Raw genomic sequence first — 57,032 nt, 5'->3', positions numbered from 1 at the left:
AAGAGGGCGAAGACCATCACCGCCAATATGTCATTGTCGGCCATCGCCGCGATCACATTGTCGGGGACGATCGCGATCAGCGCCTGCATGCCGGTCGGCGTGTCGGCGCCGCGGTCGAGGATCGCCTTGGCCCCCTGGCCTGCATCGGCCAGCAGTGCGCGCGCCTGCGCCGGATCGACACCGCTGCCCGGTTGCAGCAGGTTGACCAGCGCCAGGCTGATGACGACGGCGATACCGGACACGATCAGCGTATAGAGGAGGGTGCGCAGGCCTACTCGGCGCAGCGAGCGCATCTCGCCCATTTCGGCGATGCCGACGATCAGCGCGGAAACCAGCAGCGGGATCACCAGCATGAACAGCAGGCGCAGGAAGACCTGGCCGATCGGGCCGGTGAGATAGCGGGTGACCGCATCGATCCAGGGTGCGCCGGGGGTTACGGCATAGGCGATCAGCCCGGCGGTGAGGCCGATCAGGAAGCCGGCCAGCATCTGCCACTGCAGCGAGAAGGCCGCGCGCCGGCTCGCCTGTTCCTCTGTGCCCGGATCACTCATGGCCTCTCCTCTTCCTCCCGACCAACGAGCCATGCGGAAGCGGGTTGCGCGGCCGGCAATATTTCGTTTCGTTAGGGCATCGACGGAGCATAGGCGCATGCTCGGGCGTTGGGCCGGTTCACCAGAAGGAGTCTTGCATGATCGTTGATGCCGTCCCCAGCATGCGCCGGATCGCATCGGAAGTGTGGAAACCGCTGACCGCGCTGTTCGTGTGGGACTGTGCGGTCACGGCCGCTTATTATCTGTTGCCGTTCAAGGCGCCTTCGCTGCCGCTCACCATCTTCGGTTCGGCCCTCGCCCTGTTCCTGGGCTTCCGGTCGAACAGCAGTTACCAGCGCTGGTGGGAAGGGCGCACATTGTGGGGGGCGATGATCAACGCCTCGCGTAGCCTAGCGCGTTCGGCGCGCAATTTCCTGCCCGATCCGGAGGCCCGCGACCTCAAGCGCGAGATCGTCAAGCGCCAGATCGCCTATGTGAATGCGCTGCGCTGCCAGTTGCGGCGCCAGACGATCGGCGAGGATGTGACCAAATTCCTGCGCGAGGAGGACAAGGGCAAGGCGCTGGCGCGCGCCAATCCGGCCAATGGCCTGCTCGACAGCACGGGCCGGCGGATCGACATGGCGCGACGGGAAGGCTGGATCGACACGATCCAGCAGACCCAGATGGAGAAGGTGCTGGTCGACATCGCCAATGCCCAGGGCGGGATGGAGCGGCTGAAGAACACGCCGCTGCCCTTCCAATATCGACTGCTGCCGGTCGTGTTCACCCATCTCTTCTGCATCCTGCTGCCGATCGGGCTGGTCGAGACGCTGGGTTTCGCCACGCCGCTCGGTTCGACGGTGGCGGGCCTGATGTTCATGGCGGTGCTGCGGATCGGCGATGATCTGACCGATCCCTTTGCCGACAGCGTGCATGACGTACCGTTGACCGCCATGTGCCGGACGATCGAGATCGATCTGCTCCAGTCGATCGGCGATCCGGCGCCAGACCCCGTCACGCCGGTGCGCGGCGTCCTGTGGTAAGAAAAAGCCCCGCCAGCATCATGCCGGCGGGGCATTTTCTTTGGGTAAGGCTGAGGACGCTTAGCCCTTGCGGTCTTCGTCGACCATGTCGGAGGCCAGTTCCAGCCCGGCCCGGCCATGGGACGGGGTATGGGCCGGCGCCTTGGGATGGGGCACGTCGACCGGCTCCTCCACTTCCAGCATGCCTTCCCACTTGGTGATGACCGAGGTGGCGATGGCATTGCCCAGCACGTTGGTCGCGGTGCGGCCCATGTCCATGAAATGGTCGACCGCCAGGATGAAGGCGACGCCCTCGACCGGCAGGTCGAACTGGCCGAGCGTGGCGGCGACCACGACCAGCGAGGCGCGCGGTACGGCGGCGATGCCCTTGCTGGTGACCATCAGGACGAGCAGGATCGTGATCTGGGTCGCAATCGGCAGGTCGATGCCATAAGCCTGGGCGATGAAGATGGTCGCGAAGGTCGCATACATCATCGAGCCGTCGAGGTTGAAGCTGTAGCCCAGCGGCAGCACGAAGCTGTAGATGCGGCGCGGCACGCCGAACCGGTCGAGCTGTTCCAGCATCTTGGGATAGGCGGCTTCCGACGAGGCGGTCGAGAAGGCGATCAGGATCGGTTCGCGGACATAGCGGATCAGCTTGAACATCCGCTTGCCCAGGAAAATCGCACCCGCGCCGAACAGCAGCACCCACAGGCAGATGAGGGCGATGTAGAATTCGCCGACCAGCGCGCCGTAGGTTTTGAGCACGCCCAGGCCCTGCACCGTCACCGACGAGGCGAGGGCGCCGAACACGGCGAGCGGCGCGACCCGCATGACATAGCCGGTGACCTGCAGCATCAGCTCCACCAGCGCCTCGATCACGGTGATGATCGGCTTGCCCTTTTCGCCGATGGCGGTCAGCGCCACGCCGACGAACAGCGAGAAGACGACGATCTGCAGGATCTGGTTGTCCGCCATCGCGCCGATCATCGACGTCGGGAAGACGTGCAGGATGAAGTCGCGGAAATTGAGCGCTTCGGTGTTGACGCCCGCATCCGCGCCCGACCGGACGAGGTTGAGGCCGGCACCCGGCTCGAAGAAATTGACGAAGATCAGGCCCAAGGTCAGCGAAATGAGGCTGGCAATGATGAACCAGGCGAGCGCGCGCCCGCCGATCCGCCCCAGTGCCGCGCTGTCGCCCATATGGGCGATGCCCGCGACCAGCGTGGAAAAGACCAGCGGCGCGATGATCATCTTGATCAGATGAAGGAAGATGTCGGCCAGAAGGTGAAAATAGCCCGCCACATCCTTGGCCAGCGCTTCATCCCCGCCGACCCAGAGATTGGCCACGAAGCCCACGATCACGCCCAGGACCATGCCTGTCAGGATGTAGGCCGTCAGTCGATTTCGCATTATATTCCTCTAGCCAGCGAGCGGTCCGCCCGCGCATTCATTCTGTTCTGCTGGGTGGTGACACCTAACAGGCGCCCGGCCAGCCCGCAATCGGGCAGGCTTGGACTGTGCGGGGATAGACGAATGAGCCACCATATTCCGCGCCCTGTTTTACGGCAGGACAATGGCATGGTGCTCGCTCAGGGGTAGAGAAGCCCCTCGTTCCAGGCATTTTCCTGGCGGGAGAAGACGCGCCGTTCATGCAGGCGATGCTCGCGATCCTGCCAGAACTCGATCCGTTCCGGGGTCAGGCGGAAGCCCGACCAGTGGGGTGGGCGCGGCACCGGGCCACCTTCGAACCGGGCGCGCACCTCTTCATAGCGATCCATGAAGACGGCGCGCGAGGGCAGCGGGCGGGACTGGTCGGAGGCCCAGGCGCCCAGCTGGCTGTCGCGGCTGCGGGTGGCGAAATAGGCGTCGGCGGTGGCGTCGTCGACCGGGCCGACGCTGCCCTCGATCCGGATCTGGCGGCGCACCGACTTCCAGTGGAACAGCAGGGCGGCATGCGGATTGGCGAGGAGGTCGCCCGCCTTGCGCCCTTCGAAATTGGTGTAGAAGATGAAGCCGTCGGGGCCATGGCCCTTGAGCAGCACCATGCGGACCGAAGGGCGGCCCTGTGCATCGGCCGTGGCGAGCGCCATCGCGTTGCTGTCATTGAGTTCGGTCTCGCGCGCCTGCGCATACCACTCGTCGAAAAGGGCGAAGGGATCGGTCATGCCCCTGCCTTAGATTCCCGGCACCGCACTGTCGATACGGATGCGCCGCAGCTTGAACGATGCCCGGCCTTCGGCCACATAGGGGCGATATGGCCGTGATGCGGCAAATACCGGTTTCAGCATAACAGGATGATAGATGGCGGATCCCTATTCCACTCTGGGTGTGGCGCGCAGCGCGAGCGAAGCGGAGATCAAGTCCGCCTATCGCAAGCTGGCCAAGCAATATCACCCCGACAAGAATCAGGACAATCCGAAGGCGGCGGAGAAATTCTCGGCCGTGACCAACGCCTATGACCTGTTGTCGGACAAGGACAAGCGGGCCCGCTTCGACCGGGGCGAGATCGATGCCGATGGCAATCCGACAGCCCCCTTCGGCTTTGGCGGCGGTGGCGGCGGGCGTGGCCGTCCCGGCGGGTTCGAGTTCAACGAGGGCGGTGCCGATTTCGGCGATATTTTCGAAGGCCTGTTCGGCGGTGCGGGCCGTCGCGCCGGGGGAGGCGGCGGCTTTGGCGGCTTTGGTCGCGGCGCGCCGCCCGCCAAGGGGGCCAATGTCGCCTATCGGCTGGCGGTGCAGTTCGTTGACGCCGCGACGCTGGCGCCGCAGCGCATCACCCTGCAGGATGGCAAGACGATCGACCTGAAGCTGCCCGCCGGGGTCGAAACCGGCACGCAGATGCGCCTGACCGGCAAGGGGCAGGCGGGCGCGGGCGGTGCGGGCGACGCGATCGTCACCATCGAGGTGAAGTCGCACCCCTTCTTCAAGCGCGACGGCGACAATGTGCTGCTCGACCTGCCGATCACCATCAACGAGGCCGTGAAGGGCGGCAAGGTGAAGGTGCCGACCGTCGATGGCCCGGTGATGCTGGGCGTGCCGGCCGGCACCACATCGGGCAAGACGCTGCGCCTGCGCGGCAAGGGCTTTACCGGCAAGGATGGCCAGCGCGGCGACCAGCTTGTGACCCTGCTGATCGACGTGCCTGCCGATGATCCGGTGATCCTCCAGCTGGTCGAGGATTGGCAGGATGGTCGCGCGGTGCGGACCCATCTGGGCGTCTAGGACGTTCGGCAAGGGTGCCGCTGCCTTCCCCCTATAGTCCGGAGTCGCGCCGCCATATGGCGGCGCAGGCGCAGGAAAAATTCCATCGTCAGATCGATCGGGTCCGACCGGGATCGCGCAGCTTCGAGATCGTCAAGCGGGTAATGGTGGGCGTCTATAGCGACGGGTTCATCCATGCGGGGAACCTGGCCTATCTCTCGCTGATGACGCTCTTTCCCTTCTTCATCGTTGCCGCCGCCGTCGCCAGCGTCTTCGGCCGCACGTCGGACGGGCTGTCGGCGGTGAATGCCTTTCTCACCACCGTGCCGCGCGGCGTCGCCGATGTCGTGCGCCAGCCGATCAGCGATGTGTTGCAGGCGCGTTCCGGCAATCTGCTCTGGTTCGGTGGTCTGGTGGGGCTCTGGACCGTGGGCAGCCTGATCGAGACGATCCGCGACATATTGCGCCGCGCCTATGGAACGAAGAGCACCAAGCCCTTCTGGCGTTATCGGCTGGCGTCGGTCGGGATCACGCTGGTCAGCGTGCTGGCGGTGATGTTCGCCTTTTCGATGCAGGTGATGATAACGGCGGTGGACCAGTTGCTCCACCGGCTGCTGCCCTTCGCGGATGAGGCGATCGCCTGGGTTTCCTCGGCCAAGCTGGTGCCGATGGCGATATTATGCGTGGCGCTCCACTCGCTCTATGTCTCGCTGACCCCGTCGCTCTACCGCGACAAGCGCTTTCCCAAATGGCCTGGCGCCGTCGCCACCGCGCTCTGGTGGTATGCCGTCACTCTGCTATTGCCGGTCACATTGTCGATGCTGGGCGGCTATGACCGGACCTATGGCAGTCTGGCCGGTGTCATGATCACCCTCATTTTTTTCTTTCTCGTGGGGCTCGGCGTGGTAATTGGCGCCGAATTGAATGCGGCACTGGCGGAATTTCCGGAAGACGAAGCAGCCGGCACCGTGCAGGACAAAGGGAACGGAACGACGATATGACAGGCTTGATGGCGGGAAAGCGCGGGCTCATCATGGGGCTGGCGAACGACAAGTCGCTGGCTTGGGGTATTTCGCAGCAACTGCATGCGCAGGGCGCGGAACTGGCCTTCTCCTACCAGGGCGAGGCGCTGGCCAAGCGCGTGAAGCCGCTGGCGGAACAGCTGGGCTCGGACTTCCTGATCGACTGCGACGTGTCCGACATGGCGAAGCTGGACGAGGCCTTTGCCGAGATCGAGGCGCGCTGGGGCAAGCTGGACTTCGTGGTCCATGCGATCGGCTTTTCCGACAAGAATGAGCTGCGCGGCCTCTATGCTGACACCAGCCTCGACAATTTCCTGATGACCATGAACATCTCGGTCTACAGCTTCGTCGCCGTCGCGGCCCGCGCGCGCAAGCTGATGAAGGAAGGCGGCAGCCTGCTGACGCTGAGCTATTATGGCGCGGAAAAGGTCATCCCCCATTATAACGTCATGGGCGTGGCCAAGGCGGCGCTGGAAACCAGCGTCAAATATCTGGCGATGGACCTTGGCCCGGAAAATATCCGCGTCAACGCGATCTCGGCCGGACCGATCAAGACGCTGGCCGCCAGCGGCATCGGTGATTTCCGCTACATCATGAAGTGGAACGAGCTGAACTCGCCGCTGCGTCGCAACGTGACGATCGACGATGTCGGTGGTGCCGGCCTTTACCTGCTGTCGGACCTCGCTTCGGGCGTGACGGGTGAGATCCACCATGTCGACGCGGGCTATAATGTCATAGGCATGAAGGCCGAAGACGCGCCCGACATCGCGCTGGACAAGTAAGAACGACGCGACCGGATTGGAACGGATATGAGCTGCAACACATTCGGTCGCGTCTTCCGCTTCTCGACCTGGGGCGAGAGCCATGGCCCGGCGATCGGCGCGATGGTCGATGGCTGCCCTCCGGGCCTGGCATTGAGCGAGGCCGACATCCAGCCTTGGCTCGACCTGCGCAAGCCGGGCACGTCGAAGTTCACGACCCAGCGGCGCGAACCCGATGAGGTGCGCATCCTGTCGGGCGTGTTCGAGGGCAAGACCACCGGCACGCCGATCAGCCTGATGATCGAGAATACCGACCAGCGATCGAAGGATTATTCGGAAGTCGCCAAGGCCTATCGCCCTGGCCATGCCGACTATGCCTATGACGCCAAATATGGCTTTCGCGACTATCGTGGCGGTGGGCGCTCCTCGGCGCGCGAAACCGCCAGCCGGGTTGCGGCCGGTGCGGTGGCGCGGCTGGTCATCCCGGAAGTCGATATCTTCGCTTATGTAAGCGAGATCGGCGGCGACGCGATCGACTATGGCAATTTCGACGCGGCGCAGATCGGCCAGAATCCCTTCTTCTGCCCTGACGCCGAAGCCGCGGTGCGCTGGGAAGCGCTGGTCGATGGCGCGCGCAAGGATGGCTCGTCGCTCGGCGCGGTGGTCGAATGCGTGGCCAGTGGCGTGCCGGCCGGCTGGGGCGCGCCGCTCTATGCCAAGCTCGACAGCGAACTGGCGAGCGCGATGATGAGCATCAATGCGGTCAAGGGCGTGGAGATTGGCGATGGCTTTGCGGCCACCCGGCTGCGCGGCGAGCAGAATGCCGATCCGATGCGCCCCGGCGCCGATGGCCCGGTCTTCCTGGCCAATCATGCCGGCGGCATTGCGGGCGGCATTTCGACCGGCCAGCCGGTCAAGGTGCGGATCGCCTTCAAGCCGACCAGTTCGATCCTGATTCCGGTCGAGACGGTGACGCGCGAAGGCGATGCGTCGGACATCATCACCAAGGGCCGTCATGACCCGTGCGTCGGCATTCGCGGCGTGCCGGTGGTCGAAGCGATGATGGCGCTGGTGCTGGCCGACCAGAAGCTGCTGCACCGCGCCCAGTGCGGGGCCGATTGACGCGCCGAACCGCGCCAATCGCGCGCCGAATGTGCAAAAGATGCGAGACGACTCACCCATGTTACGCTAGGATGACATGGTCACCCGCGGGAGGGTGAGCGGCAGAGCGTAAGCCTGGGGAGCGTCAGCACGCTATGCGTGGATTGACGGTCAAAACGTCCCCTGACGCCGCGACACGGGCCAGCCATGCAACCATGGCTGGCCCATTTCGTTTCACCTCCGTTAGAGACGCGATCGAACGGGGGCAAGACGAGATGCATTTCATCACCGCGCTATTGGGCATTTACCGCGCGGAAATCGGTCTGGTCATTCTCGCCTGCATGTTCGTCGCCTTCGTGCGCGAACGCTATTCCCCGACCGTCGTTTCCGTGCTGGGTGCCTGTGCCTTCGCGCTGCTCGGCCTGCTCGACGAGAAATCGCTCTTCTCCGTCTTTTCGAACAGCGCGCCGCTGACCGTGGGCGCGATGTTCGTGCTGTCGGGGGCGCTCATTCGCACCGGCACGATCAACCGCATCGCCGATCTGGTCATGGTCCGGGCGCAGAAGCATCCGCGGCTGGCGCTGATCGAGGTTGCGGTGGGCACGGTGCTGCTGTCGGCCTTCCTCAACAACACGCCGGTCGTCGTGCTGCTGATCCCGATCATGTTCCGGCTGGCGCAGGCGACCGCCTATCCGGTCAAGAAGCTGCTGATCCCGATGAATGCGGTGGCGGTGATGGGCGGCTGCGTTACCCTGATCGGCACATCGACCAACCTGATCGTCGCGGGCATCGCCGCCGAACAGGGCATGCAGCCCTTCGGCATTTTCGATATCACCCCCTATGGCCTGGCCGGCACCATTGCCGGCGTCATCGGCCTGGCCTGCCTCAGTTTCCTGCTGCCCAGCGACCCGCCCTCGATCGCGGGCGAGAATGGCGGCAATGTGCAGGAATATCTGACCGAACTGGTCGTGACGCCGGACAGCGAGGTGGTCGGGCGGGAGATTGGCGAATTGTCCGTCCTTGGCCGCTCGGTCACCCTGATCGGGCTCAAGCGGGCCGGCGAGATACGGCGCCACGACCTGGAGCAGGAGGAACTGCATGTCGGCGACCGGCTGATCGTCCGCGCCGATGGCACGGCGATCATGACGCTGCGCGAATCGGGCGATTTCGAACTGGGCATTGCCGCCGATTCCGAAACCTCCGCGCGCGAGGGCACGGTGATCGAGGCCATGGTTGCGCCCAGCCACCCCTCGATCGGCGAGCGGTTGATCGACATTCCCTTCCTCCATGCCCTGCGCGTCCGCCTGATCGGCATCCATCGCGCCCGCCATCTGCCCGGCCCGGACCTGGCCGATACGCGGGTGCGCGGCGCCGACCGGCTGTTGGTGGCGGGCAGCGACGACGCGATGCGGTCGCTGAAAGACAATCCCAACCTGATCGGCGTCGACATCAGCCGGACGCGCGCCTTCCGCCCGCGCAAGGCATGGATCGCGATCCTGGCGATGGCGGCAGTGGTGATCCTGTCGGCGCTCGACGTGATCGGCATCGGCCTGGCCGCCTTCATCGCCGTCGGCGTGATCCTGGTCACCCGCTGCATCGATGCGGAGGAGGCGTGGGCGGCGATCGACGGCGATGTGCTGATCCTGATCTTTGCCATGCTGGCGGTCGGCCTGGCGCTGGAACAGGCGGGCAGCGTCGCGCTGATGGTCGGCTGGATCACGCCGCTGATGCAGGTCGCGCCGCAATGGAGCCTGGTCTTCATCGTCTATTTCGCGGCGCTGATCCTGTCCGAACTACTCAGCAACAATGCGGTCGCGGCGCTGCTGACCCCGCTGACCATCGCGCTGGCGCATCAGCTGGGAACCGATCCGCGCCCGCTGGTGATCGCGCTGATGATCGGCGCATCGGCCTGTTTCGCGACGCCGATCGGCTATCAGACCAATGCGCTGGTCTATGCCGCCGGCGATTATCGCTTCGCCGATTTCGTGCGCATCGGCGTGCCGCTCAACCTGATCGTCGGCACTGCGGTGTGCGCGGCGCTCGTGATTCTGGGCTAGGGACCAATTGCCCGCATCCGGCCCTGTCGGCACGGATGCGGGGCCGGCATGAAGGCGGCGATCCATCAGGAGTATCGCCATGACCCGTCTTCGCTTCACCCAGGTCGACGCCTTTGCCGACGCGCCCTTCACCGGCAATCCGGCGGCGGTGATGCCGCTCGATGCCTGGCTCGATGATGCGGTGCTGCAGGCGATCGCGGCGGAAAACAACCTGTCGGAAACCGCCTTCACCGTGCCGACGCCGGACGATGCGGAGGCCGATTATGCGCTGCGCTGGTTCACCCCGGCGGTCGAGGTGAAGCTGTGCGGTCATGCCACGCTGGCGAGCGGCCATGTGCTGATGCAGGGCGATGCCATACGCTTCCGCACCCGTCATGCCGGGGTGCTGACCGTGACCCGCGCGGGCGAGGGCTATGAACTGTCGCTGCCGGCCTGGACCAGCGCGCCGAAGGCGCTGCCGGAACTGGCGGCGGGGATGGGCGGGGACATCGTCGAGACACGCTGGCGCGATGGTGGCTATGCGATCTTCGTCTATCGCGATGCCGATGCGATCCGCGCGCTGGAGCCTGACTTCGCGACCTTGCGCAAGCTGGGCGACAATCTGCTGATGGCGACCGCGCCGGGCGACGACAGCGACATCATCAGCCGCGTCTTCGTGCCGGGCGGCGGTATCGACGAAGATCCGGTGACCGGATCGGCCCATGGCCTGCTGACGCCCTATTGGGCCGAGCGTCTGGGTAAGAGCGCAATCAGTGCCTATCAGGCGTCGGCGCGGGGCGGGCGGCTCGGCTGCCGGCTGGAGGGCGACCGGGTGGTGATGACCGGCGCTTGCCGCACGGTCATCGAGGGCACCTTCACCCTTTAACCGGGGAAGAGGCCGATCAGCCGGGCCAGTTGCGCCTTCACGGCGGCGCGCTGCTCCTTCTTGGGCGACATGCCGATCCGCACGATCGTCAGCCGCTGGCCGGGCGCGACCAATATATATTGGCCATTATGGCCGACGCAGCCGAACAGGCTGGCCGAGGCGAGGCCGGGCATCAGCGCACTCTCGCTGCTGTCCCGGTTGAGCCAGAGATGGGCGCCATAGGCCGCGTTCCGGGGCGAGGGCGCGCGCATATAGTCGACCCATTTTTCCGGCACGATCTGATGGCCGTTGGGGGAGCGGCCATGGTTGCGCAGCAATTCGCCGAAGCGGCCATAGTCGCGCGCGGTCATGTGCATGATCGACCCGCCGATCAGCGTGCCATTGGCGTCATATTCCGGGGTCAGGCTGGACAGCTTGCCCGGCGCCTTCAGCCGGCCGTCGATGAACATCTGCATCGCCCGGCGACGCACGTCGGGATGGGGGCTGTTGGTCAGCATCCGCGTCATCAGGTCCGACAGGATCATCGTGCTGCCGGTGGAGTAGGAGAAGACCTCGCCTGGATTGTGGGCCAGCGGCTTGGATTCGGCATAGGCCGCCATGTCCTGCGCGCCGTCCATGAACAGCATGCGCACGGTGTCGCCGTCAGTGATCGGTTCGCCATCCTCGGCATGGTCGAGGCCCGAGGTCATCGACAGCAACTGGCGCAGGGTGATGCGGCCGCGCGGATCGCCCGGCTGGCTCCAGGCCGCGACCGGCACCGGCGAATCGAGCGCCAGCCGCCCGTCCGACACCATCAGGCCGACCAGCACTGCGGTCACGCTCTTGGCCATCGACCAGGACAGCAATTTCGTCTCGGGGGTGATGCCGGGGGCATAGCGTTCGGCAATCACCTTGCCGTCGCGCATGACCAGTAGGGCGCGGGTTTCGCCCATGTCCTTGTCGTCGAACAGCGGATCGATCGCGCCGCGCAGCGCGCTCGCGCTGACCACCGCGTCGGTGGACACGCTATAGACGGGCTCGGGCGCATGGGCCGCGCGCCCCACCAGCGTGCCGGCGAGGACGAGCGCCACCAGCCCGGCACCCATGGCAAGGCGCTTTACGATTCGCTTCTCGATCTGCATAAGCCGGCGCCCTTAGCATGGAGGCGGGAAGAAGGACCATGGCGGTTCGTGGTAAATGGTGGATCGTCGCTGCGGTGATTGTCGTCGTGCTGCTGGCGGCGCTGGCGTGGAACTGGTCGACCTTGCGGGCCCGCGCGCAGCTCGGCTCGGCCTATGGCGCGCGGCTGACCTGTTCCTGCCGCTATGTCGAGGGCCGCGCCATGGGCAGCTGCCAGGGGGACAAGGAGCCGGGCATGGCGATGGTACGGCTGACCGACAAGCCGGAGGAGCGGGCGGTCGAGGCGCATGTCCCGCTGCTGGCGTCGCGCACCGCGCGGTTCAAGCCGGGCTGGGGCTGTCTGCTCGATCCGGCAGGGTAAGCGCATGTTTGAGAAATCGCGAAAGAGCGATTTCTGATACGGCACCAGCCCGCTCCCCCACCCGGCCACCCAACGGCAGTATTCTATGGGTGGCCGGGTGGGGGAGCGGGCTGGTGCCGGAATGCGCCATCTGGCGCATCTCAAACAGACACTCCGCGCTACTGGCACCTGTGGCCCTGACTCGCTAAGGCCAGTCCATGCCCCGCGACATTCCCACGCTGCTCCACGATATTTTCGGCTTCACGACGTTCCGCGGGGTGCAGGAACAGGTGGTCGGGCGGGTCATGGCGGGGCAGCCGACCCTGGCGATCATGCCGACCGGCGCGGGCAAGTCGCTCTGCTACCAGTTGCCGGCCGTGGCACTCGATGGCTGCTGCGTCGTGGTCTCGCCGCTGATCGCGCTGATGCATGACCAGCTGCGCGCCGCGACCGCGGTGGGCATCCGCGCCGCCAGTCTGACCAGCGTCGATGCCGACTGGCGCGAGACGCAGGATCGGCTGCGCAATGGCGAGCTGGACCTGCTCTATGTCGCGCCGGAACGGGCGAGCGGCGAGGGGTTCCGCAATCTGCTGCGCTCGACCAAGGTCGCATTGTTCGCGATCGACGAAGCGCATTGCGTGTCCGAATGGGGGCATGATTTCCGCCCCGACTATCGATTGCTGCGGCCGCTGCTCGATGAATTTCCCGATGTTCCGCGGCTGGCGCTGACGGCGACGGCGGACGCGCATACCCGCAAGGACATCCTCGTCCAGCTCGGCATTCCCGAGGATGGCCTCATCATCTCGGGCTTCGACCGGCCCAATATCCGCTATGCCGTCCATCCGCGCGATGGACTGACCCGGCAACTGGCCGATCTGCTCGCCGCCAATCCGGGGCCGGGCGTGGTCTATGCGCCGACCCGCGCCGCGACCGAGAAGCTGGCCGAGACGCTGGGGCGCGGTGGCCGGGCGGTGCGCGCCTATCATGCCGGCATGGACCCGGCCCAGCGCGCCGCCAACCAGGCCGCCTTCATCGCCAGCGAGGATATGGTGATGGTCGCCACCGTCGCCTTCGGCATGGGGATCGACAAGCCTGACGTGCGCTTCGTCGCCCATGCCGGCCTGCCCAAGTCGATCGAGGGCTATTATCAGGAATCGGGCCGCGCCGGCCGCGACGGCGAACCGGCGGTCGCACATCTCTTCTGGGGGGCGGAGGATTTCGCCCGTGCCCGCCAGCGCATCATGGAGCTGGAGCCGGCGCGCCAGCAGGGCGAGCGGGCGCGGATCGCGGCGCTGGGGGCGCTGGTGGAAACGGCGACCTGCCGCCGGGCGATCCTGCTGCGGCATTTCGGCGAGAATCCGCCCGCGACCTGCGGCAATTGCGACAATTGCCTGACCCCGCCGGCCAGTGTCGACGCGACCGAGACCGCGCGCAAATATCTCTCCGCCGTCTATCGCACCGGCCAGAGCTTTGGCGCGGGCCATATCGAGGCGGTGCTGAGTGGCGCCGTCACCGACAAGATTCGCGAGCGCGGGCATGACAAGATTTCCGTCTATGCGATCGTCGATGGCGATGAGACGACGCTGCTGCGGCCGGTGTCGCGGGCGCTGCTGGTGCGGGACGCGCTGGAGACGACCGAGCATGGCGGGCTGATGCTCGGCCCCAATGCCCGGCCGATCCTGCGCGGCGAGGAGGAAGTGCGCATCCTGGTGCCGCCGCGGCGCGAGCGGAAGAAGCGCAACGCCCGCAATGGCAGCGACGCCAATCCGGTTGGCGATCCGCTGTTCGACGCGCTGCGCACCTGTCGCCGCGAACTGGCGCAGGATGCCGGGGTCCCGCCCTATGTCATCTTCCATGATTCGACGCTGCGCGAAATGGCGGAGCAACGGCCGGCGACCATCCATGAACTGGGCATGGTGAGCGGCGTCGGGCAGAAGAAGCTGGACGCCTATGGCGATGCCTTCCTGGCGGCGATCCGGCCCTATCTGTAGCGGATGAGCGTGTGGCCCCGTTTCTCGACAGGCTCGAAACGAACGGATGAAGGGGCATCGATGCCGGTTGGGCGTGCAGACGCTTGAATCCTGTGGCGGGCGGGCGCATGGCGGGGGCGAAGGAGATTTGCCCATGTTCCGCCAGCTGACCGACCGCCTCTATGTCTCGCCCCAGATCAGTGTCGATCAGGTGGAGACCGCCAAGGCGCTGGGCGTGACCATGATCATCAACAACCGCCCCGATGACGAGGAGCCGGGCCAGACCAACGGTGCTGCGGTCGAGGCAGCGGCGATCGACGCCGGTGTCGCCTATGCCGCCGTGCCGGTCGCTCATGGCGGCTTTGCCCCCTGGCAGCTCGACGGCATGGCCGCCGCGATGGAGCAGGCGGGCGAGGGCAAGATCCTGGCCTATTGCCGGTCGGGCACGCGCAGCACCCTGCTGTGGGCGCTGACCCGCGCGCGGGCCGGCGACGATGCCGATGCGCTGTCGGCGCAGGCGACGGCTGCGGGCTATGATCTTGGCCCGGTGCGCCAGATCATGGATGCGTTGAAGCCCGCCTGAAAATAGGATTTCGTCCGCTTAACTTCGCATATTTCCCGCACATTTCGACATTTCCTTACGCAAGTAGGAAATCATGTTGCGAGGGGATGGGGACGCCGGACGATGGGAAAGAGCCGGGCGCAGCCTAACATGGGCCCGGCTCTGTAGGACAGGGCGGGGGAGCGGGCCGGAACCGGCTTTCTCAAGCGGACGTTCAGCCGCACTCCACGGTGACATGCTCCATGCGCGGCAGGCTGCGCACCCGTTCACGGACACGGGCGCCGTCGGCGCCGGGGGCGAGGCTGATGATCGCGGCATGGGCGTGCGGGCCGATGCGCCAGACATGGAGGTCGCGGATGGTGGCGCCTTCGGCTTCGACCAGGCCGCGCACCCTGGCCATCAGGGCAGGTTCGGCGGTGTCGAGCAGGATGGCGGCGGTGTCCTTCATCAGGCCCCAGGCCCAGCGGGCGATGACTACGGCGCCGAGCAGGCCGACCGCCGGATCGAGCCACCACCAGCCCAGATAACGGCCGGCCAGCAGTGCGGCGATCGCCAGCACCGACGTCAGCGCATCGGTCAGCACATGGACATAGGCGGCGCGCAGGTTGTTGTCGGCATGGCCGCTCTTGTGGTCGTGATCATGGTCATGATCGTCATGCGCGTGGCCGTGCCCATGATCATGGCTATGGTCGTGGCCGAGCAGCAGGGCGCTGACCAGATTGATGACTAGGCCGACGATCGCAACCAGGGTCGCCTCGCCAAAGGCGACCTTCACTGGCTCGAACAGGCGCATGCCGGATTCGATCGCGATGAACAGCGCGGTCAGCAGCAGCAGCAGCGCCGAGGCAAAGCCGGACAGGTCGCCGACCTTGCCGGTGCCGAAGGTGTAGCGCGGGTTGCGGGCATGGCGTTTGGCATAGCTGTAGGCGGCGGCCGCCACGGCCAGCGCGCCGGCATGGGTGGCCATGTGGAAACCGTCGGCCAGCAGCGCCATCGACCCGGTGATCCAGCCAAAGGCGATTTCCACCACCATCGTCGCGGCGGTCAGCCAGACGACCCACAGAGTGCGCCTGGCATTCTTGTCATGCCCGGCGCTCAGATAGATATGGTCGAAATAATGGCGTTCCTCGCCATCCTTGTCGGTCGGTGGCGGGGCGGCCGGGGCGGGATGATGCGCATGGTCATGGTTGCAGCCGGCGCCATGATGATGGTGCCCATGGGCGTGATCGTCGTGCATCGTCATTTCCCGTAGCGGCGGATCAGCGCCAGCATTTCTTCGGTGGCGGCCGTGCGCGCTTCGTCGGTCAGGCCGGGGCGGGCGACATGTTCGCGCATATGCTGTTCGATCAGCTCCTCCATCAGGCTGCCGACCGCGCCGCGCACCGAGGCGACCAGCTGCAATGTTTCCGAGCAGCCGGCATCGCCCGCCAGCTGGCGCTCGACGGCGTTGACCTGCCCGGCGATGCGGCGCACCCGCGCCAGCAATTTGTCCCGATCCGCGATGATGTGCATAGGGTACCCCCCTATACTATGTGGATAAGTTGAGCAAGGCTGGGGGATGGAGCGGGGGCGCCAGTTGGAGCCGAGAATCGACGCGACAGTCGAAGTTCACAGTGTCGTGCGGGTAAATTCGGGCCAATGCGCCGGCCAAGCGCCTGCCGCGCGCCGGTGAAGCGACAGGCGCGCGACAACCGGGTCAGGATGACGCGCCTTCGACGCGACAGGGAGAGGACAACGAGGCGACAGGAAAGCGACACTGGCGCGCCGGTCGGGCGACACCGGTCTGGCGGCGAGGGCTGGAAAGAGGAGCGGGTGTCCATCGTCCACGGTAGATCAGAGAAAGGCCGAGTAGGAAAGCGGGATGCCGGGTCAAGCCCGGCATGACGGACGGGGGGATGGCAACTGATGACCATAAGCCACCCTCACCATCATCGTCACCCTGAACTTGTTTCAGGGTCCATTCCTCCCATAAGACCAATAGTTTGTGGGGCCTGATGGATGCTGAAACAAGTTCAGCATGACGTCGGTGGGATGGCCGCAACCTACCCAAATCAGTCATCCCAGCGTAGACTGGGATTTCTATTTTCTTTGAGAATGGGGGGCAAGAAATAGTGGGATGTCGTTGAGAGACACGTGCCTCGCAACAACCTTCGCTGGCATGACGGGATAGGGGACCGCCTGTTCTCCCCCCATCCCTGCCTGCCCGTCCCGCTTTGCCTTTGGCGTCGGCGCCGCTAACAGGAGTGGGTGGCTGATCTGGAATGCGATCTTGCGATTATGGGTGGGGGCCTTGCCGGGGGGCTGATCGCGCTTGCCTTTGCCGAGCGGCGGCCGGGTACGCGCATCCTGTTGATCGAGCAGGCCGATCATGTCGGCGGCAATCATATCTGGTCCTTCTTCGACGGTGATGTGGATGCGCGCGACCGCTGGCTGGTCGATCCGCTGGTCAGCAGCCGCTGGTCGCAAGGGCATGAAGTGCGCTTTCCCGGCTATCGGGGGCAGTTCGACACCCCCTATAACAGCATCACCTCCCCCCGTTTCGACGCGCATGTGCGGGCGGCGATGGGCGATCACCTGCTGACCGGGGCGCAGGTGGCGACGATCGGCCGGCAATTTCTGGTGCTGGAGGACGGACGCCGGATCAGCGCCCCTGCGATGATCGATGCGCGGGGCGCGGGCGACCTGTCGGCGCTGCGCTGTGGCTGGCAGAAATTCGTCGGGCAGACGCTGCGGCTGGCGCAGCCGCATGGAATTGCCCGGCCGGTGATCATGGACGCGACGGTGGCGCAGATCGACGGCTATCGCTTCGTCTATCTGCTGCCGCGCGACGCCCGGACGATCTTTGTCGAGGATACTTATTATAGCGACGGATCGGCGCTGGACGCGGCAGGGATCGCGGAGCGGATCGCCGCCTATGCGCAGGCGCAGGGGTGGCAGGTGGAGGAAGTTATCCACAGCGAGAGCGGCGTTCTGCCGGTGGTGCATGGCGGCGATTTCGACCGCTACTGGCCAGCCGATGACCCGGTCGCGCGGGCCGGGGTGAAGGCCGGCCTGTTCCAGCCGATGACCGGCTATTCGCTGCCCGATGCGGTGCGATTCGCGACCTGGCTGGTGGAGCAGCCGCTGAAGGGCCTGCCGGCGGCAACGCGGACCTATGCTGCGGCGCACTGGAAGAAGGGACTTTATTATCGGCTGCTTGGCCGGATGCTCTTCGGCGCTGCGGTGCCGGACCAGCGCTGGCGCATCTTTGCCCGCTTCTATCGGCTGCGGCCGGGACTGATCCAGCGCTTCTATGCCGGGCGATCGACCATCGCCGATCGCATCCGCATCTTGTGCGGGCGTCCCCCGGTGCGCATAAGGGATGCCATGCACGCATTGCTGAACCCACCCGCCTGATGGAGCGGAAAGCGATTGTCATTGGCGCGGGCTTTGGCGGCCTGGCGCTGGCCATCCGTCTGCAGTCGGCCGGGGTGGCCACCACCCTGATCGAGGCGCGCGACCGCCCCGGTGGCCGCGCCTATATGTGGGAGAAGGACGGCTTCACCTTCGACGCGGGGCCGACGGTCATCACCGATCCGGCCTGCCTGGCCGAATTGTGGCGCCTGTCGGGGAACGACATGGCGCAGGATGTCAGCCTGGTGCCGGTGTCGCCCTTCTACCGGCTCAACTGGCGCGACGGCACCAATTTCGACTATTCCAACGACGAAGTGGCGCTGCGCGCGCAGATCGCCAAGCTCAATCCGGAAGATGTCGCGGGCTATGAGCGGTTCCTGGATTATGCCGACGGCGTCTATGAGGAGGGCTATCGCAAGCTCGGCTCGGTCGCCTTCCTCGACTTCGCCTCGATGGTGCGGGCGGGGCCCAGCCTTGCCAAATATCAGGCCTGGCGATCGGTCTATTCGATCGTGTCGAGCCATGTGAAGGACGAGAAGCTGCGCCAGGCGCTTTCCTTCCACAGCCTGCTGGTCGGCGGCAATCCGATGACCACCAGCGGCATCTATGCCCTGATCCACAAGCTGGAGAAGGATGGCGGCGTGTGGTTCGCCAAGGGCGGGACCAACCGGCTGGTGCAGGGCATGGCGACCCATTTCGAGCGGCTGGGCGGCGTGATGCGGCTGGGCGACGCGGTGGTCGAGATCGAGACCCATGGCGACCGGGCGGTGGCGGTGCGCACTGCGTCGGGTTGGCGCGGGGAGGCGGACGCGATCGCCAGCAATGGCGACCTGATGCACAGCTATCGCGATCTGCTGGGCCATCATCCGCGCGGTCAGAAGCAGGCGGAAAAGCTGCAGCACAAGAAATGGTCGCCCAGCCTGTTCGTGCTGCATTTCGGCATCAAGGGCAGCTGGCCGGGCATTCCCCACCATATGATCCTGTTCGGCCCGCGCTATGAGGGGCTGCTGACCGATATCTACAGCCATGGCGTGCTGCCGGCGGATTTCTCGCTCTATCTGCATCACCCGACCGTCACCGATCCGTCGATGGCGCCGGAAGGCTATTCGACCTTCTATGCGCTCGCCCCGGTGCCGCACATGGGCAAGCTGCCGATCGACTGGGATCGATTCGGTCCGGCCTATGCCGAGCGCATCCTGGACGAGATTCAGCATCGGCTGATCCCCGACATCCGGTCGCGCATCGTGACACAATTCCATTATGCGCCGAGCGACTTCGGCCGCGACCTCAATGCCCATCTGGGCAGCGGTTTCAGCCTGGAGCCGCTGTTGACCCAGAGCGCCTGGTTCCGCGCCCATAATCGCGACGATGTCATTCCCAACCTTTATCTGGTAGGGGCCGGCACCCATCCCGGCGCGGGCATCCCCGGCGTGGTGGGCAGCGCCAAGGCGACCGCGGCGCTGATGCTGCAGGACATGGCTTGAGGAGCGCGCGGCGCTTCGGGACTGGAAGATGATGAAAAGACTGGCTGTTTATTGTGGTTCGGCGACGCCGGCCGACCTCACCTATATCGACGCGGCGCGCCATGTCGGCCGCACTTTGGCACAGCGCGGCATCGGCGTCGTCTATGGCGGCGGGCGGCTGGGCCTGATGGGCGCGGTGGCGGATGCCGCGCTGGAGGCGGGCGGCGAGGTGATCGGCGTGATCCCCGAGGCGCTGGTCGGCGCCGAAGTCGCGCATCGCGGCTGCACCGAATTGCACGTGGTGGAGACCATGCACCAGCGCAAGCAGCTCTTCACCGACCTGTCGGACGGCTTCGTCACGATTCCGGGTGGCGTCGGCACGATGGACGAGCTGTGGGAAGCGATCAGCTGGGCGCAGCTGGGCTATCATAACAAGCCGGTCGGCCTGCTCAATGTCGCGGGCTTCTATGACCAGTTGATCGGCTTCAACCGCCAGATGGTGGAAGCCGGCTTCATCCGGCCGCAGCATGCCGGCATCATGATCCATGATGACAGCATCGAGGGGCTGCTGGAGCAGATGGCCGCCTATCAGCCGCATGAGACGATCTTTGCGATGAAGGCCGCGCGGCTCTGAAATAATATTCCCCTCCCGCTTGCGGGAGGGGTTAGGGGAGGGCATGTCCGCTTCATGGACTTAACAGGCCCTCCCCCGGCCCCTCCCGCAGGCGGGACGGGAGAATGGAATCGCCCCGCCCTGGTCGCCCATGCCCGCGACAGCATTGCGCGGGGCTCCAGGAGCTTTGCCATGGCGTCGAAGCTGTTCGACCGGGTGACGCGCGAGCGGGCCTGGCTGCTCTACGCCTGGTGCCGCAAATGCGACGATATCGCCGATGGGCAGGACCATGGCGGGACGATGCGCGGCGTCGCCGACGGGCAGGCGCGGCTGTCGACCCTGCGGGTGCTGACCGATGCGGCGCTGCGCGGCGAGCCGACCGGCGACCCGGCCTTTGACGGCTTTGGCGTCGTCATGCGCGAATGCGCGATCCCGCACCGCTATGCCCATGATCTGCTGGAGGGGTTTGCGCTCGATGCGCGCGACTGGCGGCCGCGCAGCGAGGCCGACATGTTGCGCTATTGCTATCATGTCGCCGGCGCCGTGGGCTGCATGATGGCGGTGCTGATGGGCGTCGACCCGGAGGATGAGGCGACGCTGGACCGGGCCTGCGACCTGGGCATTGCCTTCCAGCTTGCCAATATCGCCCGCGACATCAGCGAGGATGAACTGGCCGACCGCTGCTACCTGCCGGTCGAGTGGCTGGTGGAAATGGACATGCCGCCCGGCGAGCATATGAAGCCCTGGCTGCGGCCGCAGCTGGCGATATTGGGGCAGCGGCTGGCCGATATGGCGGCGGCCTATGAGGATAGTGCGCGGCATGGCACCGGCGCGCTGCCGGCGCGGGCGGCCTGGGCAGTGCTGGCGGCGGCGGGCATCTATGGCGACATTGCGCGCGAAGTCGCGCGGCGGGGCGAGCATGCCTGGGACCATCGCGTGGTGACGCCGGGGCGCGAGAAGCTGGGCTGGGTGATCCGCGCGGGACGGCAGGTGCCGGGACGGGCGCGGCGCTGGCCGGCAGGGGCAGCGCGGGCTGTGGGGTTGTGGACACGACCGACTGTCTGACTTTGGGTGGGTTCCGCTATTCCCCTCCCGCACGCGGGAGGGGTAGCGAGACTTGCGCGCGCAGCGCGTTAGTCGCAGCGGGGTGGGCTTTCGCGATGCCCAGCCCACCCCCTAACCCCCTCCCGCCTGCGGGAGGGGGAACATGTCCGCTTCTGGTCGCTGCCAGCCCCCCCCAATTCCGACTGCCTGCCCTGTGGATAAAAATAGGGCCGGTACTTTCGTACCGACCCCAAGGCATGTTCGCAGGAGGAACAAGGTGAGGCGGGCGGGCCGTATCCCGGTCGGGCGGCCCGCCCTGCCAATCTCAGTAGTTGTAGGCGCGTTCGCCATGCTCGCCGAGGTCGAGGCCTTCATATTCGACCTCCTGGCTGACCCGCAGGCCGGTGATGGCCTTGGCGATGAAGATGGCGATGGCGGTGCCGATCGAGGCCCAGATGATGGTCACGACGACCGCTTCGATCTGGACGAGCAGCTTGGCGCCGATTTCATAGTCCGCCGCGCCGGGGCCGCCGAGGGCCGGCGAGTAGACGATCGCGGTACCGATGGCGCCGATCATGCCGCCGATGCCGTGGATGCCGAAGGCGTCCAGGCTGTCGTCATAGCCAAGCTTGGGCTTGAGCACGGTGACGGCATAGAAGCAGACGATCGAGGCAACAGCGCCCAGCACGATCGCACCGAACGGACCCGAGTTGCCGGCGGCCGGGGTGACCGCGACGAGGCCGGCGATGACGCCCGAGCAGAAGCCCAGGGCCGACGCCTTGTGGCCATTGACGCGTTCGATCAGCATCCAGAACAGGCCGCCCGATGCGGTGGCGACGAAGGTGTTGATCATGGCGAGCGCGGCCGAACCATTGGCTTCCAGCGCCGAACCGGCGTTGAAGCCGAACCAGCCGGCCCACAGCAGGCCGGTGCCGACCGCAGTCAGCGTCAGGCTGTGTGGCGCCATCGGTTCCTTGGGATAGCCAATACGCTTGCCCAGGATGATCGCGGCGACCAGCGCCGAGACGCCGGCGTTGATGTGGACCACGGTGCCGCCCGCGAAATCGAGCGCGCCGGCCTTGAAGAAATAGCCCGAAGCCGCCCAGACCATGTGCGCGATCGGGAAATAGACGATCGTCAGCCAGACGGCGGCAAACACCATCACGGCCGAGAATTTGATGCGTTCGACCACCGAACCCAGCACCAGCGCTACGGTGATCGCGGCGAAGGTCATCTGGAAGCAGACGAAGACATATTCCGGAATCTCGACGCCGGCGGTGAAGGTCGCGGCCTGCGAAGCGGGCGTGATGCCCTTCAGGAAGGCCTTGTCGAAGGTCGAGACGACGTTGGAGAGGCCGCTGGTATAATCGGGGCCAAAGGCCATCGAATAGCCGTACATGACCCAGATCAGCATGGCGAGGCAGGCGGCGGCGCCGATCTGCGTCATCACCGACAGCATGTTCTTGCTGCGGGCAAGGCCGCCATAGAACAGGGCGAGGCCCGGCAGGATCATCAGGAAGACGAGGATGGTGGAGGTCATCATCCAGGCAACGTCGCCCTTGTCCACGGTCGCGGCCGGCGCGGCCGCGTCCTGTGCCCAGGCGGGTAGCGCGGCGAACAGCGAAAGGCCGGTGGCCCCCAGCGCGCCGCAAATCTTCTTCGAAAAGGTCATCATTCCCCCCTTCTTACAGCGCGGTTTCGCCGGTCTCGCCGGTGCGGATGCGCACGGCCTGGCCGACATCGAGGACGAAGATCTTGCCATCGCCGATCGCGCCCGAATTGGCGGCGGCCTGCGTCGCTTCCACCACGCGCGGCGCGAGGTCGTCGTCGCAGACCACCTCGATCTTGATCTTGGGAACCATGTTGGTGGAATATTCGGCGCCGCGATAGATTTCGGTCTGGCCCTTCTGGCGACCAAAGCCTTTCACTTCGCTGACCGTCATACCGGCGATGCCAAGCGAGGAAAGAGCCTCGCGGACATCGTCAAGCTTGAACGGCTTGATGATAGCCATGACAAGTTTCATGTCGCCCCCTTATTTGGTGTGCGGCGACATACCAGCAAGAGGCGTGCCAATTTGCTAATGACGCATTAACGCGGGATTTCCACTAGGGGAGATTGTTGCGCCGCCGAAAAAATGTGCAGATGCACAGCCATGCCTAAAAAATAGGCATGTTCCCGCCTACCATTGCGATCCTTCGGCGACCGCTGCCGCTTCGGCGGGCAGGGTGGTGCGACCAAGGGCAGCGTTGCGATGGGGGAAACGGCCGAAGCGCGCGATGGTTGCATGATGCTGGCGGGCGAAATCGAGCGACCGGGTGTCGCCGGTCCCTTCGAACAGGGAGAGCGACAGCTCCTGATCGGCCAGATCCTCGCTATGCTGGAACGGCATGTAGAAGAAGAGCCGGCCCGCCCCGCCAATCTGGATGTCATAGCCCAGCGCGATGGCGCCGCGCGCTACCTCACGGGCGATCGGGTCGGTGGCAAAGGCCTGGGCCTGGCCGCGGAACATGTTGCGGGGCAGTTGGTCGAACAGCAGCACCGCGGCCAGCGCATCGTCGGCGCGGTCGAGGAAGCTTTCGGGCGGAAGCGTCCGCTTCTCGCTCCACAGGACGGCGAAGCGGTCGATGCAATGCTGGTCGAGCGCCGGATCATGGCTGTACCAGCCTTCCTCGCCCACCTGGTTGAACCAGAAGTCGAGCAGGGCCGCCGCCCAGTCGGCGGTCACGGCGTCATGGCTGTCGGTCAGCATGTTCATACGCAAAATACGTATCGATCGCCGCCCGGTTCCTCGGCCCATGGCGGCGGCGGGTCGGGTGACCGCGCCGCCATGGAAGGAATGGGGTCAGGCGGCGGTGCCGCCGACGGTCAGGCCATCCATCAGCAGGGTCGGTTGGCCGACGCCGGCCGGCACGCTCTGCCCACCCTTGCCGCACATGCCGATCCCTTCGTCGAGCGCCCAGTCATTGCCAATGCCGATCACCTTGGTCAGCGCGGTCGGGCCGTCGCCGATCAGGGTCGCGCCCTTGATCGGATCGCCGATCTTGCCATTTTCGACCTTATAGGCCTCGGTGCAGGAGAAGACGAACTTGCCCGAGACGATGTCGACCTGGCCGCCGCCAAAGCTCTTGGCGAAGATGCCCGACTTGACGCGCGACAGCAGCTCTTCCGGATCGTCCTGACCACCCTTGATGAAGGTGTTGGTCATGCGCGGCATCGGCGCATGGGCGTAGGATTCGCGGCGGCCATTGCCGGTCGGCGCGACGCCCATCAGCCGGGCGTTGAGGCGATCCTGCATATAGCTCTTGAGGATGCCGTCCTCGATCAGGATATTTTCCTGGGTCGGCGTGCCTTCGTCGTCGATCGACAGCGAGCCGCGGCGATCGAGGATGCTGCCATCGTCGACCACGGTGACGCCCGGCGCGGCGACGCGCTGGCCGATGCGGCCGGAAAAGGCGCTGGTGCCCTTGCGGTTGAAATCGCCTTCCAGGCCATGGCCGATCGCTTCATGGACCAGCACGCCCGGCCAGCCGGGGCCGAGCAGCACGGTCATCTCGCCGGCGGGGGCGGCGACCGAGCGGAGATTGACCTCGGCCTGGGCCAGCGCCTCGTCAATGGCGCGGTTCCAGATCTTGGGGTCCATCACCTGATCATAGAGATAGCGGCCGCCGATACCGAACACGCCGGTTTCGCGCCGGCCATTTTCCTCCAGGATGACCGAGACGTTGAGGCGGACGAGCGGGCGGATGTCGCTGGCGGTGAAACCGTCGGCGCGGACGATCTCGATCACCGACCAACTGCCGGCTAGGCTCACCGAAACCTGGGCGACGCGCGGGTCGCGGGCGCGGGCGGCGGCGTCGATCGCGGCGCACAGGGTCACCTTCTCGGCGAAGGGCACCAGCTCCAGCGGATTGGCGTCGGTATAGAGGTGGCGATTGGTGCGCTGGGGCGGCGGGGCGGGCTGGCCCTTGGCCGGATCGAGCAGGGTCAGCGTCTGCGCCGCCTTGGCGATGGCCGCTTCGCTGAGGTCATTGGCATGGGCAAAGCCGGTCATCTCGCCCGAAACGCCGCGCAGGCCAAAGCCCGCATCGGTCGAATAATCGGCGGTCTTGAGCCGGCCGTCGTCGAAGCCGAAGCTCTCGCTGGCGCGATATTGGAGGTAGAGCTCGCCATCGTCGCAGGCCGCAAGCGCCTGCGCGGTCAGGCGGCGCGCACCATCGGGATCGAGCAGGCCCGGACGATAGAGCAGGCCGCGGGCATCAGTGAATTGCGAAGCGAGATCGGTCATGCCGCCCGATATAGGCGCGGCATGACGGATGCCCAATGGAAATTTTAGAGGGTGCCTTAGAGGCTGGCGCCCGAGGCGATGTCCGGCTCGTTGCCGATCTCGGCATTGTCGGCGACGCCGCCGGCCAGCACGAAGCGGCGATCGCAATAGCCGCAATCGACATAGCCATGCTCGTCGATTTCCAGGAAGACGCGCGGATGGCCAAGGGCGGCGGGAATGTCACCCGAACCGTCGCAGGAGACGCGGGACTTGGTGACTCGGATGATTTCGGGCGGCTGGATCATGGGAGGCGGAATTAGCAGCGGTAACGCGGCGCCGCAATATCTGGCAGCGCGCGATTACATCAGCGGATAGCGGGGCTGGGTGCAGCCGGCGTCGGCGGGGGGCTCTGCCGCGATCCTTGCGCTTGGGGTCTTGGGTTGCCAGTCGGCGCAATTGCCGACCGCCATCACCGCGAAGGGCGACAGCATCAGCAATATCGGCGCGACGGAGCCGCCAAGGAAGAAGCTGATCGGCATGGGCGGGAAGATGCCGGAACCATGCTTGCTGCAGGATGAATGTTACGGGTGCGGATCGGGGCTGGTTTTGCCTGGAAGGCTAAGCCCTCGCTGTCGCTCGGGAGTTTCGCTGGCAGCCGTCCCCCTGACGGCTTCTCATTCGGCGAAACTGGTGGGCGATGACGGGCTCGAACCGCCGACATTCTCGGTGTAAACGAGACGCTCTACCAACTGAGCTAATCGCCCCCATGGGGTGCGGGCGCTTCTAGATTTTTTTGGGCGCGGGTCAAGCGGCCTTTATCCGATGGGGTAGATCAGTGCGCGCGATAGCGATGGCTGGCGCTGAACCAGCGCATGAGCTTCTCGGCCGCGTCGTCGGCGAGCGCGATGAAGATGCGGCGGCCGTCATGCGGATCGGCACGACGCTCGACCAGGGCCTTGTCCGTCAATGTGCGAATCCAGCGCAGCGCCGTGGTCGGCGGCACGGCGGACGCGATGCACAGGCTGGAGACAGAGACATGGGCCTGTTCCAGACGGGCGGCGAGCAGGTCGAGCATCATGTCCCAGGCCGGATCGGCGAACAGGTCGCCGGGCAGGAAATCGGCGCGCAGCCGGCGGGCGCGGAGCAGGTCGCAGACCTGGGCGGCGGTGACGGAGGCGGTTTCCGCCATGGTGGCCGCACCGATCGTGGCGATGGCCGGCATGCCCGTATAGCTGCCCTGGCGATCGGCAATGCGCGCGGGCATGTCGAACGCGGGCAGCGTAGGGCGCGGCCGATCGGTCAGGGCTTCGATCGTGCGAGCAAGACGGCTGACTTCCTCGCTCAGCCGCTGCAGCCGGTTGCCGTCGCTTTCATGGGTGGCGTCATGCAGATTATGGGGCATAGCATCGCCGTGCGCGGCGGCGAGCAGGGCGGCGGCGATGTCGCTATTGTCGGGACTGCACAGCAACTGGGTCTGCGGGCTGCGCATGCAGGCATAGGCCATGTCGAGTGTCTCGATCCCGGCGAGCAGGACGACCGCCATGCGATTCTGGATCGCGATCGTCTCGACCTGAACGATCAGCCGTTCGAGCAGCGGATCAGGCTGGTGGCAGTGCAGCAGGACGACATCGCACCCGACCTGCATGTCGAGCCGGACGGCGGCCTGATCGAGCGGCACGGTGCCGAGCAGGCGCAGGCCGGCGGCATGGGCCAGCATGGCGGCATCGTCGAACCATTCGTCATCGGCAACGATCAGCAGCCCACGCCGGTCATCCGGCGCGGCATAGGGGCTATCATGATCGGTCGAGAAGGGATCGGCCATCACCACGCAATCTCCCGTGCCTGTTATGTTCCGCAGCTTAGCCGCTTGCCCACCGGGCGCAGCCGGCGCTGACTCCATAATGGCGCAAATGCACGGGGCTGTCGTGATGGCCGTCACGCACCCACGATATCGGGGGGAATGCGGAAACGAAAAGGGCGCCGGCTGATGCGGGCGCCCTTTTCTGCCTATTCGATCCGAAATGGACTCATTTCGTCGCAGGTCAGACCGCGGTGCGGCGGGCGAAGTCGATATAGAGTTCGCGCAGCCGGGTCGCGACCGGGCCGGGGGTGCCGTCACCGACCGGCTGGCCGTCGATCCTGACGATCGAGAGGCAGAAGGTCGAGGCGCTGGTCATGAAGGCTTCCTTGGCAGCGAGCGCTTCGGCGAGGGTGAAGGAGCGGCGGATGACGGCGATGCCGCTTTCCTCGGCAAGGGCCGTCAGCGCCGCGCCGGTGCAGCCGGCCAGCACCGACTGGCTGTAGGGGCGGGTGACGATGCCTTCGTCGGTGACGATGAAGGCGGTGGAGGAGGCGCCTTCGGTGATGAAGCCATCCTCGATCATCCAGGCTTCCTGCGCGCCGGCTTCCTTGGCCGCCATCTTGGCCATCGCCTGGGCGAGCAGGCCGACGCTCTTGATGTCGCGCCGCGCCCAGCGCAGGTCGGCCATGGTGGCGACCGCGACGCCGGTCTTCGCGGCGGGCACGTCGAGGAAGGTCTTGTTCTGGACGAACATGAACAGAGTGGGCTGCAGCCCGGCCGGCGGGATGAAGTCGCGGGTGACGTCAGCGCCGCGGGTGATCTGGAGATAGACCAGGCCCTCGCCAAGGCCATTATGGGCGACCAGCGCCTTCTGCGCCGCCTCGATCTCGTCCAGGGTCAGCGGCAGGGCGATGCCGATTTCGGTGCAGGAACGTTCCAGCCGGGCGAGATGGCTGGCGCTGTCGACCAGCCGGCCATCGATCACGGCCGCCACTTCATAAATGCCGTCGGCGAACAGGAAGCCGCGATCGAGCGGGGAGATGCGGACGTCTTCGAGCGGCAGAAACTGGCCGTTGAGATAGGCGACGGACATGGCGGCGGGCGATCCTTGATCTGGTGATTTACGCCGCCGCTTTTGCCGCCGCGGCGGCCGGGGTCAAGGCGGCGAAATAGGATTTGCGGCGCTTAACTTCGCATATTTCCCGCACATCGTGACATTATCTTGCGCTGGCCTGATCCTATCGGAAAGTCAGGGGATGGCAGCGCCGATGATAGGGGAAAGGCCCGCTGTAGGACAGGCTCAGGCGGCCTTGCCCTTGAGTGCCTTTTGCCGGCGGCGCTGGACCGAGGAGCCGATGCCCATGGATTCGCGATATTTGGCGACGGTGCGGCGGGCGATGTCCATGCCCTTGGCGCGCAGCAGGTCGACCAATGTGTCGTCGGAGAGGATGGCATGGGCCTCCTCCGCGCCGATCAGTGCCTTGATATGGCTCTTCACCGCCTCGGCCGAGACGGCGCCGTCGCCATCCGCCGCCGCGACGCCGCTGGTGAAGAAATATTTGAGTTCATAGAGGCCGCGCGGGCAGGAGAGATATTTGTTCGAGGTGACGCGGCTGACGGTCGATTCATGCATCTCGATCGCGTCGGCGACCGCGCGCAGCGTCAGCGGCTTGAGATAAGCGACGCCATTGCGGAAGAAATCCTCCTGCTGGCGGACGATCTCGCTCGCTACCTTGATGATCGTCTTCTGCCGCTGGTCGAGCGCCTTCACCAGCCAGTTGGCGCTGGCGAGGCAGTCGGCCAGCCAGGCCTTGCTCGCCTTGTCCTGCGGGCCGCCGGCCAGTTCGACATAATAGGTGCGGTTGACCAGCACGCGGGGCAGGGTGGCGCTGTTGACCTCTATGCCCCAGCCCTCGCGGGTGCGGCTGACGAACAGGTCGGGCGTGACCGGCGTGGCGCTGTCGCTGGCGAAGCGCAGGCCGGGCTTGGGATCATAGCCGCGCAGTTCGCGGATCATGTCGGCCAGATCTTCTTCATCCACGCCGCAGATGCGGCGCAGCTGGGGCAGGGCGCCCTTGGCCAGCAGGTCGAGATTGGCGAGCAGCCGCTGGATGCAGGGATCGTAGCGGTTCGCCTCCTTTGCCTGAAGGGCGAGGCATTCGGCGAGCGAGCGGGCGCCCACGCCGGTGGGATCGAAGCTGTGGATAACTTCGAGCACGGCCTCGACCGTGAAGAGTGGCACGCCCAGGCCATGGGCGGTCTGGAGCAGATTGGCCTCCAGATAGCCCGCTTCGCTGATCTGGCCGATCAACTGGGTGGCGATCAGCAGGTCCATGCCCGACAGCGTGCTGCGGGCCTGGTCCATCAGATGTTCCTGCAGGCTGGGCGCGGCATTGGCGAAACTGTCGAAATCGACCGCTTCGCCCGAACCGCTGCCGCCGCCGAGCATTTCGAGCGAGCCTGAGCCGCTGCCCGCGGCCATGCGGTCGGCCGGGCCATCGTCGATGAAGGTTTCCGCGCCATGATCGACATCGAGCGGGCTGTCGGCGCCGCCCAGCCCCTGGGCGATCAGATCGTCGCTGGCGCCGGTTTCAGCGGCCAGGGTCGGCGCCTCCACCTCGCGGTCGACGCCGCTGCCGTCCCGGCCGCCGTCATCGGCGGCACCCTGTTCGAGCAGCGGGTTCTTTTCCAGTTCGCCCGCGACGAACGCCTCGATCTCCAGATTGGACAGCGCCAGCAGCTTGATCGCCTGCTGGAGCTGCGGCGTCATCACCAGAGACTGGCTCTGGCGGATGTCGAGGCGTGGCCCAAGCGCCATCAGCCGGGCCGTCCTGCATCAGCGAGGGGGCGCCGGCCGATCATGTCAGAGCTGGAAATTCTCGCCCAGATAGAGGCGGCGAACATCGGGATGGGCGACCAGTTCGGTCGGGCTGCCGGCGAACAGCACCTGGCCGCTGTAGATGATGCAGGCGCGGTCTACGATTTCCAGCGTCTCGCGCACATTATGGTCGGTGATGAGGACACCGATGCCGCGCGTCTTGAGCTGCTTCACCAGGTCGCGAATGTCGGCGATCGACAGCGGATCGATGCCGGCGAAGGGCTCGTCGAGTAGCACGATCGAAGGATCGGCGGCCAGCGCGCGGGCGATTTCGCAGCGACGCCGTTCACCGCCCGACAGCGCCATGGCGGCAGAATCGCGCAAACGGGTGAGGCCGAATTCGTCGAGCAGCTGTTCCAGCTTCTCGGCACGGGCGGCCTTGTTGGGTTCGGCCATTTCCAGCACGGCGCCGATATTCTGTTCGACCGTCAGGCCCCGGAAGATCGAGGTTTCCTGCGGGAGATAGCCCAGGCCCAGGATCGCGCGGCGATACATGGGCAGGCCGGTAATATCCTGGCCGTCGAGGATGATGCGGCCCTGGTCGGGACGGACGAGGCCCATGACCGAATAGAAGCAGGTCGTCTTGCCCGCGCCATTGGGGCCGAGCAGGCCGACGACCTCGCCCTTGCCCACGGTCAGCGACACGTCGGACAGGACGACGCGCTTGTCATAGCTTTTCGCGATCGAGATGACGGACAGGCCCTCGCCCACTTCCTGCGGGGCGAGCGGTCGCGCCGAAGCGGCCCTGTCCTGGATCGTCACATCGTCCATCACTTCAATCCTTGTGCCGCCAAATCGGGGTGCGGCGGACATGGGTCCGCCTGCGGCAATTGGCAAGCTTTGTGCATGGGATCGCCGCCGGGGCAAGGGGAAAATGCGATGGAGAAGAGGGGGATGGGCGTGCCATCCCCCTGATGCGCGGGTTATTCCACCATGATGCGCGGGTTGGGCAGGACGACGCCGACATCGCTGGCATAGGCGTCCCACGCCTTTTCCAGCGCCGCCCGGCGCGCCGGTTCGCGGGCGGACAGGTCCGTGGTCTCGCCCGGATCGGCGGCGATGTTGAACAGATGCCATTGGCCATCGCCGGCATCGGTGATCTTCCAGTCGCCCTGACGCAATGCGCGCGAGCCGAACAATTCGGTGCCGATCGCCTCGCTGGCGGGATGCACCGTCTGCGCCGTGCCGGCGAGCCAGGGCGCCCAGCTGGTGCCACGGATCGGCTGGACGGTGCGGCCCTGGAACGTCCCCTTGGGCGGGGCGATGCCGGCAAGGTCGATCAGCGTGGGGGCGACGTCCATGACATTGAGATAATCATGGGCGATGCTGCCGGGCTTCTTCACCGCTGGTCCGGAGAGGAAGGCGGTGGTGCGGGTGCCACCCTCGGTCGCGAACGCCTTGTAGAGCCAGGAGGGGGTGGTTGCCGCCTGCGCCCAGCCGGGGCCATAGCTGATATAGCTGCTGTCCTTGCCGAGATTGTCATAGCTGTTGTCGGCCGCCTCGGCGCGGGCGCGGAAGCGGGGATTCTTGGCATGGACCAGGTCCATCCCCTCGGCGCCATTGTCGGCGAGGAAGAGGATGACGGTGTTGTCATATTCGCCGCTGGCCTTGAGCGCATCGATCACCCGGCCGACATTCTGGTCGAGCCGGTCGACCATCGCGGCATAGATTTCCATCGTCCGCGACGCGGTCTTCTTTTCGTCCGGGGTCAGCTGCGCCCAGGGCTTGCTGTTTTCAAGGGGATGCTGCGCGGCGCTGGCCGGGACCAGGCCGAGCGCGACCTGCTTCTTCAGCCGCTCGGCGCGCAACGCTTCATAGCCCGCCTCATAGCGGCCCTTATATTTGGCGATGGTTTCGGCCGGGGCCTGTAGCGGCCAGTGCGGCGCGGTGAAGGCGAGATAGGCGAAGAAGGGCTTGTCGTCCTTGGTCGCCTTGATCTGGTCGATCAGCTTGGTGGCGAAGGCGTCGGAGGAATAATAGTCGCTGGGCAGGCTTTCGAGCGTGCGGCCATCCTCGCGATAGGTGGTGAAGCCGGGCTTGGGCGTGGCCGAAATGTCGGTGCCATAATGATTGCCCGCCCCCTGCAGTAGCGCGAAGCTGTGCTGGAAACCGCGGGCATGGGGATCCTGCTGCGGCGTGAGGCCGAGATGCCATTTGCCAGAGAAGAGGGTGCGATAGCCGCCGACGGTCAGGACTTCGGGCAGGGCGGCGATGTCGGTGCGCAGATAGCCTTCATGACCGGGCTTGCCGACCTGATTGGGGGCCTGCATTTCCGCCATGGTGCCAAGGCCGGCGCGATGATTGTCGGTGCCCGACAGCAGCATCGACCGGGTTGGCGAGCAGGTGGGCGCGGTGTGGAAGCCGGTCAGGCGCACGCCCGACAGAGCGAGCCGGTCGAGATTGGGTGTGGATATCTCGCTGCCAAAGGCGCCGAGATCGGAATAGCCCAGGTCGTCGGCGACGATCACCAGGAAATTGGGACGCTTTTCCTGCGCCGCCGCGGGCGTGGTGAGGGCGGTGGCCAGCGCCAGGCTGGCAAGGACAGTGCGGAGCTTCATGGGGTCTTCCGTGAAAAGGGGCCGCGTCCGGAAGGAACGCGGCCCAGTGTGCCGAAGGTCAGGGGCAGGTTGGGGGGGTGAGCAAGCCCTGCTCAGGCGGCTTCGGCAATCTTGCCATCTTCCTTCTTGATGATGCGGCTGTTGCGGCCGTCGATCGAGACGGGGACGGTGCCGGCGATGGTGGCGCGGCGCAGCTGGCGATGCTGGGTGCCGAAATCGGCGATGGCGCGATGCTGGGTGGCGCGATTGTCCCAGATGGCGACGTCGCCCGGCTGCCAGCGCCAGCGCACGGTGTTTTCCGGCCGGGTCACGGCATCCTGGAATGTGGCGAAGAGGCGCTGGCTGTCGGCCTGGCTGAGGCCGACGAACTGCTTGAAGAAATGGCCCAGGATCAGCGAGCGCTCGCCGCTTTCGGGATGGACATGGACCAGCGGATGTTCGGTTTCATAGACGGTCGAGGCGAAGACTTCGCGATAGCGCTTCACCGCTTCCTCGTTCGCGTTGGTGACGACCGAGGCATAGTCGTAGAGGTTGGAATGGACCGCCCACAGGCTGTTGGCGAGCTGGCGCAATGGTTCGGGCAGTTCCTCATAGGCGGCTGCCGTATTGGCCCAGAGCGTGTCACCGCCCGCCTGCGGGATGACGATGGCGCGCAGGATCGAGGATTCGGGGTAAGCGGGGACGAAGGTGACGTCGGTGTGCCAGCTCGACGCGGCGCGGCCCTCCTTCGAATCCAGTTCCAGCAGATATTTGGAGCCGGGCACGACCGGGACGGTCGGGTGGGCGACGGGCTTGCCGAACCGTTCGGCAAAGGCTTCCTGGCCGGCATCGTCGAGATGATGCTGGGCGCGGAAGAAGATCACCTTGTGGCGGACGAGGGCGGCGCGGATCGCGGCGATGGTGGCGTCGTCAAGGTCGCCGCCCAGCGCAACGCCGCGAATCTCCGCGCCGATGCGGCCGGCGACGGGAACGACATCGAGCGGACCGTCGGCATCGGCGGCGTTGAGGAAGCTCTGGGTCAGGATGGTCATGGCAGGTCTCCTTGAGTTTATGCGTGGACGGTCAGGCGGGGATCGCGTCGCGCTGGTCGAGGGCGCGGCGGATTTCGGCATGGGCGGCTTCGTCGAGCGGGAAGCGCCAGATGATGAGGGTGGCGATGATGTGGGCCAGGGCCGGGCCGAGGGCGAAGACGGTCTTCAATCCTTCGAGCGCGGTGGCATCATTGTGCGGGCCGGCGGCAAAGCCGAGCCAGGCGATGAGCGGCAGGGCAATGCCGATGCCGATCGCCGGGCCGAGCTTGGCCGAGAGGGCAAAGACCGAGAAGAAGAGGCCGGTGCGGTCATGGCCGGTGCGCAGCCGATGGGCGTCGGCCACATCGGCGACCATGGCGCGCAGCATGAGGTTGCCCGAGCCCTGGGTCAGCCCCTGGGCAATGGTGAGGGCGAGCAGCAGCGGCAGGCCGCCGGGGAAGACGAAGAGCAGGCCGATATTGATCGCCGCCTGGGCGATTTCGCCGCTGATCGCGGCCTGACGCTTGCCGATGCGGGTGCCGATGCGCAGCCAGATCGGCGCGGCGGCGACGCCGAAGATGAACTGGAGCAGGTAGAGGCCGCTCGCCCAGGCGGGCAGGCCCATATACCAGACGGCGAAGAAGACGATCAGGCTGGCGCGGATCGACTGGCCGGCGGTGACCACCGCGTCGGAGGCGAGGACACGCAGCAGCAGCCGGTCGGAGAAGATGACGCTGGTGGCGCGCCAGAAGCTCTGGCGGACCGGCGGGGTGGCGGGCACTGGCGGTTCGGGCACGGAAAAGAGGGTGAGGGCGAGGCTGGGGATCAGGGTGGCGATGATGAAGCCGCCGACCAATTGCAGCTTAAGCGTGCCATTGCCCGGCTCGACCTGGTCGAGGATGGTCGGCAGCACCAGCACGGCGAGCAGGCCGATGGCGCGCAGCAGCGCCTGATAGCTGACGACGCGGGTGCGGCCATGATAATGGCGCGACAGCTCGCCGGCCCAGGCGGAGGCCGGTATCTCGATCATCGACCAGCCGAGATAGAAGAAGAAGAGGGCGGCGCCGAGATAGGCGGGCGTCACCAGCGCGGCGGGCGGGAAGAAGAGCAGGGCGGAGGACAGGCCGAACAACAGGCCGCCGGCCGCGATCCACGGGCGGCGCCGGCCAAAGCGGCTGCGGGTGCGGTCGCTGAGCGCGCCGACCAGCGGATCGGCGCTGACATCCCAGATGCGGCCCAGCAGGAAGATGAAGCCGATGGTCGCGAGCGAGAGGCCGAACTGGGTGGCGTAAAGCTGCGGCACGAACAAGGCGAGCGGCAGGCCGGCGCCGGCGATCGGCACCGCGATCGAGGCGAAGCCGGTGAGGCGCAGGCGCGAGGGCTCCCCCTCCCCGACGCGGGCGGGTTCCGGCCGGATGATGCTCCGGTCATCCAGATAGTCTGCGTAGGGAAGGGTAGCCATGATCTTGCCTCCGTATTGGGGGTCAGAATTTGCTGCGCAGGGTGACGCCGATGGTGCGGGGATCGCCGACGGTGGCGGTGACGAGGCCGGTGTTCGCGACCGAGAGCGTGTCGACATAATCCTTGTCGAACAGGTTCTTGGCCCAGAGCGACATGTCGATCAGGCCATCGTCCAGCCGCACGCCGATGCGCGCATTGGCGACGCCGTAGCTGGGCACCAGCGAGTAGCGGCTGTCCGACACGGCGGTGTAGTAGGAGGAACGCCAGCTATAGTCGGCGCGGCCGTAAAATTGGGCGTCGCCCCATTTGGTGGTGCCGAGCGGAATGGCGAAGTCGCCGCCCGCGCTCCACGACCATTCGGGCACGCCCGACAGCGGCTTGCCGCTCAGGTCGGTCACGGCCGAGCCGCCGGTGGTCGGGTTCAGTGCCTCGACCGGGGTGGGGCCGTTCTTGAAGTCGACATAATAGGCGTCGGTATAAGCGAGCGAGGCGTTGAGGTTGACATAGCGGCTGAGCGCCAGCGCACCGTCCAGTTCGAAGCCGCGCGCGCGCGCCTCGGGGATGTTGGTGATGTAATTGCGGGTGCTGTTGGTGCCGACAATCTGTTCGGTGATCGCGGTCTGATAGTCGAAGATATTGGTCCAGAAGGCGGCGGCGTTGAGCGTTGCCTTGCCGCCCCAGAACTGGCTCTTCACGCCCGCTTCGTAATTGTCGACCTTCTCGCCGCCGACATCGGGGCTGACCCCGGCCGGGATGTTGGTGAGGTTGAGGCCGCCCGACTTGTTGCCGCGCGAATAGGTGGCATAGACCAGCACGTCCGGCGTCACCTTGTAGGACAGGGTGGCCAGACCCGAGAGGCTGTTGTCGGTGAAGCCGGTCGAGTAGCTGGTGACGGGGTTGAGGCTGTTGCGCAGTGCGATCGCTGCGGTGCGCTGGGCCGCGGTCAGGCTGGAAAGATCATTCCCCTCCGCCCACCATTGGCTGTAGCTGCCCTGCTTCTTCTCGTGCGTGTAGCGCAGGCCGAGCGTCAGCGAGAGGCTGTCGGGGATGATGGCGTAGCTGGCCTGGCCGAACAGCGCGGCGCTCTTGGTTTCCGGATTGGAGCTGGAGCGGGCGACGAAGCCGTTGACAGCCGCATTGCTGACCACCGGATCGGCATTGGGGAAGAGCCAGAGCGGCGCGTCTACGCCATAGCCGGCGGCGCCCGACCCGTTGATGATCTGCCAGAAATAATAAGCGCCCAGCACATAGGAGAGGCGGGTGTCGCCATTGGAGGCGACGCGAAATTCCTGGCTGAACTGGCGCTGGTTATTTTCCTGATGGTTGAGCGTGTTGACCGAGAGCGAGGTGGCGTCGCTGTCGTTGCGCGGATACCAGTTCCAGGCGCGATAGGCGGTGATGGAGCTGAGCGTGACCGGGCCGACATCCCAGTCGGCCTTGCCCGAAATGCCCCATTGATTCATGTTCGCCTGGAACTGGCCATCGACATCGACCTTGCGGGCGAAGGGATCGGTGGCCAGCGGCGTGTAGCCGGCGCGGGCGGCGCGGATCGCGAAATTGTTCGCGATGATGTTGCCGTCATCATAGGTGGTGAAGACGGTGCTGGGCAGGCGGACGCAGCAATTGAGCGTCTGCTTGGCATAGTCACCGATCAGGCGCAGGCTGAAGCCCTCACCCTGGGTCAGCAGCAGCTGGCCGCGCGCGGTGAAATTGTCGTAATCGTGAATTTTCTTGCCGTTATGGACATTGGTCAGGAAACCATCGCGATGGGTGTCGGCAATGCTGATGCGCACCGCCGCCCAGTCGGTGAGGCCGCCGGTGACCGAGCCGCGCAGCTGATGGAAGCCATAGTCGCCCAGCGTCGCTTCCACCTGGCCGCCGAAATCGAAGCTCGGCTGGCGGGTGGTGATGTTGATCGCGCCGGCGGTGGTGTTCTTGCCGAACAAGGTGCCCTGCGGCCCGCGCAGCACCTCGATCCGTTCGAGGTCGACCAGGTCGAACTGGCTGGCGCCGACGCGGCCATAATAGACATCGTCGATATAGACGCCGACGCCATTTTCGAGGCCGTCATTGGTCAGCGCGACGTTGGAGCCGAGGCCGCGGATGTTGATGTTGGTGTTGCGGGGGTTGAAGCTGAACAGCTGGAGGCTGGGCGCGACCTGCTGCACGGCGGCGAGCGTATAGTCGCCGCGCTGTTCGACCAGATCGCCGCCGACGACCGAGAGGGCGACCGGCACGTCCTGCGCCTTTTCGGCGCGGCGGCGGGCGGTGACCAGGATGGGGGCACCATAATCGCCTTCATCGACAGCGGCTTCGGGCGCGGGCGCAGGTGCCGCGGCGGCGGGTTCGTCGGCAGCATGAGCGGCGCTCGGCAACAGGCCGATGGCGACGCCGGTGAGCAGCAGGCGACGGAGGGACAGGCCGTGCCGGGGTCGGCTGGGCGCGAGGACTTGGGACATGAAGAGGCTTACTCCCTGAATTTCTTGTCTGTTCTGCTTGTGGGCTGCGGACGCAGGGCATCGTCGTGCACGGCGTTCAGGCCGTAGAGCGCGGCGGCCGCCTGGAGCAGCGACACGGAATAGGCTGGGTGCGGCGACGCGCGTCGGCCGCGAGCTTCCACGGGCATGCGATCCCCCTTTCCCGCACGACGCATCGGCGGAGGACGGGCGGATGGAGGCGCGCTGACAAGCAGCGCGCTGCGTGGCGGGCGTCAGGCCCTAGATTTCAGATGGATGGCACATCGTTTCATTCCCCGTTTCGTTGGGGGGAACACGAAGCTGGCGTCGTCGCCCGAGCATCGTGCGCTTTAGCTGTTGGTGACGCGGAGCAAGCTGCATCCCGATCAAAAGCCGCGGGTCCGATGCCGATGTCGTCATCCGGGCGGGGACCAGTCCGCTCCGTTTGAGGCAATCTCTACTTATAAGATAGAGTGTCTGGCTCAACCAAGTTTTGCTTGGCCGTGCCCAAATTGCGCTGTGCCGGTCCGTCCGCCCGTTCGAGCATGGCGTCGCGCCGGGCGAGGGTGATGAGGCGCAGGCCCGATTCGGCGGCACGATCGAGCGCCAGGCTGGTCGGGGCGGAAAGGGTGACGAGCAGCGGGCAGGCCGCGAGCGCGGCCTTTTCCACCAGTTCATAGGAACAGCGCGAGGAGAGGAGGGCGAAGCCGCCATCCCAGCCAAGGCCGGCGCGGGCCATAGCGCCGATCAGCTTGTCGAAGGCGTTGTGGCGGCCGACATCCTCGCGCGCGAGGCGGAGCGTGCCGTCGGGCGCGGCGAGGGCGGCGGCGTGGAGCGCGCCGGTGCGCTGATTGCCCGGCTGGCGTGCGTCGAGCGCATCGAGGGCGCGGAACAGGGCATCGTCGCTGGCCTGGGTGACGGCGGTGACGCGCGGCAGCGGGCGCAGCGCCTGCTCCAGATTCTCTATGCCGCACAGGCCACAGGAGGATTCGGCGACGCGGTGGCGGACGCGGGCGAGGATGCGGTCATGGCGATCGGCGATCAGGCGGATGCGCAGTAGCAGGCCCTGGGGCGCTTCATGGATGTCGATGTCGATGATGTCGGCGGCACTATCGATCAGCCGTTCGGACAAGGCGAAGCCGGTGGCGAGATCGTCGAGATCGGCCGGGGTCGCCATCAGCACGGCATAGCCGATGCCATTATATTCGAGCGCGACAGGGCATTCGACCGCGACCGCGCGGGTGACGGGTGCGCGGCCGCCGTCCGGGGTGATCCGGGTGAAGCGGGCAGGCCGGTCGGCGTCGCTCATCGGGCGGCGCGCACCATGACGGGAATCGACTTGTAGGCGGGGGTGCCGCTGGCCGGATCATAATCGTCGAGCGGGACGAGATTGTTCGCCTCGGGATAATAGGCGGCGAGCGATCCGCGCGCGATGGCGTGCATGACGATGGTGAAGCCGCGTAATTCGCGCCCGGCCGGCGTCGTCACATCGACCTTGTCGCCATGGGCCAGGCCCATCTCCGCCAGATCGATCTCGTTCGCGAAGATGATGTCGCGCCGGCCATGGATGCCGCGATAGCGGTCATCATAGCTATAGATGGTGGTATTATACTGGTCATGGCTGCGGATGGTGGTGAGCAGCAGCGGCAGCGCGCCCTCGTCCGGCGCGGCCGGGTGGGTGATGAACTGCGCCTTGCCGCTGGGCGTGTTCCAGATCCGGTCGCTGGGGCCGACGGTCAGGCGGAAACCGCCCGGTTCACGCACCCGGATGTTGAAGTCGCGGAAATCGGGATAGACCGCCTCGATCCCGTCGCGGATGCGGTCATAATCGGCGACCATGCCGTCCCAGTCGGTGCGGCTGGCGGGCATGGCGGCCCTGGCCAGGCCCGCAACGATCGCCGGTTCGGAGCGCACATGGGGCGAGGGGGGCTTCAATTTGCCGCGCGAGGCGTGGACCATCGACATGCTGTCCTCCACCGTCACCCATTGCGGGCCGGCGGCCTGAAGATCCAGTTCGGTGCGGCCAAGGCAGGGCAGGATCAGTGTCTCGCGCGCGGTCAGCAGGCAGGTGCGGTTGAACTTGGTGAGGATGTTGACCGACAGGTCGAGCCGGCGCACGGCGGCGAAACAGGCGTCGGGATCGGGCATGGCGACGGCGAGATTGCCGCCGAGCGATATCAGCGCTTTTGATTCGCCAGCGTGCATGGCGGCCAACGCCTCGACCGCATTATGGCCATGCTTGCGCGGCGACTGGATGGAAAAGGCGGTGTCGAGCCGTTGCAGCATCGCTTCGGTCGGCAGTTCGGTGATGCCGACGGTGCGGTCGCCCTGCACATTGCTATGGCCGCGCAACGGGCAGATGCCGGCGCCGGGCTTGCCGAAATTGCCGCGCAGCAGCAGCAGGTTGGCGAGCGCCTGCACATTCTGCGTGCCGTGGCGATGCTGGGTGATGCCCATGCCATAGCAGATGATGACCCGGTCGGCCCTGGCATAGACATGGGTCATGCTCTCGATCGCTTCGCGGGTGAGGCCGGACAGGCGCTCGATCCACGGCCATTGGGTCGCCTCGATATCGGCGCGCAGGGCGTCGAAGCCCTCTGTATGCTGGGCGATGAAGCCGTGGTCGAGCGTGCCGGGCTGCTGTGCCTCGATCGCCAGCAGCGCCTTCATCATGCCCTTGAGCATCGCCATGTCGCCGCCGATCCGCACCTGATGATAGGCGGACGCGAGCGGGGTGGCGCCGGGCGAGAGCATTTCGGTGGGATGCTGAGGCGACTTGAAGCGTTCCAGCCCGCGTTCGCGCATCGGGTTGGCGACGATGATCGGCACGCCGCGCTTGGAGGCGGTGGCGAGCGTGCTCAGCATGCGGGGATGGTTGGTGCCCGGATTATGGCCGATGCAGAAGATCGCGTCGGCATGGTCGAAATCCTCCAGCGTCACCGTGCCTTTGCCGATGCCGATCGACTTGGGGAGGCCGGTGCTGGTAGCCTCATGACACATGTTCGAGCAGTCGGGGAAATTGTTGGTGCCGAATTCGCGGGCGAACAGCTGGTAGAGAAAGGCGGATTCGTTCGAGGCGCGGCCCGAGCAGTAGAATTCGGCCTGGTCGGCATGGTCGAGCGCCTGGAGCGCGGCGCCGGCGCGGGCAAAGGCTTCGTCCCAGCTGATCGGCACGAAATGGTCGGTCGCGGCATCATAGCGCAGCGGCTCGGTCAGGCGGCCGGCATCTTCGAGCTTGTGGTCGGTCCAGTTCCACAATTCGCTGACGCTGTGGCGGGCGAAGAAATCGGGATCGACGCGCTTGACCGTCGCTTCCCAGGTGACGGCCTTGGCGCCATTCTCGCAGAATTCGAACGAAGAGGTGTGCTTGGGGTCGGGCCAGGCGCAGCCGGGGCAGTCGAAGCCGTCGGGCTGGTTCATCTGGAGCAGGGCGCGGGTGTCGGGGCTGGCGCGCATCTGTTCGGCGACCGTCTTGGCCACTGCACGCAGGGCGCCCCAGCCGCCGGCCGGGCCGTCATAGCTGGAGACGCCTTCCACCGTGTCGGGGATCAGGTCTTCGGCGGATTTGTCCATGGTCGTCTGTCCCACATCATCGCGGTGCCCCGCGTGGGATATAGGAAAATTCGGCTGGAGAACCAAGGCCGGGCAGGCAGGATGGGGCGTGCCCGCAGGGGGCTGTCATCATCATCTGCAGCTATCGGGAAAGTGATGGTGCGGTCGAGAAGACTCGAACTTCCACGGCCTTTCGGCCACAACGACCTCAACGTTGCGCGTCTACCAATTCCGCCACGACCGCACATCAACAGGGAAACCGGCGGGGCCGGTGCCTTGGTAGGAGGCGGCCCTTAGCAAAGGCTTTTGGGTCATGCAACCAGTGATCGGCATCAACGTTATCTTTGTTTGGCAGAAAGTCGGTTGCGAAAGGGGGCTGGCCCCATGTCGTTGCATTTCTGGGTGGGATCGGGCGGCGCGTTGGTGGTTGCCGCGGTGATGGGGCTTGGCCTGGGCGCCTATGTCACCAGCCCGCAAAAGCCGGTGCGGCCTGCGCTGGAGGCGGAACTGGATAACGGCGACATGGCGACGGTGCCGAATTTGCCGGAGGCCGAGCGCGGACCGGCGTTCGTGACCTGCACCGGATGCGGGCCGACGCTGGAGGAACGGCGGATGCAGGCCGACATGGCGGGGCTGGATGCCGATGGCATGATCGGCGAATCGCGCGATCCGGCGGTGCGCGACTATCTGGCGGAAGAGGAACAGCCGGTCGAATCGGCGGCGTTGGGGTATCCGCCGCTGCCGCAGCCGACGGTGCGGGTCGATCGCCTGCCGCCGCGGATCGAGCGATTCGCGGCGGGCGAGGCGGAACCGGGACCGGCGCTGAGGCCGGTCGCGGCGACGACGGCGCCGTCCCCGCCGGTCCCCGCAGAACCGGCAGAGGCGGGCTTGCCGCAGTAATTATTCGGCAGCGACCGGGGTCGATGCGTCGCTCAGCGGATGGGTCAGGCGATTGACCATTTCCTTCGGGCAGACCTGCCAGATGTAGCGGCGCCAGCGATCCCAATCCTCCAGGATGGTGTTCGACCATTTGCTGTCGGTCGCGACCGCATGTTCAGCGATCAGCGCCTTGAGCTCGCCTTCCCAATGGGCACTGTCCAGACGCTGCCAGACGATGCTTTCCGGGTTGGCGCGGCTCGGGAAGCTGCCATCCTCGTCGAGGATGAAGGCCATGCCGCCGGTCATGCCCGCGCCGAAATTGGCGCCGGTCTTGCCCAGGATCACGGCGGTGCCGCCGGTCATATATTCGCAGCCATTGGCGCCGCATCCTTCGACCACCACCTTCGCGCCCGAATTGCGGACAGCGAAGCGCTCGCCGGCCTGGCCCGCCGCGAACAGCTTGCCGCTGGTCGCGCCGTAGAGGACGGTGTTGCCAAGGATGGTATTGTCCTTCGACGAGAGCGGCGAGGAGACGGTGGTGCGCACCTTGATGATGCCGCCCGAAAGCCCCTTGCCGACATAGTCGTTAGCGTCGCCGAACACTTCCAGGGTGATGCCCTTGCAGAGGAAGGCGCCGAGCGACTGGCCGGCCGAACCGCGCAGGCGCACGGTCAGATGGCCGTCCGCCAGCGTCGACATGCCGAACTTTTCGGTCACGGCCGAGGAGAGGCGGGTGCCGACGGCGCGGTGCGTGTTGCGCACCGTGTAGGTCAGCTGCATCTTCTCGCCGCGCTCGAACACGGCGCGGGCATCCTTCATCATCTGCGCGTCGAGGCTGTCGGGCACTTCATTGCGCCACTGCGGCAGGCTGAAGCGGCGATGCTCGTCGGGGGCGTCGACCTTGGCCAGGATCGGGTTGAGGTCGAGATCGTCGAGATGCTCGGCGCCGCGATTGACCTGCTTCAACAGTTCGGTGCGGCCGATCACTTCGTCCAGGCTGCGGAAGCCCAGACGGGCCAGGATCTCGCGCACTTCCTCGGCGATGAAGGTCATCAGGTTGATGACCTTTTCCGGGGTGCCGGTGAACTTCTGGCGCAGCTTCTCATCCTGCACGCAGACGCCCACGGGGCAGGTGTTGCTGTGGCACTGGCGCACCATGATGCAGCCCATGGCGACCAGCGACAGCGTGCCGATGCCGAACTCCTCGGCGCCCAGGATCGCGGCGATGACGATGTCGCGCCCGGTCTTGAGGCCGCCATCGGTGCGCAGCTTCACGCGGTGGCGCAGGCCGTTGAGGGTCAGCACCTGATTGGCTTCCGACAGGCCCATTTCCCAGGGGGTGCCGGCATATTTGATCGAGGTCTGCGGGCTGGCGCCGGTGCCGCCGACATGGCCGGCGACCAGGATCACGTCGGCATGCGCCTTGGCAACGCCGGCCGCGACCGTGCCGATGCCGGCCTGGCTGACCAGCTTGACGCAGACGCGCGCGCGCGGGTTGATCATCTTGCAGTCATAGATGAGCTGCGCGAGATCCTCGATCGAGTAGATGTCATGGTGCGGCGGCGGCGAGATCAGCGTCACGCCGGGCGTCGAGTGACGCAGGCGGGCGATGAACTCGGTCACCTTGAAGCCGGGCAGCTGGCCGCCCTCGCCGGGCTTGGCGCCCTGTGCGACCTTGATCTCGATTTCTTCGGCGCTGCCCAGATATTCGGCATGAACGCCGAAGCGGCCCGACGCGATCTGCTTGATCACCGAATTGGCGTTGTCGCCATTCTCATAGGGCTTGAAGCGCGCGGCATCCTCGCCACCCTCGCCCGACACCGCCTTGGCGCCGATGCGGTTCATGGCGATCGCCAGCGTCTCATGCGCTTCGGGGCTGAGTGCGCCCAGCGACATGCCCGGCGTCACGAAGCGCTTGCGGATCTCGGTGGTGGCTTCCACCTCGTCGATCGGCACCGCCTCGCGGGCGAAGTTGAACTCCATCAGGTCGCGCAGATAGACCGGCGGCAGGTCGCGCACGCCGCGCGAGAATTGCAGATAGGTCGAATAGCTGTCGGTGCCGACGGCGGTCTGCAGCAGGTGCATCAGCTGGGCGGAATAGGCATGGGCCTCGCCGCCGTTGCGCTGGCGATAGAAGCCGCCGATCGGCAGGCGGACGACCGCGCTGTCATAGGCCTTGTCGTGGCGCAGCATCGCCGAATAGTGGAGCGAGGCATAGCCTTCGCCCGAAATCTTCGCCGGCATGCCGGGGAAGAGATCGTTGACCAGGGCGCGCGACAGGCCGACCGCTTCGAAATTATAGCCGCCACGATAGGAGCTGACGACCGCGATGCCCATCTTGGACATGATCTTGAGCAGACCCTCGTTGATCGCGGTGCGCTGACGCTCGAAACACTGGTCGAGGGTCAGGTCGCCGAACAGGCCTCGGGCGTGGCGATCGGCGATGCTGGCTTCGGCCAGATAGGCGTTCACCGTGGTTGCGCCCACGCCGATCAGCACCGCGAAATAATGGGTGTCGAGCGCTTCGGCCGACCGCACGTTGATCGACGCATAGCTGCGCAGGCCCTTGCGGACGAGATGGGTGTGGACGGCCGCGGCCGCCAGCACGCCCTGGATCGCGACCCGGTCCTGCCCGGCACGCTCGTCGGTCAGGAACAGTTCGCTGCGTCCTTCGCGCACCGCCTGCTCGGCCTCCTCACGGATGCGGGCGATCGCCGCGCGCAGCTGTTCCTGGCCGCCGGTCGAGGGGAAGGTGCAGTCGATTTCGGCCACGGCCGGGCCGAAATAGGCCTTGAGCCGCGCCCATTCGGCGCTGTTGAGCACCGGCGATTCCAGCACCAGCACATGGCTGTTCTGCGCATCTTCCTCCAGGATGTTGTGGAGGTTGGAGAAGCGCGTCTTGAGGCTCATCACATGCCGTTCGCGCAACGGGTCGATCGGCGGGTTGGTGACCTGGCTGAAATTCTGGCGGAAGAAATGGCTGATGGTGCGCGGCTTGTCGGAGATGACCGCCAGCGGCGTGTCGTCGCCCATCGAGCCGATCGCTTCCTTGGCATCCTCCACCATCGGCGCGAGGATCAGTTCCATATCCTCCAGCGTCATGTTGGCCGCGACCTGGCGACGGGTCAGTTCCGCCTTGTCCCATGCCGGCAGGGCGCTGGGGACGTCGGGCAGGTCGGTGATGTCGAGGAAGTCCTTGATCAGGTCGCCATAGGGGCGCTCACCCGCGATGCGATCCTTGATCGCGCGGTCGTCATAGACTTCGCCTTCCTGCAGATCGATCGCGATCATCTGGCCCGGACCCATGCGGCCCTTCTGGACGATGGTGGTTTCGGGCACGACGACCATGCCGGTTTCCGAACCCACGATCAGCAGATTGTCGCCGGTCAGCGTGTAGCGCAGCGGGCGCAACGCGTTGCGGTCGACACCGGCCACGACCCAGCGGCCGTCGGTCATCGCGAGCGCGGCCGGGCCATCCCACGGCTCCATCACGGAGGCGAGATATTCATACATGTCGGCATGCGCCTTGGGCAGTTCGGCGCTTTCCGCCTGCCATGCCTCGGGCACCAGCATCAGCTTGGCCGTGGGCGCATCGCGGCCCGAACGGCAGATCGCCTCGAACACGGCGTCCAGTGCGGCGGTATCCGACGCACCGGCCGGGATCACCGGCTTGATGTCCTCCGACTGCTCGCCGAAGGCCAGCGACGCCATCTTGATCTCGTGGCTCTTCATCCAGTTCTTGTTGCCGCGGATCGTGTTGATCTCGCCATTATGGGCGAGGGTGCGGAACGGCTGGGCCAGCCACCATTGCGGGAAGGTGTTGGTCGAATAGCGCTGGTGGAAGATGGCGACACGGCTCTCGAACCGTTCGTCCTGCAGGTCCGGATAGAAGACCGACAGCGATTCGGCGAGGAACAGGCCCTTGTAGATGATCGAGCGGCACGACAGCGAGCAGACGTAGAAATCGCTGATCTGCGCTTCGATCACCTTCTTCTCGATGCGGCGGCGGATCAGGTAGAGATCCTTCTCGAACTCGCCGACGTCGCGCTCTTCGGGCATCGGGCCGGCGATCATGATCTGCTCGATCTCGGGACGGGTGCGCTGCGCCTTCTCGCCGATGACGGAGACGTCGACCGGCACCTGGCGCCAGCCATAGATGGTGTAGCCCGCGTCGATGATCTCGGCTTCGACGATGGTGCGGCAGGTTTCCTGCGCGCTGAGGTCGGTGCGCGGCAGGAAGATCATGCCGACGGCGAGGCGGTTGGGCAGCGGCTTGTGGCCCGAATCGGCGATCGCATCGTCGAAGAAGCGGACCGGCAGGTCGACATGGATGCCGGCGCCATCGCCGGTCTTGCCATCGGCATCGACCGCGCCGCGGTGCCACACGGCTTTCAGCGCATCGATCGCGGAGGAGACGACGCGGCGGCTGGGCCGGCCGTCGGTCGCGGCGACCAGGCCGACGCCGCAGGCATCGCCCTCCATCTCGGGATGATACATGCCCTCGGCAGCGATGCGTGCGCGCTCTTCGGGGCTGGCCATGAAATTGGTGTCGGTCATGATGACTTACCCTTGCATCTGGCCGTCCCTTTCTTGGGGCACGGCCGCCTTCATTCTGTTGGTGCCGGCGTGCCGGCGTCGATCGTCAGTTTGCCTTTTGCGTGTCCGCCCCGAGCAATGCGGTGAGGCGGTCGCGTTCGGCCTTGGTCAGGTCTTTATAGGTGCGCGGCTTGGGCAGCTTGGCGAGTTCGGCCTGGGAGGATTGCATGATCTCCGGCATGGCCTTCATCATGTCGGGCATGATCTTCTGCATGCGGCCGATATAATGGGGGTCGGTTGCCAGCTGCATGAAGCCCTCGCCGAACTTGGCGCCGGTCGGCGTCTTCAGGAAGGCGGCGATCTGATCCAGCTCGTTCGCATTGTAGCGATAGGCAAAAGCCTCCGCCATGCCGGCGCGCATGTCCGGTTCGTAACGGCCCATGAAGCGGCCCATGGCGGGCATCATGGTGTTGACGATCACGTCCATCCGCTTGCGGAAATTGGGATCGAGGATCGCCATCATTTCCTCCATCGTGCCTTCGCCCAGACCTTCGGCCCGTTCGGGGTCGATGCCGCCGACCTTCAGGAACTCGCGGATGGGCATCTTGGTCATGCTGTCCATCATCGGGCCCATCATCTTCTGCATCATCGGGCCCATCATCTTTTCCATCGTGCCGTCGGGCAGGATGAGGGCCGCGATCGGCTGCGCCTTGGCGAGCAGCGCCGGATCGACCGGCTGCTCGGCGGCTACAGGCGCCGCCGGCGTCTGCGCCTGCACGGCGACCGGGGCCGCCAGCAGAAACAGGGACAGGAAGGCGAGGCGCATCACGCGGCAACCTTCTCGCTGGCAGCGGCGACGGCCTTGGCCTTGAGATATTTGTGCATATGGTCGGTCACGTCGCGGCCATCGCGGATGGCCCAGACCACCAGCGATGCGCCGCGCACGATGTCGCCGGCGGCGAAGACGCCGTCCATGCTGGTCATCATCGTCTTGTGATCGACGCGCAGCGTGCCCCAGCGGGTGACCGACAGGTCGTCGGCGCCGAACAGGCGAGGCAGGTCTTCGGGATCATAGCCCAGCGCCTTGATGACCAGATCGGCTTCCAGCGTATGTTCGCTGCCCGGATCGGGCTCGGGCGCGCGGCGGCCCGATGCGTCGGGCGAACCCAGGCGCATCTTGGTGACCTTGACGCCGGTGACATGCTCCGTACCCTCGAAGGCGATCGGGGCGGTCAGCCAGACGAACTCGACGCCTTCCTCCTCGGCATTGGCGACTTCGCGCTGCGAGCCGGGCATATTGTCGCGGTCGCGGCGATAGAGGCACTTTACCGACTTGGCACCCTGGCGGATGGCGGTGCGGACGCAGTCCATCGCGGTGTCGCCGCCGCCGATCACGACGACATTCTTGCCGGTGGCGAGCAGGGTGCCATCCTCATGGCCGGGTACGGCATCGCCGAAGCCCGCCTTGTTGGAGGCGGTGAGATAGTCGAGCGCCTTGACCACGCCCGGTGCGCCGACGCCCGGCGCCTTGATGTCGCGGGCTTTGTAGACGCCGGTGGCGATCAGGATCGCGTCATGCTTGGCACGCAGCTGTTCCATGCTGGCGTCGCGGCCGACTTCGAACCCTTCGTGGAAGATGATGCCGCCATCCTTGAGGCGCTGGACGCGGCGCATGACGACATCCTTTTCCAGCTTGAAGCCGGGGATGCCATAGGTCAGCAGGCCGCCGGCGCGGTCGTGCCGGTCATAGACATGCACTTCATAGCCCGCGACGCGCAGATATTCGGCGGTGGTGAGGCCGGCGGGGCCGGCACCGATGACGCCGACCGACTGGCCGCGCGCGGCGCCGGGGACCAGCGGTTCGACCCAGCCTTCCTTCCAGGCGGTGTCAGTGATGAACTTTTCCACCGAGCCGATGGTGACCGATCCGTGGCCGGAAAATTCGATCACGCAATTGCCCTCGCACAGACGGTCCTGCGGGCAGATGCGGCCGCAGATTTCCGGCATGGTGCTGGTCAGGTTCGACAGCTCATAGGCTTCGCGCAGGCGCCCTTCGGCGGTCAGGCGCAGCCAGTCGGGGATATGATTGTGCAGCGGGCAGTGGGTCGAGCAATAGGGCACGCCGCATTGCGAGCAGCGCGACGCCTGCTCCTCGGCCTTGTCCAGAATGAAGGACTTGCTGATTTCCAGAAAGTCCTCGGCGCGCGCATCAGCGCCGCGCTTTTCCGGATAGGCCTGTTCCTTGCCCACGAACTTCAGCATCGGATTTTCAGCCATGGCATTTCCCTGCAACGATTGTTTGCAGTGCGCATAGCAGGAAAACCCGCGGAGTCACGCGGATTCTGGCATTTAAGACAGCTAAGCTGACCTATTATCTGGCGGTTTGGGAAAAGACTGTCGCGGCGCTGTAATTATCTTTCAAATATTAGGTCCGTATCGGCCTTATCTCAGGCTGAGCCAGACCAGCGCGCCGATGCCGGCAATGATTCGATACCAGGCAAAGGGTGCGAAGCCGTGGCGCGACACCAGGCCGACGAACCATTTGATCACCAGCAGCGCGACGATGAAGGAGACGACGAAGCCGAGCGCGATGCTGTCCCAGCCGACCTGGGCGCTGGTGAGCTGGTCGCCCTTCTTGAGCAGTTCCAGCGTCGAGGCGCCGAGCATGGTCGGGATGGCGAGGAAGAAGCTGAATTCGGCGGCGGTGCGGCGTTCGACGCCCAAGGTCAGCGCGCCCATGATGGTCGCGCCCGAGCGGCTGACGCCCGGCACCATGGCGAGGCACTGGATGAAGCCGATGCCGATGACGCGGACCAGCGGAATGTCGGCGATGCCGTGGAAGCGCTGTTCCCTGATCAGGCGTTCGATCACCAGGATGGCGACGCCGCCGACCACCAGCGCGACGGCGACGACGCGGGGCGAGCCGAGCAGCGTGTCGATATAATCGTGCAGGGCAAGGCCGATGACGACGGCGGGGATGAAGGCGACCAGCAGGTTGCGCACGAAGCGGATGCTGACCGGGTCGAGGCGGAGCAGGCCCATGGCCACCGCCCAGAAGGTGCGCCAGTAGAGGACGACGACGGCGAGGATCGCACCGAGCTGGATCATGACGTTGAACATCGCCCAGACCGACGCATCATAGCCGAGCAACTCGCTCGCCAGGATGAGGTGGCCGGTCGAGGACACGGGGAGAAATTCTGTCAATCCCTCCACGATGCCGAGCAGGATGACCGTCAGATAATGCATGTCCATGGGGATGTCGGATCCTCAAGCAGGGGGCGCATAAGCCAAGCCCTCCCCCCGCGAAGGGAGAGGGCCGGGCAATGCCTATATGTCAGGGATGCACCATGCCGCAGTGCAGCGAAAAGGCAAAGCGGCATGGCCACGGCCGGTCGTGGCCGATCATCGGCCCGTCGAGCCGATGGCGGGAATGGATCAGGCCTTCACGCGGCCGGCGAAGCGGCCATGCTTGCGATAGGGGACCATCCAGCGTTCGGCGACGGCGGCCATCGGCGTGGGGGCGACGCCCAGCGCCTCAAGGCCCGGCGCGCCGGGCGCGGCGACATTGTCCTGGCCCAGCATGGCGAGCTGGTCGCGGGTGATCGGGCCGCCGGGCAGCATCGCCAGCAGTGAGGCGAAGGCACCGGGCACCTCGACCAGCGGCTTGTCGCCCCGGCCGATCGCCTTGGCGACCCAGGCGTTGATTTCCTTCATGCTCATGACCTGCGGGCCGGCGAGTTCGAAGGTCTTGCCGCCAAAGGCGCCGGGCTGCTGCGCCGCATTGGCGATCGCCTCGGCGACGTCGCCGACATAGACGGGCTGGAATTTGGTGGCGGCGCCGATCACCGGCACGACCGGGCCGCTGCTGGCGACGCCGGCGAAGCGGTTGAGGAACTGGTCCTCCTGGCCGAAGATGATCGACGGGCGCACGATGGTCGCGGTCGGGAAGGCGGCCAGCACGGCGGCTTCGCCCGCAGCCTTGGACCGGCCATAGGCCGAGGGGCTGTTGGCGTCGGCGCCGATCGCCGAGACATGGACCAGCGCGGTGACGCCGGCAGCGGCCGCCGCTTGAGCGACATTGGCGGCGCCCTCATGCTGGATGGCGTCGAAATCGCCGCTCAATATGCCGACCAGGTTGATGACGATGTCGCTGCCGTGGAGGGCGCGGGCGACGGTGTCGGGCTTGCGGATATTGGCCGCGACGAATTGGGTCTGGCCCAGATTGCCGAGCGCCTTCACCTTGACCGAATTGGCGAGGTCGCGCTGGGCGATGCGGACGCGCGCGCCGCGTGCCATCAGCGCCTGGGCGACCTGGCGCCCGAGAAAGCCGCCGCCGCCGAAGATGGTTACCAGATTGTCCTTCATCACGCGCGTCCCATGCTGTTCGAAAAGGGGAAAGTTCGTGCCGTTTCCCTTGCAACTTCCGCCGCCCGCTGACAACCGCCCGCCGGCGGCGGCGTTCCCTTTTCTGGAGCGTTTTCTAATCGGGTGGTATCACCCGATGGCTCGGAAAACGCGACCAGCCAATCAGCCGATCCAGCCCTGCAGTCCGGCGATCATCCAAAGGCCCAAGAGAAGGAAGAGCAGGGCCGCACCGATCTGCAGCGCGCGCATCGGCACGCGCTTCGCCAGTGCTTCGCCGAACAGCACGGCCGGGACATTGGCCAGCATCATGCCGCAGGTGGTGCCGGCGGTGACGGCGAGCAGATTGTCGAACTGGGCGCCCAGCGCCACGGTCGCCACCTGCGTCTTGTCGCCCATTTCGACCAGGAAGAAGGCAACGAGCGTGGTCACGAACACGCCGGCCTTGGACGGGGCCTTGAGCGGCGCATCCTCGTCGATCTTGTCGGGCACCAGCGTCCAGAGTGCCATGGCGATGAAGCTGGCGGCGACAGCGTAGCGGAACCAGGGCTGGGTCAGCACCCCGGCAATCGAATGGCCGACCAGCGCGGCGAGGAAATGATTGGCGATGGTCGCGACGAAGATGCCCAGGATGATCGGCACCGGCTTGCGAAAGCGGGTGGCGAGCAGCATGGCCAGCAACTGCGTCTTGTCGCCCATTTCGGCGAGCGCGACGAGGGCGGTGGAGGTGAGGAAGGCTTCCATGAAGAACGTCCGGGCCGGGCTCTGACAAAAGACACAATGCCACCGTCTTCCCCGCCCGGCCGGACTGGGAAGCCGATGCCATTGGTCTCGCCCGATGCGGCTGATACCGCATCCCATATGCCATGGCCTCTCGGCCAAATATGTTGACATATGGCCCGTCCCTTTCAGCGGAACGGCTGGCTACTCCCCAGATGACGCGCTAGCCTGTAGTCGGACAGGCCGCGAAAGGCAAGCCGATGGCGACGGGTGAGAACAAGACCACGGAGACGATGGCGGATGTCGCCGCCTATCTCGACACGGTCGAACCGGCCGAGCGACAGGCGGATGGTCGGATGGTCGCGGCGTTGATGGCGCGGCTGTCGGGCGAGCCGCCACGGCTGTGGGGGCTGAGCATCATCGGCTTTGGCCGCTATCATTATCGCTATGACAGCGGGCGTGAGGGCGACATGTGCCGGATCGGCTTTGCGCCGCGCAAGGCGGAGCTGGTCTTCTATCTCGCCGGTCTCGACGACGCCGATTTCATGGCATTGGGCAAGCATCGGCGCGGCAAGGGCTGCCTCTATGTCAAGCGGCTGGCGGATATCGACATGGACGTGCTGGAGGCGCTGATCGTGCAGAGCCTGGCGCATATGGACGGGCTGTATCCGCGCTAGGGCGTGTGTTGATACATTAGGCCCTGTTGGTGGTCATCGCCTGTGTCACCCATCACCGTCACCCTGAACTTGTTTCAGGGCCTGTCCTTCCCAACAGGTCCACCGGTGCTGGGGTTTGATGAATGCTGAAACAAGTTCAGCATGGCTCTAGCTATTCAGGCCCGCTCGCCTGCAGCGGCTCAGGGCGTGCTGCTGCTCTGCTGCATCCGCCGTTCGGCGAACCATTGTTGCAGCATCTGGGCGGTGCAGCCGGTGAAGCCGTTGCTGCCGATGGCCGAGCAGCTGTTGGGCAGGATCTGGCGCTGGGTCTGTTCCATCGTCGCGACCTGGCTGCCCCAGCCGGGGCCTCCCACTTCTTCGGGCTTTTCGCGCAGCTTCTTGGGGATGCGATAGCGTTCGGATTCGGGCTTGCGGGCGCAGACCACGATTTCCTCGCCCTGGCCGGTCGGGCAGGGATCATCGCCATAGACGATGAGGTTGAAGATCTTCTGCGGCGGATCATCCTGGGCGACGGCCGGCGCGGCGGGCAGGGCCAGCGCGGCCAGGCCGGCGATCAGCAGGGGGCGGGGGAGACGCATCATCAATTCCTTCATTCGCCCCGGTTGCACCCCGCTCGTCCCGCGCTGCACTGGCGCGGGATCGATATGAACAGACGCCGCAGGACGCCCCATGCCGTCACGGCCGGGGCGGGACTTCCTGTTCCTGCGCCTTCTTGGCATCGGCGTCGGCCTTTTCCTCGGCCAGAACGCGCTTTTCGATCGCCTCGCTGTCGGCGTCGATGGTCGACAGGCGCCTGGCGCGCTCGGCTTCGACCAGATCCTTCCAGCTGGCATTGTCGGCCTGCTGCCGTTCCGCCTTGGCGAGGCGCGACAGCTTGGCGAAGCAGCCGGTGGCGCCGCCACCGCCGACCGGCGAGCAGCTTTCGGTGCCGTCGCGACCGACATATTCCATCGACTTCACCCGCTCGCCCCAGGCCTGGTTGCTGGGCTTGTTGGGGTCGCCGCGCAGCGGCTCGGGAATGCGGTAACGTTCCTCCTCGCCCTTGCGGGCGCACACGACGATGCCGTCGCCCTGGCTCTGGGGACAGGCATCATCGCCATAGACGATGACCAGATTGACCTTTTCGGAGCCGGTGCTGGTGGCGGCCGTGGGGGCGCTGTCCTGCTGCGCGAGCGCGGGGGCGGCGGTGCCCAGCATCAGGCCGGCGGCCAGAGCGATCAACGGGGTCTTCATCATCGGTCCGTCCCTTATTCAGATGCGCTTCGACAGCGCGATGGCGGCGCGGCAACCCAGGCGGATCGCGCCGGACAGCAGCGGATAGGCCGGGGCCTGTTCCGCGCCATGGGCGATGGCGGCGTCGCGATGCTCGACCTCCTCCGCCTGGAAATCCTTGATCAGGGCAGAGAGTTCCGGATCATCCTCGCCCAGTTGCTGCAACTGTTCTTCATAATGAAGGTCGATCTCGGTCTCGATCGCGGCGGTGCAGGCCATGGCGGCCTTTGGCCCCATCGCGGCGGTCATAGCGCCTAGGGCGAAACCGGCAACATTCCAGATCGGATGGATCGCGGTCGGGCGCACGCCGCGCTTGGCGATCAGCGCGTCGAAGGCGGCCCGATGACGTTCCTCCTGCGCGGCCATGCCGGCGATCAGCCGGCCATAGGGATGGCGATCGCCCATCACCGCAAGCTGCCCGGCATAGATGCGCACCGCGCCGAATTCGCCGGCCTGGTCGACGCGCACCATGGAGGCGCGATCAGTTGCATTGGTGCGACGTCCGGGACGCGGGAAATCCTTGGTGGCGCTCATGCCTTCCTCGCTTTCAGCAGCAGGGCCAAGATGGCGAGCGCGGCCGCGCCCGACAAGAGGCCGTTATAGCCTGCCAGCGAAATGCCGAAGAGGCTCCAGGGCGCGACATCGCAGCGGGTGATCGGCGTTGCCATGATCTGGCTCAAAATATCGGCGCTGCTGCCGCCGGTCGGCGTGGTCGAGCAGGCGGTCAGCCCTTCCCACCAGCCATATTCGACCCCGGCATGGAACAGGCCGATGGCGCCGCTGATGCCGATGGCGATGCCGGCGAAACCGGCGAACAGCCCGCTCATGCAGGCGCGGCCGCGCAGGGCGTAGGCGACCAGCGCCAGCGGGATCGCCGCCATATGGGGGTAACGCTGCCACCAGCACATTTCGCACGGATGCAGGCCGCCCAGATATTGGGAGGCATAGGCCGTGCCCAGCGCAATCAGGGGCACGAGCAGGGCAAGCAGGCGGGCGCGGCCCAGGGCGGGGGACAAGCTGTTCATATCGCCCGCTTAAACCCTTGTCCGCCTTTCGTCATGCTGAACTTGCCCGTCCGGTCATCCGAACGGGCACGACTCATTTCGCGCCGGGCTTGCGCGCAGCGGCCTGCTGCGCCTGGGCGATGGTGGCGCCCGGCGTGCCGGCGAGGCGGGAAATGGTCTTGAGCGCATAATCGAGCTGGAAGTCCTCGATCCCCTTCTTCTTCAGCTCCTCGGCGGTCTGGGCGAAGCGCGGATCTTCCTTGCTGTCCTCTTCCAGCGCGGCGTCGTCGGTCTTGATCTCGTTGATCAGGTGGCGGCGCAGGTCGCTTTCGCGGAACTTGGGGCGATCCTTGTAATCCGGGTCGCTGAGCTGCGGCACCTTGATGTCCGGCTGGATGCCACCTTCCTGCACGCTGCGGCCCGAAGGCGTGAAGTAGCGCGCGGTGGTGAGCTTGAGCGCGGTGGTGTTCGACAGCGGCAGCATGGTCTGAACCGAGCCCTTGCCGAAACTGCGTTCGCCCATGATGAGCGCGCGATGCTGATCCTGCAGCGCGCCGGCGACGATTTCGGAGGCCGATGCGGAGCCCGCATCGACCAGCACGATCACCGGCAGCCCCTGCGCGTCATCGCCGGGCTTGGCATAATAGCGTTCGACATCGCCCTTGTTGCGGCCGCGCTGCGATACGATCTCGCCGCGCTCCAGGAAGACGTCGCTGGTCGACACCGCTTCGTCCAGCAGGCCGCCGGGGTTTGAGCGCAGGTCGAGGATATAGCCGGTCGGCTTGTGGCCCAGGCTCTTGTCGATGCTGCGGATCGCCGAACGGACATCGGCGCCCGTATTGGCCGAGAAGCTGACGATGTTGATGACGCCGATATTGTTCTTCACTTCCCACTTCACCGGCTTGATCTCGATGATCTCGCGGGTGAGGGTCAGGTCGATCGGCTTGTCGCGGCCGGTGCGCACGATGGTCAGCTTGATGCTGGTGCCGGGCGCGCCGCGCATCTTGTCCACTGCTTCATCCAGCGTGCCGCCATAGATGAGCTGGCCGTCAATATGGGTGATATAGTCGCCCGCCTTGATCCCGGCGCGCCAGGCTGGCGTATCCTGGGTCGGCGCGATCACCTTGACCGCGCCATCCTCCTGCGTGACCGACAGGCCAAGGCCGCCATAGCTACCCTCGGTCTGGGTGCGCAGATTCTGGAAATCGCGCGCGTCGAGGAAGCTGCTATGGGGGTCGAGGCTGGCAAGCATGCCGTCGATCGCGCCCTTGATCAGCTTTTCGTCGTCGACCTTCTCGACATAATCGCTGCGGACCTTCTGGAAGACGTCCATGAATTCGTCGAGCGCCTTGTAGCTCGATGCCTCGCCATCGGCGAGCGCCGCGGTGGTGGCGGGGATGAGCGCAAGCGCGCCGAGCGCGACCGCGCCCTGCAGGAAGGTGGATTTCATGGCTGTCCTTGGAGTCCGCATCAAGGGATCGATATACGTCGATTCGCTATCCAACGCAAAAGCGCGCTTCGACCAATGTTGCCTGGCGTCGATGAGCGTGGGGTTAATGGGGGTGATTATTGCCTTATCCGGCGAGAGCCTTGATCATGAGGCTGATCTTGGACTCGAGCCGTTGCCGCGCCGCATGAATCATTTTGCAACGTTCGATGGCTTCGTTTTCGTCGAGCACCAACGTCTCGCGCACGACTTTGCCGTTCCGTAATGCCTGCAAACGCAAGGTGACGTGCCATCGGCCTTTGTGATCGACGGTGATGGTCTGTGTGCCATGGCACAAGGTCGCGCGCAGCGTTTCAAAGGCGATGAACTCTTCCAGGGCCTTGGATAGTGCCTTGCCTTCAACGGCAAATGGGCCGTCGGTCCCGATGGCCTCGGCCAGTGCGGCAAATCGCTGGCCCACAAGATGGGGCAGATTGATGTTCTTGCCCTTGGTCGGGACATTGGAAAGCTGGATCAACGCCTCGGTCACGGCCGCCTCGGCGCGGGCAAACTCTTCGATCATCCGTCCCCGCCAAGCACTGGCGCTCTGCCACAGGTCGGGCCAGATCTCATGTGCGGGCAGGGGCAAAGGCGTATGAGCGTTCACCCAAGCAGGCGTAAGCGGCAAGTCTTGCGATTGCGTTAGCCCAGCCCCACCAGCGGCACGATGTCCACCGGGCGGCCGTTGCGGCGCAGTTCGATGGTGACGGTGGGGCGGCCCTGGGCGGCGGTGAGGCCGACCGGGTCGCCTTGGCGCACACTTTCGCCGACCTGGGCGGTGACGCGGTGCAGGCCGGTGATGAGCGTGGTCCAGCCCTGGCCATGGTCGATGATCAGAATCTGGCCATAGCCGCGATAGGGACCGGCAAAGGCGATGCGGCCGGCGGTCGGCGCGACTGCCTGGGCGCCGGCCTGGGTCACCAGGGTCAGGCCGCGCGAGCGCACGCCGCCGTCATTCACCTCGCCCATGCCGGTGACGAGCTGGCCGACGACGGGCAGGCGGTAGGGCGGCGGGCCGCTGTCCAGCGCCTCGCGGTCGGGGGCAGGGG

52 protein-coding genes, 2 tRNA genes and 1 riboswitch (1 of these 55 running past the window's edge) are annotated in these 57,032 nt (G+C 65.9%); of the genes, 16 read left to right on the top strand and 38 right to left on the bottom strand.

Annotated features, from left to right (window positions below):
• Positions 1-551, bottom strand: the 5' end (the start) of a protein-coding gene (locus A0U87_RS10255; RefSeq protein ID WP_048936186.1) for a dicarboxylate/amino acid:cation symporter. The gene continues 778 nt to the left of window position 1, outside the view; the window shows 551 of its 1,329 coding nt (coding positions 1-551); its start codon is at positions 549-551; the stop codon falls past the left edge of the window.
• Between the two features lie 137 nt (positions 552-688).
• Between A0U87_RS10255 and A0U87_RS10250 the strand changes: the two genes are divergently transcribed.
• Positions 689-1,573: a bestrophin family ion channel gene (locus A0U87_RS10250; RefSeq protein WP_010335581.1), complete on the top strand. Its 885-nt coding sequence runs from the start codon at positions 689-691 to the stop codon at positions 1,571-1,573.
• Positions 1,574-1,633: 60 nt separating this feature from the next.
• On the opposite strand, the gene A0U87_RS10245 is transcribed toward A0U87_RS10250, so the two are convergent.
• Positions 1,634-2,965, bottom strand: coding sequence for a dicarboxylate/amino acid:cation symporter (locus tag A0U87_RS10245; RefSeq protein ID WP_004209753.1), 1,332 nt, complete (start codon positions 2,963-2,965; stop codon positions 1,634-1,636).
• A 179-nt stretch (positions 2,966-3,144) separates the two neighbouring features.
• Entirely contained in the window at positions 3,145-3,720 is a 576-nt protein-coding gene (gene pdxH, locus A0U87_RS10240; protein WP_004209754.1) for a pyridoxamine 5'-phosphate oxidase, read from the bottom strand.
• Between the two features lie 136 nt (positions 3,721-3,856).
• Between pdxH and A0U87_RS10235 the strand changes: the two genes are divergently transcribed.
• The 6 genes from A0U87_RS10235 to A0U87_RS10210 all read left to right on the top strand — a co-directional run bounded on the left by A0U87_RS10235 (position 3,857) and on the right by A0U87_RS10210 (position 10,562).
• The gene (locus tag A0U87_RS10235; protein ID WP_048936187.1) at positions 3,857-4,777 is read left to right on the top strand and encodes a DnaJ C-terminal domain-containing protein; all 921 of its coding nucleotides are present in this window, start codon (positions 3,857-3,859) and stop codon (positions 4,775-4,777) included.
• A 56-nt stretch (positions 4,778-4,833) separates the two neighbouring features.
• Positions 4,834-5,757, top strand: a complete 924-nt coding sequence (locus A0U87_RS10230) for a YihY/virulence factor BrkB family protein (RefSeq protein ID WP_048936188.1) — start codon at positions 4,834-4,836, stop codon at positions 5,755-5,757.
• A complete protein-coding gene (fabI, locus tag A0U87_RS10225) occupies positions 5,754-6,560 on the top strand; it encodes an enoyl-ACP reductase FabI (protein WP_004209757.1) in 807 nt (268 codons plus the stop codon). Before A0U87_RS10230 ends, fabI begins: the two co-directional genes overlap by 4 nt.
• A gap of 27 nt (positions 6,561-6,587) precedes the next feature.
• The gene (gene aroC / locus A0U87_RS10220; RefSeq protein ID WP_048936189.1) at positions 6,588-7,661 is read left to right on the top strand and encodes a chorismate synthase; all 1,074 of its coding nucleotides are present in this window, start codon (positions 6,588-6,590) and stop codon (positions 7,659-7,661) included.
• A 254-nt stretch (positions 7,662-7,915) separates the two neighbouring features.
• Positions 7,916-9,697, top strand: a complete 1,782-nt coding sequence (locus tag A0U87_RS10215; protein ID WP_048936190.1) for an SLC13 family permease — start codon at positions 7,916-7,918, stop codon at positions 9,695-9,697.
• Between the two features lie 79 nt (positions 9,698-9,776).
• On the top strand, positions 9,777-10,562 hold the full coding sequence (locus tag A0U87_RS10210; RefSeq protein WP_048936191.1) for a PhzF family phenazine biosynthesis protein: 786 nt from the start codon (positions 9,777-9,779) through the stop codon (positions 10,560-10,562).
• On the opposite strand, the gene A0U87_RS10205 is transcribed toward A0U87_RS10210, so the two are convergent.
• Complete coding sequence (locus A0U87_RS10205) at positions 10,559-11,683, bottom strand: serine hydrolase (protein ID WP_017502515.1); 1,125 nt, start codon at positions 11,681-11,683, stop codon at positions 10,559-10,561. The genes A0U87_RS10210 and A0U87_RS10205 overlap by 4 nt on opposite strands.
• A 38-nt stretch (positions 11,684-11,721) precedes the next feature.
• Between A0U87_RS10205 and A0U87_RS10200 the strand changes: the two genes are divergently transcribed.
• The 3 genes from A0U87_RS10200 to A0U87_RS10190 all read left to right on the top strand — a co-directional run bounded on the left by A0U87_RS10200 (position 11,722) and on the right by A0U87_RS10190 (position 14,574).
• Positions 11,722-12,042, top strand: a complete 321-nt coding sequence (locus A0U87_RS10200; protein WP_107917516.1) for a hypothetical protein — start codon at positions 11,722-11,724, stop codon at positions 12,040-12,042.
• A gap of 197 nt (positions 12,043-12,239) precedes the next feature.
• Positions 12,240-14,012: a DNA helicase RecQ gene (gene recQ / locus A0U87_RS10195; RefSeq protein ID WP_048936194.1), complete on the top strand. Its 1,773-nt coding sequence runs from the start codon at positions 12,240-12,242 to the stop codon at positions 14,010-14,012.
• Positions 14,013-14,145: 133 nt separating this feature from the next.
• Complete coding sequence (locus A0U87_RS10190) at positions 14,146-14,574, top strand: TIGR01244 family sulfur transferase (RefSeq protein WP_010335591.1); 429 nt, start codon at positions 14,146-14,148, stop codon at positions 14,572-14,574.
• Between the two features lie 193 nt (positions 14,575-14,767).
• On the opposite strand, the gene dmeF is transcribed toward A0U87_RS10190, so the two are convergent.
• Together dmeF and A0U87_RS10180 are read right to left on the bottom strand one after the other, a co-directional pair.
• Positions 14,768-15,796, bottom strand: coding sequence for a CDF family Co(II)/Ni(II) efflux transporter DmeF (gene dmeF / locus A0U87_RS10185; RefSeq protein ID WP_048936195.1), 1,029 nt, complete (start codon positions 15,794-15,796; stop codon positions 14,768-14,770).
• On the bottom strand, positions 15,793-16,065 hold the full coding sequence (locus tag A0U87_RS10180) for a metal/formaldehyde-sensitive transcriptional repressor (RefSeq protein ID WP_010335593.1): 273 nt from the start codon (positions 16,063-16,065) through the stop codon (positions 15,793-15,795). Before A0U87_RS10180 ends, dmeF begins: the two co-directional genes overlap by 4 nt.
• Before the next feature lie 735 nt (positions 16,066-16,800).
• Here A0U87_RS10180 and crtY point away from each other — a divergent pair.
• The 4 genes from crtY to A0U87_RS10160 are packed head-to-tail and all read left to right on the top strand — an operon-like array spanning position 16,801 to position 21,087.
• A complete protein-coding gene (gene crtY / locus A0U87_RS10175; protein ID WP_048936196.1) occupies positions 16,801-17,949 on the top strand; it encodes a lycopene beta-cyclase CrtY in 1,149 nt (382 codons plus the stop codon).
• A complete protein-coding gene (locus A0U87_RS10170) occupies positions 17,949-19,430 on the top strand; it encodes a phytoene desaturase (RefSeq protein ID WP_048936197.1) in 1,482 nt (493 codons plus the stop codon). Before crtY ends, A0U87_RS10170 begins: the two co-directional genes overlap by 1 nt.
• Before the next feature lie 31 nt (positions 19,431-19,461).
• Positions 19,462-20,043 carry a TIGR00730 family Rossman fold protein gene (locus A0U87_RS10165; RefSeq protein WP_048936436.1) on the top strand — a complete coding sequence of 194 codons (582 nt, stop codon included), beginning with the start codon at positions 19,462-19,464 and terminating at the stop codon, positions 20,041-20,043.
• Positions 20,044-20,097: 54 nt separating this feature from the next.
• Positions 20,098-21,087, top strand: coding sequence for a phytoene/squalene synthase family protein (locus tag A0U87_RS10160; protein ID WP_080993504.1), 990 nt, complete (start codon positions 20,098-20,100; stop codon positions 21,085-21,087).
• 304 nt (positions 21,088-21,391) lie between these two features.
• On the opposite strand, the gene A0U87_RS10155 is transcribed toward A0U87_RS10160, so the two are convergent.
• From A0U87_RS10155 to A0U87_RS10070, 19 genes are all read right to left on the bottom strand, one after another.
• On the bottom strand, positions 21,392-22,738 hold the full coding sequence (locus A0U87_RS10155; RefSeq protein ID WP_048936200.1) for an ammonium transporter: 1,347 nt from the start codon (positions 22,736-22,738) through the stop codon (positions 21,392-21,394).
• A gap of 13 nt (positions 22,739-22,751) precedes the next feature.
• Complete coding sequence (locus A0U87_RS10150) at positions 22,752-23,090, bottom strand: P-II family nitrogen regulator (RefSeq protein ID WP_004209785.1); 339 nt, start codon at positions 23,088-23,090, stop codon at positions 22,752-22,754.
• A gap of 156 nt (positions 23,091-23,246) precedes the next feature.
• Positions 23,247-23,822: a DUF924 family protein gene (locus A0U87_RS10145; RefSeq protein WP_048936201.1), complete on the bottom strand. Its 576-nt coding sequence runs from the start codon at positions 23,820-23,822 to the stop codon at positions 23,247-23,249.
• 87 nt (positions 23,823-23,909) lie between these two features.
• Entirely contained in the window at positions 23,910-25,352 is a 1,443-nt protein-coding gene (gene tldD, locus A0U87_RS10140; protein WP_137405508.1) for a metalloprotease TldD, read from the bottom strand.
• 56 nt (positions 25,353-25,408) lie between these two features.
• Positions 25,409-25,636 carry a zinc-finger domain-containing protein gene (locus tag A0U87_RS10135; RefSeq protein ID WP_048936202.1) on the bottom strand — a complete coding sequence of 76 codons (228 nt, stop codon included), beginning with the start codon at positions 25,634-25,636 and terminating at the stop codon, positions 25,409-25,411.
• A gap of 54 nt (positions 25,637-25,690) precedes the next feature.
• A complete protein-coding gene (locus A0U87_RS10130) occupies positions 25,691-25,870 on the bottom strand; it encodes a hypothetical protein (protein WP_048936203.1) in 180 nt (59 codons plus the stop codon).
• A 149-nt stretch (positions 25,871-26,019) separates the two neighbouring features.
• Positions 26,020-26,095: transfer RNA gene (locus A0U87_RS10125), tRNA-Val, on the bottom strand.
• Between the two features lie 68 nt (positions 26,096-26,163).
• Positions 26,164-27,153: a MarR family transcriptional regulator gene (locus A0U87_RS10120; RefSeq protein WP_048936204.1), complete on the bottom strand. Its 990-nt coding sequence runs from the start codon at positions 27,151-27,153 to the stop codon at positions 26,164-26,166.
• Positions 27,154-27,373: 220 nt separating this feature from the next.
• A complete protein-coding gene (locus A0U87_RS10115; protein WP_048936205.1) occupies positions 27,374-28,225 on the bottom strand; it encodes a D-amino-acid transaminase in 852 nt (283 codons plus the stop codon).
• A gap of 207 nt (positions 28,226-28,432) precedes the next feature.
• Entirely contained in the window at positions 28,433-29,950 is a 1,518-nt protein-coding gene (rpoN, locus tag A0U87_RS10110) for an RNA polymerase factor sigma-54 (RefSeq protein ID WP_048936206.1), read from the bottom strand.
• A 45-nt stretch (positions 29,951-29,995) separates the two neighbouring features.
• On the bottom strand, positions 29,996-30,781 hold the full coding sequence (lptB, locus tag A0U87_RS10105) for an LPS export ABC transporter ATP-binding protein (protein WP_010336951.1): 786 nt from the start codon (positions 30,779-30,781) through the stop codon (positions 29,996-29,998).
• A 152-nt stretch (positions 30,782-30,933) separates the two neighbouring features.
• Positions 30,934-32,568 (bottom strand): arylsulfatase, encoded by a 1,635-nt coding sequence (locus A0U87_RS10100; RefSeq protein WP_137405507.1) that lies wholly within the window; start codon positions 32,566-32,568, stop codon positions 30,934-30,936.
• A gap of 92 nt (positions 32,569-32,660) precedes the next feature.
• A complete protein-coding gene (locus A0U87_RS10095) occupies positions 32,661-33,599 on the bottom strand; it encodes a TauD/TfdA family dioxygenase (RefSeq protein WP_010336953.1) in 939 nt (312 codons plus the stop codon).
• 31 nt (positions 33,600-33,630) lie between these two features.
• Complete coding sequence (locus A0U87_RS10090; RefSeq protein WP_107917515.1) at positions 33,631-35,040, bottom strand: MFS transporter; 1,410 nt, start codon at positions 35,038-35,040, stop codon at positions 33,631-33,633.
• A 22-nt stretch (positions 35,041-35,062) separates the two neighbouring features.
• On the bottom strand, positions 35,063-37,498 hold the full coding sequence (locus A0U87_RS10085; protein WP_048936209.1) for a TonB-dependent receptor: 2,436 nt from the start codon (positions 37,496-37,498) through the stop codon (positions 35,063-35,065).
• Positions 37,499-37,506: 8 nt separating this feature from the next.
• Positions 37,507-37,665, bottom strand: coding sequence for a hypothetical protein (locus tag A0U87_RS26175; protein WP_164488919.1), 159 nt, complete (start codon positions 37,663-37,665; stop codon positions 37,507-37,509).
• 287 nt (positions 37,666-37,952) lie between these two features.
• Positions 37,953-38,804: a formate dehydrogenase accessory sulfurtransferase FdhD gene (gene fdhD / locus A0U87_RS10080; protein ID WP_048936210.1), complete on the bottom strand. Its 852-nt coding sequence runs from the start codon at positions 38,802-38,804 to the stop codon at positions 37,953-37,955.
• Positions 38,801-41,068: an FdhF/YdeP family oxidoreductase gene (locus tag A0U87_RS10075; RefSeq protein WP_048936211.1), complete on the bottom strand. Its 2,268-nt coding sequence runs from the start codon at positions 41,066-41,068 to the stop codon at positions 38,801-38,803. Before A0U87_RS10075 ends, fdhD begins: the two co-directional genes overlap by 4 nt.
• Before the next feature lie 136 nt (positions 41,069-41,204).
• A tRNA-Leu gene (locus A0U87_RS10070) sits at positions 41,205-41,291 on the bottom strand.
• A 140-nt stretch (positions 41,292-41,431) separates the two neighbouring features.
• Between A0U87_RS10070 and A0U87_RS10065 the strand changes: the two genes are divergently transcribed.
• Positions 41,432-41,947: a hypothetical protein gene (locus A0U87_RS10065; protein ID WP_048936212.1), complete on the top strand. Its 516-nt coding sequence runs from the start codon at positions 41,432-41,434 to the stop codon at positions 41,945-41,947.
• Here A0U87_RS10065 and gltB read toward each other — a convergent pair whose 3' ends face one another.
• The 6 genes from gltB to A0U87_RS10035 form a co-directional block, all read right to left on the bottom strand.
• Positions 41,948-46,483, bottom strand: coding sequence for a glutamate synthase large subunit (gene gltB / locus A0U87_RS10060; protein ID WP_048936213.1), 4,536 nt, complete (start codon positions 46,481-46,483; stop codon positions 41,948-41,950).
• A gap of 85 nt (positions 46,484-46,568) precedes the next feature.
• Positions 46,569-47,288 carry a DUF2059 domain-containing protein gene (locus tag A0U87_RS10055; RefSeq protein WP_048936214.1) on the bottom strand — a complete coding sequence of 240 codons (720 nt, stop codon included), beginning with the start codon at positions 47,286-47,288 and terminating at the stop codon, positions 46,569-46,571.
• Positions 47,288-48,739 (bottom strand): NAD(P)-dependent oxidoreductase, encoded by a 1,452-nt coding sequence (locus A0U87_RS10050; protein WP_004209812.1) that lies wholly within the window; start codon positions 48,737-48,739, stop codon positions 47,288-47,290. Before A0U87_RS10050 ends, A0U87_RS10055 begins: the two co-directional genes overlap by 1 nt.
• A 165-nt stretch (positions 48,740-48,904) precedes the next feature.
• Positions 48,905-49,714, bottom strand: a complete 810-nt coding sequence (locus A0U87_RS10045; protein ID WP_048936215.1) for an undecaprenyl-diphosphate phosphatase — start codon at positions 49,712-49,714, stop codon at positions 48,905-48,907.
• Positions 49,715-49,897: 183 nt separating this feature from the next.
• Positions 49,898-50,827, bottom strand: a complete 930-nt coding sequence (locus A0U87_RS10040) for a complex I NDUFA9 subunit family protein (protein WP_048936216.1) — start codon at positions 50,825-50,827, stop codon at positions 49,898-49,900.
• Between the two features lie 162 nt (positions 50,828-50,989).
• Positions 50,990-51,568: a TMEM165/GDT1 family protein gene (locus tag A0U87_RS10035; RefSeq protein ID WP_048936217.1), complete on the bottom strand. Its 579-nt coding sequence runs from the start codon at positions 51,566-51,568 to the stop codon at positions 50,990-50,992.
• A 93-nt stretch (positions 51,569-51,661) separates the two neighbouring features.
• A riboswitch (yybP-ykoY riboswitch) is annotated at positions 51,662-51,770 on the bottom strand.
• A 34-nt stretch (positions 51,771-51,804) separates the two neighbouring features.
• Here A0U87_RS10035 and A0U87_RS10030 point away from each other — a divergent pair.
• Positions 51,805-52,221, top strand: coding sequence for a DUF1801 domain-containing protein (locus tag A0U87_RS10030; RefSeq protein WP_137405506.1), 417 nt, complete (start codon positions 51,805-51,807; stop codon positions 52,219-52,221).
• 179 nt (positions 52,222-52,400) lie between these two features.
• On the opposite strand, the gene A0U87_RS10025 is transcribed toward A0U87_RS10030, so the two are convergent.
• The 7 genes from A0U87_RS10025 to A0U87_RS09995 form a co-directional block, all read right to left on the bottom strand.
• Positions 52,401-52,799: a hypothetical protein gene (locus A0U87_RS10025; RefSeq protein WP_004209832.1), complete on the bottom strand. Its 399-nt coding sequence runs from the start codon at positions 52,797-52,799 to the stop codon at positions 52,401-52,403.
• A 97-nt stretch (positions 52,800-52,896) separates the two neighbouring features.
• Entirely contained in the window at positions 52,897-53,457 is a 561-nt protein-coding gene (locus tag A0U87_RS10020) for a hypothetical protein (protein ID WP_010336965.1), read from the bottom strand.
• A 15-nt stretch (positions 53,458-53,472) separates the two neighbouring features.
• The gene (locus A0U87_RS10015; RefSeq protein ID WP_048936219.1) at positions 53,473-54,027 is read right to left on the bottom strand and encodes a demethoxyubiquinone hydroxylase family protein; all 555 of its coding nucleotides are present in this window, start codon (positions 54,025-54,027) and stop codon (positions 53,473-53,475) included.
• On the bottom strand, positions 54,024-54,518 hold the full coding sequence (locus A0U87_RS10010; RefSeq protein ID WP_004209835.1) for a disulfide bond formation protein B: 495 nt from the start codon (positions 54,516-54,518) through the stop codon (positions 54,024-54,026). The genes A0U87_RS10015 and A0U87_RS10010 overlap by 4 nt, the downstream gene beginning before the upstream one ends.
• Before the next feature lie 73 nt (positions 54,519-54,591).
• Positions 54,592-55,947 (bottom strand): S41 family peptidase, encoded by a 1,356-nt coding sequence (locus A0U87_RS10005; protein WP_048936220.1) that lies wholly within the window; start codon positions 55,945-55,947, stop codon positions 54,592-54,594.
• Positions 55,948-56,071: 124 nt separating this feature from the next.
• Entirely contained in the window at positions 56,072-56,506 is a 435-nt protein-coding gene (locus A0U87_RS10000) for a hypothetical protein (protein ID WP_048936221.1), read from the bottom strand.
• 119 nt (positions 56,507-56,625) lie between these two features.
• The coding region (locus A0U87_RS09995) for a peptidoglycan DD-metalloendopeptidase family protein (RefSeq protein WP_170978385.1) at positions 56,626-57,032 on the bottom strand (407 nt) is incomplete at its 5' end.

It is taken from the genome of Sphingobium sp. MP9-4 (genome assembly GCF_005281675.1).
GTDB lineage: Bacteria > Pseudomonadota > Alphaproteobacteria > Sphingomonadales > Sphingomonadaceae > Sphingobium > Sphingobium yanoikuyae.
Note: the sequence above shows the minus strand (reverse complement) of the source record. Positions and strands in the feature narration are given on the sequence as shown.

Coding starts and splice junctions, on each gene's coding strand:
- A0U87_RS10030 (WP_137405506.1), top strand. CDS start 51,805: ATGGCGACGGGTGAGAACAAGACCACGGAGACGATGGCGGATGTCGCC.
- A0U87_RS10050 (WP_004209812.1), bottom strand. CDS start 48,739: ATGGCTGAAAATCCGATGCTGAAGTTCGTGGGCAAGGAACAGGCCTAT.
- aroC (WP_048936189.1), top strand. CDS start 6,588: ATGAGCTGCAACACATTCGGTCGCGTCTTCCGCTTCTCGACCTGGGGC.
- A0U87_RS10145 (WP_048936201.1), bottom strand. CDS start 23,822: ATGAACATGCTGACCGACAGCCATGACGCCGTGACCGCCGACTGGGCG.
- pdxH (WP_004209754.1), bottom strand. CDS start 3,720: ATGACCGATCCCTTCGCCCTTTTCGACGAGTGGTATGCGCAGGCGCGC.
- A0U87_RS10135 (WP_048936202.1), bottom strand. CDS start 25,636: ATGATCCAGCCGCCCGAAATCATCCGAGTCACCAAGTCCCGCGTCTCC.
- A0U87_RS10160 (WP_080993504.1), top strand. CDS start 20,098: ATGGACTTAACAGGCCCTCCCCCGGCCCCTCCCGCAGGCGGGACGGGA.
- A0U87_RS10180 (WP_010335593.1), bottom strand. CDS start 16,065: ATGCACATCATCGCGGATCGGGACAAATTGCTGGCGCGGGTGCGCCGC.
- A0U87_RS10040 (WP_048936216.1), bottom strand. CDS start 50,827: ATGAAGGACAATCTGGTAACCATCTTCGGCGGCGGCGGCTTTCTCGGG.
- A0U87_RS10015 (WP_048936219.1), bottom strand. CDS start 54,027: ATGAGCGCCACCAAGGATTTCCCGCGTCCCGGACGTCGCACCAATGCA.
- A0U87_RS10025 (WP_004209832.1), bottom strand. CDS start 52,799: ATGCGTCTCCCCCGCCCCCTGCTGATCGCCGGCCTGGCCGCGCTGGCC.
- A0U87_RS10165 (WP_048936436.1), top strand. CDS start 19,462: ATGAAAAGACTGGCTGTTTATTGTGGTTCGGCGACGCCGGCCGACCTC.
- A0U87_RS10115 (WP_048936205.1), bottom strand. CDS start 28,225: ATGTCCGTCGCCTATCTCAACGGCCAGTTTCTGCCGCTCGAAGACGTC.
- A0U87_RS10085 (WP_048936209.1), bottom strand. CDS start 37,498: ATGTCCCAAGTCCTCGCGCCCAGCCGACCCCGGCACGGCCTGTCCCTC.
- A0U87_RS10190 (WP_010335591.1), top strand. CDS start 14,146: ATGTTCCGCCAGCTGACCGACCGCCTCTATGTCTCGCCCCAGATCAGT.
- A0U87_RS10235 (WP_048936187.1), top strand. CDS start 3,857: ATGGCGGATCCCTATTCCACTCTGGGTGTGGCGCGCAGCGCGAGCGAA.
- dmeF (WP_048936195.1), bottom strand. CDS start 15,796: ATGACGATGCACGACGATCACGCCCATGGGCACCATCATCATGGCGCC.
- A0U87_RS10130 (WP_048936203.1), bottom strand. CDS start 25,870: ATGCCGATCAGCTTCTTCCTTGGCGGCTCCGTCGCGCCGATATTGCTG.
- A0U87_RS10250 (WP_010335581.1), top strand. CDS start 689: ATGATCGTTGATGCCGTCCCCAGCATGCGCCGGATCGCATCGGAAGTG.
- fabI (WP_004209757.1), top strand. CDS start 5,754: ATGACAGGCTTGATGGCGGGAAAGCGCGGGCTCATCATGGGGCTGGCG.
- A0U87_RS10120 (WP_048936204.1), bottom strand. CDS start 27,153: ATGGCCGATCCCTTCTCGACCGATCATGATAGCCCCTATGCCGCGCCG.
- A0U87_RS10245 (WP_004209753.1), bottom strand. CDS start 2,965: ATGCGAAATCGACTGACGGCCTACATCCTGACAGGCATGGTCCTGGGC.
- A0U87_RS10200 (WP_107917516.1), top strand. CDS start 11,722: ATGGCGGTTCGTGGTAAATGGTGGATCGTCGCTGCGGTGATTGTCGTC.
- rpoN (WP_048936206.1), bottom strand. CDS start 29,950: ATGGCGCTTGGGCCACGCCTCGACATCCGCCAGAGCCAGTCTCTGGTG.
- A0U87_RS10035 (WP_048936217.1), bottom strand. CDS start 51,568: ATGGAAGCCTTCCTCACCTCCACCGCCCTCGTCGCGCTCGCCGAAATG.
- A0U87_RS10000 (WP_048936221.1), bottom strand. CDS start 56,506: ATGATCGAAGAGTTTGCCCGCGCCGAGGCGGCCGTGACCGAGGCGTTG.
- A0U87_RS10170 (WP_048936197.1), top strand. CDS start 17,949: ATGGAGCGGAAAGCGATTGTCATTGGCGCGGGCTTTGGCGGCCTGGCG.
- A0U87_RS10045 (WP_048936215.1), bottom strand. CDS start 49,714: ATGGACATGCATTATCTGACGGTCATCCTGCTCGGCATCGTGGAGGGA.
- lptB (WP_010336951.1), bottom strand. CDS start 30,781: ATGGACGATGTGACGATCCAGGACAGGGCCGCTTCGGCGCGACCGCTC.
- A0U87_RS10155 (WP_048936200.1), bottom strand. CDS start 22,738: ATGACCTTTTCGAAGAAGATTTGCGGCGCGCTGGGGGCCACCGGCCTT.
- A0U87_RS10090 (WP_107917515.1), bottom strand. CDS start 35,040: ATGGCTACCCTTCCCTACGCAGACTATCTGGATGACCGGAGCATCATC.
- A0U87_RS10075 (WP_048936211.1), bottom strand. CDS start 41,068: ATGGACAAATCCGCCGAAGACCTGATCCCCGACACGGTGGAAGGCGTC.
- A0U87_RS10100 (WP_137405507.1), bottom strand. CDS start 32,568: ATGAAGCTCCGCACTGTCCTTGCCAGCCTGGCGCTGGCCACCGCCCTC.
- gltB (WP_048936213.1), bottom strand. CDS start 46,483: ATGACCGACACCAATTTCATGGCCAGCCCCGAAGAGCGCGCACGCATC.
- A0U87_RS10065 (WP_048936212.1), top strand. CDS start 41,432: ATGTCGTTGCATTTCTGGGTGGGATCGGGCGGCGCGTTGGTGGTTGCC.
- A0U87_RS26175 (WP_164488919.1), bottom strand. CDS start 37,665: ATGCCCGTGGAAGCTCGCGGCCGACGCGCGTCGCCGCACCCAGCCTAT.
- A0U87_RS10215 (WP_048936190.1), top strand. CDS start 7,916: ATGCATTTCATCACCGCGCTATTGGGCATTTACCGCGCGGAAATCGGT.
- A0U87_RS10230 (WP_048936188.1), top strand. CDS start 4,834: ATGGCGGCGCAGGCGCAGGAAAAATTCCATCGTCAGATCGATCGGGTC.
- A0U87_RS10010 (WP_004209835.1), bottom strand. CDS start 54,518: ATGAACAGCTTGTCCCCCGCCCTGGGCCGCGCCCGCCTGCTTGCCCTG.
- A0U87_RS10095 (WP_010336953.1), bottom strand. CDS start 33,599: ATGACCATCCTGACCCAGAGCTTCCTCAACGCCGCCGATGCCGACGGT.
- A0U87_RS10205 (WP_017502515.1), bottom strand. CDS start 11,683: ATGCAGATCGAGAAGCGAATCGTAAAGCGCCTTGCCATGGGTGCCGGG.
- recQ (WP_048936194.1), top strand. CDS start 12,240: ATGCCCCGCGACATTCCCACGCTGCTCCACGATATTTTCGGCTTCACG.
- A0U87_RS10150 (WP_004209785.1), bottom strand. CDS start 23,090: ATGAAACTTGTCATGGCTATCATCAAGCCGTTCAAGCTTGACGATGTC.
- A0U87_RS10210 (WP_048936191.1), top strand. CDS start 9,777: ATGACCCGTCTTCGCTTCACCCAGGTCGACGCCTTTGCCGACGCGCCC.
- A0U87_RS10005 (WP_048936220.1), bottom strand. CDS start 55,947: ATGAAATCCACCTTCCTGCAGGGCGCGGTCGCGCTCGGCGCGCTTGCG.
- tldD (WP_137405508.1), bottom strand. CDS start 25,352: ATGACCGATCTCGCTTCGCAATTCACTGATGCCCGCGGCCTGCTCTAT.
- A0U87_RS10055 (WP_048936214.1), bottom strand. CDS start 47,288: ATGCGCCTCGCCTTCCTGTCCCTGTTTCTGCTGGCGGCCCCGGTCGCC.
- A0U87_RS10020 (WP_010336965.1), bottom strand. CDS start 53,457: ATGATGAAGACCCCGTTGATCGCTCTGGCCGCCGGCCTGATGCTGGGC.
- fdhD (WP_048936210.1), bottom strand. CDS start 38,804: ATGAGCGACGCCGACCGGCCTGCCCGCTTCACCCGGATCACCCCGGAC.